Below are 56,935 nucleotides of genomic sequence, written 5' to 3' on the forward strand. Positions count from 1 at the left end.
CCGGCGAGTTCTGGGCGGATATCACATTGGCGATGATCGAGAACGTGCGCCGCCGCCTGCGCGGACTCATCCGGTTCATCGAGAAAAAAGCCTTCAAGCCGGTGTATTCCGCGCTCGATGACGAAATCGGGGAAGGCGTCGATGTCAGCCTCGACGAATTCCAGACCGGCATCAATCTGGCGCAGTACCGCAAGAAGGTCGAAGCCTTCATCCGCGCGAACGAAGACCACGTCGCCATCGCCAAGCTCAAGCGCAACCGGCCGCTGACCGCCAGCGATCTGGCCGAGTTGGAGCAATTCGTGTTCGGCGCCGACGCCGTCGAAAGCCGCGAACGTTTCACCGGCGCGTTCGGCGAAGACCCGCCGCTCACAGTTTTCATCCGCTCGTTGGTCGGCCTGGACCACGCGGCGGCGGAGGCCGCATTCGCCGACTTTATCGGCAGCGGAAAGCTGAACAGCCGCCAGATTCGTTTTATCGACATGCTCATCGAGAACCTGGCCCACAATGGCGTCATTGACCCGGAGCGGCTATACGAGCCGCCATTCACCGGTGTGCATTACGAGGGTCTGGACGGCGTATTTGGTTCCGAGCGCGCGGAACGCGTGGTCTCGATCGTGCGTCACGTCAACGCCAATGCGCGCGGAAGCCGCATAGCGAACCATGCCGGCATTCAATCAGGCAATGGATAAAACAGTGGCCGTTCCCTGCTAGAATCTCCCGCCGTGCCCGGGTGGCGAAATAGGTAGACGCATGGGACTTAAAATCCCTTGGAGCAACGCTCCGTGCCGGTTCGAGTCCGGCCCCGGGCACCATGAAACGGCGATGTTCGGCCAGGCTGTGACGCAAACCACGACGGCGGAGCGTCGGCTGCACGGGTGATATGGTTGTGGGCCGAGTAGCGGGCTTTAGAACGCTTTTTCGAGCCCCGCCTGTTTCAGCACAGCATTCGCGGTATGCCGGGACGGTATAGCGCCGTCGACAACGAAGCGCTTCCCGGTAATTGGGCTTTACCACCATTCATGACCGCCCTTTCCTTGGCGCACGAATGCACAGCCGTTATCCCTGAGAATCCTTTTCAGGTCGGGCGTAAAAGGATTTAGCCATTACGCATCGATAGGCGTGCGCTGGCTGTCTCGTACAAGCAAGTCGTAGGGAACAGAATCGTTCTCGGGCGTAAGGCCATTAAGCTCGATGGCCTCGGGGACCATTACCCGGATTTTCTTTCTAAGTGCTTCGACGGTTTCCGCCGAAGTCGCTATACCTAGGTCATCATTACTGGCGACCCATACGCCGGCTTCGCTATCCCAAAAGGCCGTGATCGTGAAGTGCATCGTCTTGTCCCGCTGCATCAACCGCTAGATCGAGTATGGGGATTCGTTCGGAGCATAGCAATCGCAGGCCAGTGCGCGCCGATACGGGAGTCGACAAATCGGCAGTTTTTGTTTGCGCGCGGCCCGGAGATTAGCGTGTTGGCTGTTTCTTTCCGGGCTGGGTCGCATGTGCTTGTTTTGCATCCGTCCTCGGTCGGAATCGCGATATCGCGACCGCCCGTCCGAATCGAAGCTGAACGGTCGCGGGTTATCCATCATTGTATTGGGCATCCAACGCGTTACACTTCGAGCTTGAATCGTCCAAAGACCGTCCAAAGACGATAACCGATGTCAGGAGAGATCAGGCTCGATTTCGAGCAGCTGCCGGCGCTGGCGCCGTCTTATTTTCGGGCGGTCGCGAATTTCGGTTCCGGTCTGGCGAAGGGCGATACCATTCCCGCTATCGTCGCTCGGCTGAACGACCTGGAGGTCAGGGCGGAGAATCTGGCGCGATACCGCAAGGTCTGCGGTTTCCCCCGCGCCGAGACGTTGCCGCTGACCTATCCGCATGCGCTGGCGTTTCCCATGCATATGGCCGTGCTGACGCACAAGCGCTTTCCGCTGAAGCTGCTCGGGCTGATTCATGTCCGCAACCACATAACCCAGCATCGCGCGATTCGTGTCGACGAGCCGCTCGATCTGATCGTGTCCGTCGGCGGGCATCGGGATGTGGCCAAGGGCGTGGAGTTCGATCTGACGACCCAGGTCAAGGACGCTGCCGGCGACACGATCTGGGAAGAGACCGGCGTGATGCTGTCGCGGGGCAAAAGCGGCGGCTCCGGCGGCGCGTCCGGTCAGAGTAAGCAGCCGCCCGAGTTGGGCTTTACGCCGGACGAAGAGGCGACCTGGCAGGTGCCGGCTGATATCGGCCGGCGCTATGCCGCGGCGGCCGGGGACTATAACCCGATTCATCTGAGCCCGTGGAGTGCGCGGCTGTTCGGTTTCCCGAGGGCCATCGCCACCGGCATGTGGGTGAAGGCACGCGCGGCGGCCGCACTCCAGCCGCACGTGGCTCGGGAGGCTTACTCGCTGTCCGTGGCGTTCAAGAAACCGGTGTTTCTGCCGAGCACGGTGTTGTTCAAGGAGGCGGGCGGCGACAACGGCTTGCACTTTGCCCTGACCAGCCGCGCCGGCGATACCCATCACCTGACCGGCGAGGTGCGCTACATCTCAAACGGTGGCAGCGACCGAAGCCGGGCCGTCGATGGCCGGCCGGACGCGGCGACGAATGACTCAGACCAGCTTGGAAAAGGATAGTCATTATGCGAATTCGTAAAGCGGTATTCCCGGTGGCCGGGCTCGGCACACGGTTTTTGCCGGCGACCAAGGCCAGCGCCAAGGAAATGCTACCGGTCGTGGACAAGCCGTTGGTGCAGTACGCGGTCAAGGAAGCGATCGCGGCCGGCGCCGAGGAAATGGTGTTTATCACCAGCCACGCCAAGAATTCGATCATGGACCACTTCGATCGCGACTACGAACTCGAGGCCGCGCTGGAAGCCAAGGGTAAGGAAGAACTGCTGGCCGCGGTACACGATGTGCTGCCGTCCGGGATCAGCTGTGTATACATTCGCCAGCCGGAACAACTGGGCCTCGGAGATGCGATCCGTTGTTCGGTTCCGGCGGTGGGCGACCAGGACTTCGCGGTGATTCTGGCCGACGATCTGATCGCCGGCTCTTTCCAGCCGTGCATGGCGCAGATGCACCGCGTGTACCAGGAGTACGGCACCAGCGTGCTGGCGGTGCAGCGCGTGCCATGGGAAGACACCCATAAGTACGGCATCGTCGAGGCCGAACCGATCGGCCCGGGACTGTCCGAGATCCGCGGTATCGTCGAGAAGCCCAAAACCGAAGAGGCGCCCTCGAACTTGGCGGTGGTCGGTCGGTATATCTTGACGCCGCGCATTTTCCGGCTGATCGACAAGACCAAGCCGGGCGCCGGCGGCGAGATCCAGCTCACCGACGCGATCGAGGCGTTGATGGGCGAGCAGACGGTGCTGGCCTACGAATTCGAAGGCACCCGCTACGACTGTGGCAGCAAGTTCGGCTATTTGAAGGCCAACGTCGAGATGGGGCTGAAACACGACGAGATCGGTGACGAGTTCCGAGAGTATCTCAAGGAGTTGACGGCCGGTTGGGAAGAAGAATCCGACGCCAAACAGGCAAGTTAGGTTCGTTGGGTTCGCTTGGCCCCGGCATGCCGGCCTTCGCGCCGGCCCGGGGCCCGGCAATTTGTTATTATGAGTGCCCGGCGCGGACCGGATGATGGCAATAGAGCGCCGGCAAACGACACGGGGTGTATCCGGTACCCCAAACGGCGACAGACCAGTTCTATGAAAAGCGACTTGAACGACGAGTTCATCAGCACCTCCCCGTTGTTCGGCGGTAACGCCTCCTACGTCGAAGCCTATTACGAGCAGTATCTCCGCGATCCGGAGTCAGTCGAGCCGAGTTGGCGCGAATACTTCAAAAGCCTCAACGGCGACGGCCATGGCAGCGATATCGCCCACGGCCCGATTCGCGATTCGTTCGTGAACATGCAGGCCTCGGCCGGGCAGGGCGCCTCGGCGAAGTCCGGCTTGTCTTCGCGCGCGGCGCAAAAGCAGGCCGGCGTGCTGCAGCTGATCAATCACTATCGCAGCCGCGGGCACCGGGTCGCCAATCTCGATCCGCTGGGTCTTTACCAGCCGCCGGCACTGTCCGATCTCGATCCGGCCTATCACGGCCTCGGCGAAGCGGATATGGACAAGGTGTTCAACACCGGTTCGCTCTACGCCCACGACGACGAAATGAAGCTGCGGGACATCATCGATGTCTGCAAGCACGTGTACACGGGCACGATCGGCACCGAGTACATGTATATTACCGAGACCGAGCAAAAGCGCTGGATTCAGCGCCGTTTGGAGGCCGGTGTCGAGCATCCCGGCTTAAAGGACGACGAGAAACTCGAGATCCTGCGTCAGCTCACCGCGGCCGAGGGCATCGAGCGTTACCTGCATACCAAATACGTCGGCCAGAAGCGTTTCTCGCTGGAAGGCGCGGACAGCGTGATTCCGGCGCTAGACGAACTGGTGCGCTCCGCCGTGCGGCACCATGTCGACGAGATCGTGCTCGGCATGGCCCACCGCGGCCGTCTGAACGTCTTGGTGAACATCCTGGGCAAGGCGCCGAGCGAACTGTTCGCCGAGTTCGAGGGCAAGTACGACGTCGACGAACTGGACATGTCCGGCGACGTGAAATATCACCTCGGCTTTTCCACCGACATCGAGATCGAGGATGAGCGCGTGCATTTGGTGCTCGCCTTCAATCCGTCGCATCTCGAGGCCGTGAATCCGGTGGTCCAGGGGTCGGTCAAGGCGCGTCAGATCCGCCGCCACGATACGGCGGGCGAAACCGTGCTGCCGGTGCTGATTCACGGCGACGCCTCGTTCGCCGGGCAGGGTATCGTCATGGAGACGCTGCAGCTGTCGCAGGCCAAAGGCTACGCCACCGGCGGCACCGTGCATCTGATCGTGAACAACCAGCTCGGTTTCACGATGCAGGATCCGATCACCGGCAAGCAAGGCGAGATGTCGCGCACCTCGCAGTACTGCACCGATATCGCCAAGATGCTCGAAGCGCCGGTATTCCACGTCAACGGCGACGATCCCGAGGCCGTGGTGTTCGTCATGCGCATGGCCATGGATTACCGCGAGACGTTCGGCCGGGACGTCATCGTCGACATGATCTGTTATCGCCGGCAGGGCCATAACGAAGCCGACGAGCCGGCCGTGACGCAGCCGTTGATGTACCAGAAGGTCAAGAGCATGCAGACCACGCGCGCGCTGTATGCCAAACATCTTCAGGACATCGGCCTGATCGACGGCGAGCATGCCCAGGAACTGTTCGACAGCTATCGCGACGGGCTCGACGCGGGCAAGAACATCAGCCGTACCACACTCGGCATGGTCGGCAACGAACACACCGTCGACTGGGACAGGTTCCGGCTCGACAAGTGGTCGCACATCGTCGATACCTCGGTGCCGATCGAAACCTTGCAACGGCTTTCTTCGTCGCTTTACGACCATCTTCCGGACGGCTTCGATCTGCACAAGCGCGTCCAGCGGATCGTCGGCGATCGCCAGAAGATGGCCGCGGGCGCGTCGCGTATCGATTGGGGCTTTGCCGAGCATATGGCTTATGCCAGCCTGCTGGATGACGGCTTCAACGTGCGGCTGACCGGCCAGGATTCCGGCCGCGGCACGTTCTTTCATCGCCACGCCAAGCTCTACAATCAAAAAGACGGCGATGTCTTCGTGCCGCTGAACGAATGCTCGCGCGACGGCACCTTCTTCGAGGTCAACGACACCCTGCTTTCCGAAGCCGGCGTACTCGGTTTCGAGTACGGCTACGCGTCGGCCGACCCGCAGACGCTGACCATCTGGGAAGCCCAGTTCGGCGATTTCGTCAACGGCGCCCAGGTGATCATCGATCAGTTCATCGCCAGCGGCCATGCCAAGTGGGGCCGGATGTGCGGCCTGACCCTATTCCTGCCGCACGGCTATGAAGGCCAGGGCCCGGAGCATTCCTCGGCGCGGCTCGAACGTTTCCTGCAGCTGTGCGCGGAACGCCATATGCTGGTTTGCGTGCCGTCCACGCCGGCGCAGTGGTTCCATCTACTGCGCCAACAGATGGTCCGCAATCTGCGCATGCCGCTGGTGGTGCTGACGCCGAAAAGCCTGTTGCGTCACCGTCTGTCGACCTCGACGCTCGAGGATCTGTCGGACGGCCATTTCCATTTCGTGATCGACGACCCGGCCGATCTGGACGCGGACCAAGTCAAGCGGGTGGTCTTCTGTAGCGGCAAGGTTTATTACGACCTGGTTCAGGAACGCAATGAGCGTGAACTGGACGATATCGCGCTGGTGCGCATCGAGCAGTTGTATCCGTTCCCGGCCCAAGACTACGCCGCCGCGCTGGCGCGATATCCGAACGCCGATCAGATCGTCTGGTGTCAGGAAGAGCCCGAGAACCAGGGCGCCTGGTATCAGATCAAGCATCGCCTGCAAGTACCGCTGGAAAACCACCACGAGCTTCTGTACGCGACCCGCCCGGGCGCGGCCACCACCGCTGTCGGTTATCACAAGCTGCACGTGCAACAGCAGGAAGCGGTGGTCGACGCGGCCTTGGCCGGCGGCGAACCGCTGATCGAGAAAGGCACGGTCAGGGCCGATCCGCGCGGCAAGAAATCCGGTGTCCGCAACAAGAAATAATGCGGATCTATACTCATAGACAGACGACGAATCAGGAAAAGTAATGGCGACAGAAGTCAAAGTGCCGGAGCTGCCGGAATCGGTCAGTGAAGCCACGGTTGGCGAATGGCAGAAAAAGCAGGGCGACGCGGTCGAGCGTGACGAGAACCTGCTGGATCTCGAGACCGACAAGGTGGTTCTCGAAGTGCCAGCCGTGGCCGCCGGCAGACTTGCCGAAATCAAGGTCGAAGCCGGCGATACGGTTCAGGCCGGCGACGTGCTGGCGGTCATCGAAGAAGGCGAAGCCGGCGATTCCGGGAGCGACGACGACTCCGACGATGAAGAGCCTGCGGGCAAGAGCGAATCCGCCGCCGGCGATACCCCATCGGACGACGACTCGGACAACGACGAATCGGACGACGATGGCGGGGAATCCGGCGGCGACGATACCGTGGCCAGCCCGGCCGCCGGCAAGCTCATGGACGAGCACGACATCGCCGCGCGCGATGTGCAGGGTACCGGCAAGGACGGCCGTATCACCAAGGCCGACGTGCAGCAGGCCATCGACCGAAAGAGTAGCGATAATAAATCCTCGGGCCGCGGCCAAACCCAGGCAAGCAGCAGCCGCGATACCGCCGCCGCCGAGGCGCCGGCCACCGAGCAGGCCGACCGCCAGGCGCTGGGCGAAGTATCGCCGGAGCGCGTCGAGCAGCGCGTGCCGATGACCCGGATCCGGCAGCGGATCGCCGAGCGCCTGCTCGACGCCTCGCAGAACACCGCCATGCTGACCACCTTCAACGAGGTGGACATGAAGGCGGTGATGGACCTGCGCGCCCAGTACAAAGAGAAGTTCGAGAAGGACCACGATGTCCGTCTCGGCTTTATGTCGTTCTTCGTCAAGGCGGCGGTCGAAGCGCTCAAGCGCTACCCGATCGTCAACGCCTCGATCGACCAGGGCGACATCGTCTACCACGGCTTTTACGACATCGGCGTGGCCGTCTCCTCGCCGCGCGGCCTGCTGGTGCCGGTGCTGCGCGATGCCGATCAGCAGTCGTATGCTCAGGTCGAGTCCAAGATCCGCGACTTCGGCAAGCGCGCGCAGGAAGGCAAGGTCACGATGGACGAGATGACCGGCGGCACGTTCACGATCACCAACGGCGGCGTGTTCGGTTCGCTGCTGTCGACGCCGATCATCAACCCGCCGCAGGCGGCGATCCTGGGCATGCACGCCACCAACGACAAGCCGGTGGTGCGGGACGGCGAAATCGTGATCCGGCCCATGATGATGCTGGCCGTATCCTATGACCATCGCCTGATCGACGGCCGCGATGCGGTGCTGTTCCTGCGCACGATCAAGGAACTGCTCGAGGACCCGGCCCGGCTGTTGCTCCAGGTCTGACGCGATCGCGCCTCTTTCAAGAAATCAATCAAGGACAAGCATGAGCAAGCAATACGATGTCGTGGTGATCGGCGCGGGGCCGGCCGGTTACGTGGCCGCGATCCGTGCCGCGCAGCTCGGCATGAAGGTTGTCTGCATCGACCAGTGGCTCAACCTCGACGACAAGCCGTCACTTGGCGGCACCTGTCTCAATGCCGGTTGCATCCCGTCCAAGGCGCTGCTGGAATCCAGCGAGCTCTACCACCGCGCGCAGCACGAATTCGCCGCCCACGGTCTCAAGCTCGGCGATGTCGAGATGGATATCGCGCAGATGCAAAAGCGCAAGGCCGGCGTGGTCAACGAACTCACCGGCGGCATCGCCGGTCTGTTCAAGGCCAACGGCGTGGAATCCATGGCCGGCAACGGCCAGGTGGTGGATTCCGGCGAAGTGAAATACACCAGCCACGAGGGCGACGAGCAGACCGTCACCGCCGAGCATATCGTCATCGCGTCGGGTTCGGTTCCGGTCGAGCTCGACATCGCGCCGTTCGACGGCGAACGGATCGTCGACTCCTGGGGCGCGCTGGAATTCGACGAGGTGCCGAACAAGATCGGTGTAATCGGCGCCGGTTATATCGGCGTGGAGCTCGGTAGCGTGTGGTCGCGTCTTGGCGCGGAGGTTACGTTGCTGGAAGCGGTCGAGGAATTCATGCCGATCGCTGATCGCGACGTCGCCAAGGAAGCGCTCAAGACATTCAAAAAGCAGGGGCTGGATATTCAGCTCGGCGCCCGTGTCACATCGGCCAAGAGCAACAAGAAATCGGTGCGGGTGGAATACACGCAGGGCGACGAGTCCAAGAGCGAGACCTACGATCGCCTGATCGTCGCGGTCGGTCGGCGTCCGAATACGGCCAACCTGTGCGCCAAGGGCGCCCGCGTCGAACTCGACGACAAGGGTTTCGTCGATACCGACGACTCGTTCCGTACCAGCTTGCCGGGTGTGTACGCGGTCGGCGATGTGGTCGGCAATCCCTTGCTGGCGCACAAGGGCATGGAAGAGGGTGCCGCCGTCGCCGAGATTCTCGCCGGCCAAAAACCGCACGTGAACTACGATGTGATTCCGTCGGTGGTCTATACCCAGCCGGAGCTGGCCTGGGTCGGCAAGAGCGAGGCTCAGGTGAAATCCGCCGGCATCGACTACCGCGTGGGCCAGATCCCGTTCGCCGCCAACGGTCGTGCCAAGGCGCTGGCGCAGCAGGGCGGCTTCATAAAGATGATCGCCGATGCCAAAACCGACGAAATTCTCGGCGTGCACATGATCGGGCCGTATGTTTCCGAACTGGTGCAGGAGATGGTCGTGGCGATGGAGTACAAAGCTTCCAGCGAGGATATCGCGCGCATCATCCACGGCCACCCGACGCTCGGCGAAACGGTGCACGAAGCCGCGCTCGCGGTGGACGGCCGGCCCATTCATTTCCCGCCGCCGCGCAAGAAAAAAAAGTAGTGGATCAAGCGAGCCGACCGCCCAAGTGTCCGGGCGGCCGGGCTCGGCATCCAAATCGGATTGCAGATGTGCGATCGAGGGCGCTGCGCTCGCGCTCTGCCTGTTAAAATGCTCGCCGAGCGTATTCAGACGAGGCGTTTATGGCAGGGCACAGCAAATGGGCGAACATCCAGCATCGAAAAAAGGCCCAGGACAAGAAGCGCGCCAAGATATTCACGCGGCTGATTCGGGAAATCACCGTGGCGGCTCGTATGGGCGGGTCCGACCCCAACGACAACCCGCGGCTGCGGCTGGTCTGGGACAAGGCGCTGGCCGCCAACATGCCCAAGGACAATATCGAGCGTGCGGCCAAGCGCGGCGCCGGTGAATCCGGCAGCGACAACTACGAAGAAGTACGCTACGAAGGTTACGGTCCGCAAGGCGCGGCGATCATGGTCGATTGCCTGACCGACAACCGCAATCGCACCGTTTCCGAAATCCGTTACGCCTTTAGCCGTAACGGCGGCAACATGGGCGCCGACGGCTCGGTCGCCTATTTGTTCGATCGTAAGGGGGTGCTGACATTCTCGCCCGATATCAGCGACGAGGACGTGCTGGGCCCGGCGCTGGAAGCCGGCGCCGAGGATCTCGTGGAATACGAGGACGGCGCGTTCGAAGTGCTGACCGCCCCGGACGACTACACTCAGGTGCGCAAGGCGGTCGAAGCCGCCGGTATCGTGCCGGCGGAGGCCGATGTCACCATGCGCCCGTCGACCACGGTCGAGCTGACCGGTGAAGCGGCCCAGACCTGCCTGAAACTGATCGATGCGCTGGAAGACATCGACGACGTTCAGAATGTCTACACCAACGTCGAATTCGACGTGGCTTCGCTGTCGGACGCGGTGGCGTAGCGCATGGCCGCTGCCCCGCCCGCCGCGACGCCGAGAATCATCGGCATCGACCCCGGATCGACGATCACCGGTTATGCGGTGATCGACGGCGGGGCCTCGCCACGCGCCCGCATGATCGACTGCATCCGTCTACCGCGGACGGACTTTCCGACCCGGCTCGGTTTGATCTTCGACCGGCTGTCCGAAGTGATTCGCGAATACGGCCCGGATCAAATGGCGATCGAGAACGTATTCGTTGCCCGCAACGGCGCCAGCGCGCTCAAGCTCGGCCAGGCGCGCGGCGCGGCGATTTGTGCCGGTGCATCGGCCGGCCTACCGGTGGCCGAATACACGCCGACCCAGATCAAGCAGGCTATCGTTGGACGCGGGCATGCGGACAAAAAACAGATTCAGCACATGATCGCGATGCTGCTCGGCGCGACCGGTCCGCTACAGGCCGACGCCGCCGACGCGGCGGCCGTGGCGCTGTGTCACGCACACCACGCGCATACCGGCAGCCGCATGCGGGCGGCAAGAGCGGGCAGCGCATGATCGGGCGTCTGCGCGGGCGAATCGTCGAGAAGCAGCCGCCTCGGCTCGTAATCGATGTCGGCGGCGTCGGCTATGAAGTCGATGCGCCGATGTCGACGTTTTTCGCCTTGTCGCAACAGGCCGGCGAAGTCACGCTGCTGACCCAGATGGTGGTGCGTGAAGACGCGATTCTGCTCTACGGTTTCGCCGAAGACGCCGAGCGCAGGTTGTTCCGCGAGTTGATCAAAGTATCGGGCGTCGGCGCCAAGCTCGCTCTGACCGTGCTGTCCGGCATGAGCGTGGCCGACTTCGTGGCCACGATCGAGGCCGACGATGCCGCGCGGCTGACCGGCCTGCCCGGGGTCGGCAAGAAGACGGCGGCCCGCCTGCTGGTCGAAATGCGCGACAAGCTGTCCGGCACTGATATCGCCCCGGGCCTGAATGGCGCGCCGGCGCAGGCCGGCCTTGAACCGGACGGCAGCGGAGCGCGCGCCGATGCGCGGCACGCGCTGATCGCGCTCGGCTATAAGCCGGCCGAAGCCGATCGGCTGCTGCGCGGGATCGATACCGAATCGCTGGATAGCGAAGCGCTGATCCGCGAAGCGCTCAAGCGGGCGGTGCGCTGACATGCAGCCCGAGTTCGACGATAACGAACAGCGGCTGATCGGCTCCGCCGAGCGCCCGGAAGACAGCCGCTTCGATCGCGCCCTGCGGCCGACCGGACTGGCCGAATACATCGGCCAGCCTGAGGTCAGTGAACAGCTGGACATCTTCGTCTCGGCGGCCAGAGCGCGCGCCGAGGCGCTGGATCACGTGCTGATCTTCGGCCCGCCGGGGCTTGGTAAAACCACGCTCGCCCACGTCATCGCCAACGAAATGGGTGTCGGCTTTCGCCAGACTTCGGGGCCGGTGCTGGAGCGCCCGGGCGATCTGGCCGCGCTTCTCACCAATCTCGAACGCAACGACGTGCTGTTTATCGACGAGATTCACCGCCTGTCGCCGGTGGTCGAGGAAGTGCTCTATCCGGCGCTCGAGGACTACCAGATCGATATCGTGATCGGCGAAGGGCCGGCGGCCCGCTCGATCAAACTCGATCTGTCGCCGTTCACACTGGTTGGCGCGACCACCCGCGCCGGCGCGTTGACATCGCCGCTGCGCGACCGCTTCGGCATCGTGCAGCGTCTGGAATTCTATTCGCAGGCCGATCTCGCCTTTATCGTGACCCGCTCGGCCGGCATTTTGGACATCGCGATCGAGCCCGCCGGGGCCAACGAGATCGCGCGGCGCGCGCGTGGCACACCGCGGGTGGCCAACCGGTTGCTGCGCCGCGTGCGCGACTATGCCGAGGTGCGCGGCAACGGCCGGATCGATGGGCCGGCCGCCGCCGATGCCATGAACCTGCTGCGCGTGGACGACAACGGTTTCGATGTCATGGACCGCAAGCTGTTGAGCGCGCTGATCGAGAAGTTCGAGGGTGGCCCGGTCGGCGTGGAAAGTCTGGCCGCCGCGATCGGCGAGGCCCGCGAGACCATCGAAGACGTGATCGAGCCCTATCTCATCCAGCAGGGTTTCATGATGCGCACGCCGCGCGGCCGGCTGGCCACCGCGGCGACCTATCGTCACTATGGGCTGCCGGTACCCGAAACCGGCTCTCAGGCCGGGCAGGACCTGTTCGACTTCGATGGCTGAGGCCGCCGCGTTCGCCATCGATATCCGCGTCTACTACGAGGACACGGATGCCACGGGCGTGGTCTATCATGCCAACTATCTCCGTTATTTCGAGCGCGCCCGGACCGAGTGGCTCGACTCGCGGGGACTGGGGCATCGTGAAATGGCCGAGCGTCACGGCGTGGCGTTCACGCTGGCCGACTTGTCGATTCATTTTCGTCGTCCGGCGCGTCTGGACGACCGGCTGGCGGTCACCGCCGCCATCGCGGAACGCACGCCGGTACGCGTTGTCTTCGAACAGGAGATCACGCGTGACGGCAGATCCTTAATTCAGGGGCAATTCACGGTGGCGTGTGTAAAAGTCGCCGACTTCCGGCCGTGCCGGTTGCCCGAAGCGCTTTCGAAGGAGTTCAGATGAACGTCGCGACCGACATGAGCCTTGTCAGTCTCATCATGCAGGCGAGCGCGCTGGTGAAAGCCGTGCTGGTGATTCTGCTGCTCGCTTCCATCGCTTCTTGGGTCGTCATTTTCGCCAAGCGGCGGCTGATGAAGAGCACGGTCGCCGAGATGGAGTGGTTCGAGGACCGTTTCTGGTCGGGTGGTAACGTCAAGGACATCTACGAAGAAGTCCATCGTCACGACGATCACCCCGAGGGCATGCCGGCGCTGTTCAAGGCCGGCTACGAGGAATTGAAGCGCCAGCGCAATCAGGGCGATGCGATCAGCGCCGAGATCGTGCCTTCGGTACAGCGGGCGATGCGGGTCGCGCTGTCACGCGAAATGGAGCGCCTGGAGTCCGGGCTCGCGTTTTTGGCCACGGTCGGCTCGATCAGCCCCTATGTCGGCCTGTTCGGCACGGTCTGGGGCATCATGAGCGCATTCATCGGGCTGGGCAATGTGCAACAGGCCAGCTTGGCGATGGTCGCGCCGGGTATCGCCGAGGCGCTGGTCGCGACGGCCATGGGCCTGTTCGCCGCCATTCCGGCCGTGGTGGCCTATAACTTCTTCAGCAATCGGCTCGAGTTCATCGAGAACCGCTTCGACACGTTCATGGAAGAAATGGCGGGTATCGTGGAGCGCGGGGTAAACGCCGCCAACCCGATCGCGCGCGAGCGCGCCGCGAAGAAGCCGGAAAAAACCGAGCCGGTGCGCACCGCGCCCGAACTATAACGCCCGGGCATAGCCGAGGTTTCATCGATCATGAGATCGCGTAAAAAACGCCGTCTGACCGCCGAGATCAACGTCGTTCCGTATATCGACGTGATGCTGGTACTGTTGATCATCTTCATGATAACCGCGCCGTTGCTGACCTCCGGGGTCGAGGTCAACCTGCCCCAGGCGCCGGCCAAGGTGCTGGACATGAAGGACGATCACCCGATCGTGCTCACCGTGACCGCCAATGGCGATATGTCGCTCAATGTTGGCCCGTCGCCGGACCAGCCGATGTCGCCGGATCAGATCGAACAGACGGTTTCCAAAGTGCTCAACGAGCGCCCGGATGCACCGGTGGCCGTGCGCGGCGACGGCGCCAGCGCGTATGGCAATGTCGTGCGCGGCATGGTGCTGTTGCAGCAGGCCGGCGCCGAACATGTCGGACTGATCACGGATAACGTCGATAAATCCCAATCCAAATCCGATGGCGGCGGCGGTTAGGTGTTCGATCTGCTTGGCAAGATAGGGGAACACTGGCGCGCGGTGCTTTTTGCCGTCGTGTTGCATGCGCTGCTAGCTGCATTCCTGATATTCGGTATCCAGTTCGTCCATAGCTCGGCCTCGAAAGGCGACCGGGGCCTTTCGATCGTCGAGGCCTCCGTGGTGAACACCGCCGATCAGCCGGAGCGGTCGAATCCGCCGGCCGATCAGCAGGAGGCGCCGCAACCCAAGCCGAAGCCGGAACAAAAACCGGACCGGCAGGCTGAGAAGAAGGCCGAACAAAAAGCGCAGGCCGAAAAGGCCGCAGCGGCTGCCGCAGCCCGAAAGAAAGCTAAGCAAAAGGCGGAGAAGAAGGCCGCACAGGAACAGGCTGCGAAGCAGGCTGCGAAGCAGGCGGCGCAGAAGAAAGCGGCGCAAGAGAAGGCGCGGAAGGAAGCCGAGCAAAAGGCCGCGCGAGAGAAGGCGCAAAAGGAAGCCGAACAGAAAGCGGCTCGGGAGAAGGCACAGAAAGAGGCCGCGGCCAAGAAGGCCGCCGAGGAGAAGGCGAAGCGGGAAGCGGCGGAGAAGGCAAGACAGAAAGCCGCCGAGGAGAAAGCCAGACAAGAAGCCGAGGCCAAAAAGAAGGCCGCGGAGCAAAAGGCGCGCGCCGAGGCCGAGGCGAAAAGGAAGGCCGAAGCCAAGAGAAAAGCAGCCGAAGAAGCGGCGAAGAAGGCGGCCGCGGCGAAGAAAGCACGAGAAGCAGCAGCGAAGTCCGCTCTAAACAAGATGCTGGCCAAGGAAGCCGCCGGTCGTCAGAATGCGGTCAATCAACAGGCGTTGGCGCGCTATGTTCAGGCTATCAAGGATAAGGTCGAGGGTAACTGGATTCGCCCACCCGGCGTCGCTAATATTTCCTGTAAGGTCAAAGTCACGCAGTTGCCCGGCGGCCAGATCACCAACGTGCAGTTGCTTGGGTCCTGCGGTAGCCCGGCGGTCGACCGCTCGGTCGTACAGGCGATTCGCAAATCCGATCCGCTGCCTACGCCGCCGTCGGACAATCTGTTTCAATCGGAAATTGAATTCATCTTCAAGCCGGACCAATGATGTACAACAATCTTCGCTCGTTCGCCGTCGGCTTCGCGGCCCTATGCCTGATGACCCTCGCGGTATCGCCGGCTCAGGCCGCCTTGCAGGTGAACATCACCCAGAGCTCGAACAGCGCGATTCCGATCGCGATCTCCCCGTTCGGCTCCAGCCAAGGGCAGTTGCCGGTCGACGTAGCCCAAATCGCCAGCCGGGATTTGGCGTCCACCGGTCTGTTCGAGGTCTTTCCGCGCAGCAATATGCTGGCCCGGCCGAGCTCGCCCGAGCGGGTCAACTACAACAACTGGCGGACCCAGAATGTAAGCAATCTGGTCGTTGGCTCGGCCACGCCCAATGGCCAGGGCGGCTACAAGATTACGTTCAATCTGCTCGACGTGGCCCAAGGCCGGCCGGTGGCGAGCTATCAACTCAACGCGGGCCCAAATCAGCTACGCCAAGCCGGCCATATGGTCGCCAACCTGATCTATCAGCGTTTCATCGGCAAGAAAGGCTATTTCCTGTCTCGTATCGCATACGTGACGGTCACCGGTAATTCGCTGGAGAACCGGAAATTCCGGCTCGTGGTGTCCGAGTACGACGGCAGCCACCCGGCAACGGTCTATTCCTCGCAGGACCCGATCATGTCGCCGTCCTGGTCGCCCGACGGCAGCAAGCTCGCGTATGTCGCCTTCAACGTCTACAAGGGCATCAGCAGTATCCGGGTGCAGGATCTGGCCACGGGCAACGTGCGCACAATCGTCTCGGGCCCGGGCGTCAACGGCGCGCCGGCTTTTTCGCCCGACGGTAACCGGATCGCGCTAACCAAATCCACCAATGGCGACAGCAACATCTTCGTCTACAACCTGGCGAGCGGACAAATGCGGCAGCTCACCCACAGCGGCTCGATCGACACCGCGGCCGCGTGGTCGCCCGACGGCAGCCATATCGCCTTCACTTCGGATCGCGGCGGTCAGCCTCAGATTTACGAAATGAGCAGTCAGGGTGGCCAAGTCCAGCGTCTGACTTACGACGGCCAGAGCAATCGACGGGCTGACTTTTCGCCGGATGGCGAGTCGCTGGCGATGGTGCAGAAGAGTGCCAACGGCTTCCGCATTGCGATCATGGACCTGTCGAACAATAATGTCCGTATCGTGAGCGACGGCCCGATGGACGACAGTCCGGCCTTTGCACCGAACGGGCAGGTCATCCTCTACGCCAAGCAGGGCGGGAGCAATTCATTGGCAACCGTGTCGATCGACGGTGAAGCCAAATCCACCCTTTCTCAGGCCGGCGAAGTCCGGGAACCCGCCTGGGGGCCGCTGGGCTACTGATCCACGAGTCAATACGCCGGGCGCACAGAAAGAGGCCGGCGGTTGGTAAACAGAAAAAACAAGGAGCGTTCGAGTAATGCGTCACACCGATTTTCAATTCGCGCGCCGGCTGATGCTGGTCATGGTTCTGCTGGCCACGGCGATTGCGGTCACCGCGTGCGGTGGCAACAAGAACATCCGCGGCAACGGCAGCATGCCGCAAGCGGGCATGCAGGGCGGCAATGGCCAAGCCGCGGGCATGGGCTCCCGCCGTAATATCGATGTGCGCGGTTTGGAAGGCGTCCCAGCCGGCGATCGTCACATGTTCACCGACCCGAGCAACCCGCTGTCGACCCGTACCATCTATTTCCCGCTCGACAGCAGTTCGATTCCGTCGCGGTACTCCCAAGCCATTCAGGCGCATGCGCAGTATCTAGCCAATCATCGGGGCGTGCATCTGCGTTTGGAAGGCAACACCGACGAACGCGGCACGCGTGAATACAACGTCGCACTGGGCGAGCGGCGTGCCGATTCGGTCAAGCAGGCGCTTGTGCTCTCGGGCGCGAACGCCGGCCAGATCACCACGATCTCCTACGGCGAAGAACGCCCGGCCGAGCTCGGTCACACCGAGGCGGCTTATGCCAAGAATCGTCGCGTGGATTTCATCTACACAAACCACTAATCGCTAGAGGCGGATCATGCAGAACGCGTTGATCACCACCACGCTGGCAGCCACGGTCGCGCTCGGCGCGACCGGGCTTGCGGTCAAGCCGGCGATGGCCGGCACCGGCGACGGTCCGCCATTGCGGTTGGCCCAGAACAACGGCCCGAATCTGTTCATGCTATATCAGCAGATTCAGCGGCTTCAGCAGCAGGTGCGCGAGCTCAACGGTCAGGTCGATACGCTGCAGTACAAGCTCAGGCAGAACGAGCAAGGCCAACGCGATCTGTACCAAAACCTCGACAAGCGACTGAGTAGGCTCGAGAACGGCGGCGGTGCCAATGGCGCCGCCACCAGCCCCAATCAGGCGGGGGGCTACGGCGGCGCCATTGGTCCCGATTCCGCCGCGCAGTCCGCTTACATGAACGGTTTCAACAAGCTCAAGAACGGCCAGTACGACGCCGCGATCGGCGCGTTCAAACAATTTGTTGCCCGGTATCCGGACACGAGCCTCACCGACAATGCGTGGTACTGGCTCGGTGAGGCTTATTATGTCCAGCAACAGGCGAACGACGCCGAAGAGGCGTTCGATGCCGTTGTCAACAAGTTCAAGAACTCGCCCAAGGTGCCGGCCTCGCTGTACAAGATCGGCTTGATTCAGGCGACGCGGGGCCAGATCGACAACGCTAAATCGACGCTGCAGCGCGTGGTCGATCAGTATCCGAACAGCGATTCCGCCGGCCTGGCGAGGCAAAAATTACAGTCGCTGGGTAGCGGCTGACGTCGGCTCCGCCCGTGTCGGATCTGCTCGATGTCAAGGCCGACGGTTTGCGCCACGACGGCGTACGTAAAAGCCGCTGGGCCCAACGCGAAGACGCGCTGCGCGTTACCGAGATATTCTGCTCGTTGCAGGGCGAGGCCAAGGCGGCGGGACGGGTCTGCACCTTCGTGCGCCTGACCGGCTGCCCACTGCGCTGTCATTACTGCGACACGGCCTATGCGTTCCACGGCGGTGAATGGACCCGGCTCGACGCCATCCTCGCACGCGTCGAAGCGTTCGCGGCGCGCGATGTCTGCGTGACCGGCGGCGAGCCCCTGGCTCAGCCCAATGTCGCGCCGCTCGTGTGTCGGCTCTGTGACGCCGGCTACGAGGTGTCGGTAGAAACCGCGGGCGCGCTGGATATTCGTCCGATCGATGCGCGCGCGTCCCGCGTCGTCGACATCAAGACGCCCGATTCGGGCGAGGCCGCGCGCAACCGCTGGGACAACATCGAAGTGCTGACCGACCACGACCAGCTCAAGTTCGTGATCTGTTCGCGCGAAGACTATGAGTGGTCCAAGCGGCGGCTGGCGGAAATCACGCTGCCGAGCGGCTGTATCGTCTGGTTCTCGCCAAGCCACGGCCAGATCACCGCCCGCGACCTCGCGGACTGGATTGTCGCCGACCGACTGTTGGTACGCTTTCAGCTGCAACTGCACAAGCAACTTTGGGGTGATGCCCCCGGCCATTGATTTTTAGTGCCAAATCAATTCACTAATACCCCGCGGCTTGCCGCGGGCACCTTGGCGATGGGGTTTCCAAAGGGGAGAGGCGTTAGCTCTCCCATTTGGTCGACCGCGCGGTTTCATACCGCGCGGTCGAAAGATATTTGATAATAGCCTGGAAATAATCGATGTCTGCTTCCGCCAAGCCTTCGGCCGTCGTATTGCTGTCCGGCGGTCTCGACTCCACGACCTGTCTGGCGGAAGCGGCCGCGGCCGGCTACCGCTGCTACGCGCTCAGCTTCGATTACGGCCAGCGCCACACCGCGGAACTGAGCGCCGCCCAGCGTATCGCCACCTCGGCGGGCGTGGCCGAGCACAAGATCGTGCGCATCGATTTCGACGGCATGGGCGGTTCCGCGCTCACCGATGACCGCATCGACGTCCCTGAGACTCCGACCGAAGGTATCCCCGCGACCTACGTGCCGGCACGCAATACGCTCTTCCTCTCGGTCGCGCTCGGTTGGGCCGAAGTGCTCGGCGCCGAAGCGATTTATATCGGCGTCAACGCCGTCGACTATTCCGGTTATCCGGACTGCCGGCCGGAATTCATCGAAGCTTTCGAGCGGATGGCGGCGCTGGCGACCAAGGTTGGTATCGAAGGGCATCCGATCGTCATCCGCACGCCGTTGATGCACCAGACTAAAGCCGAAATTATTCAACGCGGGACCGCGCTCGACGTCGACTACGGTCGGACCGTCACCTGCTACCAAGCCGACGACGACGCCCGTGCCTGTGGCGTCTGCGATGCCTGCCGTTTGCGCCGGGCCGGCTTCGAAGCCGCCGGCGTGCCGGACCCGACGCGCTACCAGCCGAACATGCCGTAGGCCGGTTCCCTGGGGTGGCAATCCCGGCGTTTTCCGGTATCATGCGCGCTCTGTAAAGGGCCGTTAGCTCAGTTGGTAGAGCAGTAGACTTTTAATCTATTGGTCGCTGGTTCGAGACCAGCACGGCCCACCAAATAAGCCTTTTATTCAGAGGCACTTAAAGCCGCACCGCCGGAAGGCGCTGCGGTTTTTTTATTGTCGGGGCTACGCTGGTGCTAGCCGATCTTCAGGAACTTCAGCGGGTAGCGTTTGGTGCAGCGCCAGACGGCGAGAGTATCGTCATCGTCTGACTCGCCTTCGCCCGGATATCGGGGTACGTGGATCGCTCGGAAGCATGCCTTGTATGAAACGGCAACAGCTTTTAGGAGGACCTGGCGCGTAAGTGGCGTTGGGCCCGGCGCGCGTCGCCACGTCCGGTCGCCGCGATGATGATGACCATTAGCATGACGGCGACGGCCGATGCCGTGAGTGTGCTGAAATGCAGCCCGCCGGAGGCCGTCGGTTTGGTGAGGAAATCGCCGAACGTGGCGCCGAACGGCCGCGTGAAGACGAAGGCCACCCAGAATAGGGCGACGCCGTTGATACGGGTGGTGTAATGCAACGCGACCACGACGCCGATGATGGCGGCGGTGAGCGCGGCGCCACTGATATACCCGAGGCCGAGGCTGTCGCTCAGAAAATCGCCGAATGCCGTGCCGAGGCTGTTCGAGAATAGAATGGCGGTCCAGTAGAACAGTTCGCGTCGCCGGGCGACGATCGGGGAGACCCGCAGTTCGCCCTCGACCAGCCGCCAGATGCCGAGCGTGCTAAGCAAGCACGTCGCCAGTATGGCCGCGCCCAGCAGATAACCGAGGTGCAGCGTGCGGTCCATCAGGTCGGATACCTCGGTGCCGGCCGTGGTCGTGCCGACGATCGCGGCCCAGTACAGGGCCGGGCGGAATCGGCTCGATGCGAGCTGCGCTGCGAGCAGCACGGCCAGTACACTGGATGCGATGGCCAGGCCTGCGATATAGCCGAGATTGAGCGTGATCGCCAACAGGTCGCCCGAGGTCTCCCCCAGCGTTGTCGCCAGAATCTTGAGCACCCAGAACCATAGGGTGATCGTGGCGACCTTGTTGAAAGCCGTCTTCATGACATCCGGCGTGGCGGGTTCGAAAAAAGAGTTGCCGATCAGCCGAGGCCGACAATGATCAGCGCGATGATCCCGGCCACGGGCCATACGAGTTCGTGGTTCGCGCGTACACAAGCCCAAGAGAAGCGCTGGGTGTCGCCGCTGCGCCAGGGTGTCAGGCGTGGAAAAAAATCCGGTACATGCGCGGCGTGTTCGGCCACCGATGGCCCGAACAACTTGCGCAGCTTGCCGTACTCGCGACGGTACTTGCGGGGCATGTAGTATTTGAAAAAGACATACAGGCCTGCGATTCCCGTCATCCAGATCGCGAGTCCGCGATTGTTGTAAGGGTTGCCGGCGGCGATGAACAAACCGGTCATGACCAGAGCTGAACCCACATAGGCGGGATTGCGCGTATGCGCATAGGGTCCGGTCGTGATCACGTTCTGATTCTTGCGCAGGTGGCCGAAGGTCCAGATGCGCAGGACCAGGCCGAGACCGACCACAACGCTGCCCAGCGCGTACGTGGGCGCCCAGGGCGCGGCAAACAGGAGTACACCGGCCGCGGCGGCATAAGCCAACAGCAGGCGCGGCGTGATCCGGCGAGCGCGCAGCCGTGTCATCACATCGGCGTTCTGAATCGAGTGCTCATCCGGATAGATCCGGTGTTTGTCGGCGCCCGCCTCGTTGGAGGATAATGGGCTCGACGTCTCGCGGTTCGCGTTGATCATGGCGGTGCTCCCGATCGTGCCTGGGAGGCGCCATATTGAGCATTGCCGTGTGCCGCGGACGTTTTGTGATCGTTGTATTTCTGTAAGTCGCCCGAGCGCGGGCCATGCGGGTTCAACTGGTGGGGCGCGCTTCGTATCGGCCGGTCTCGGGAACGCCGACATAGAACAGCGCCAGGGCGATCATGGCGACCGCGGCCAGAAAGAAAAATCCACCGGCATAGCTGGTGGCGTCGACCACCCAGCCGGCGACGAAGTTGCTCAGCGCGGCGCCGGCGCCGATCGCGGTGGCGATCACGCCCTGGGTGACGTTGTAGCGGCCCGAGCCCCGGGTCAGATCCGCGATGATCAGGATGTTGAGCACGCCGAAGATACCGTTCGCAATGCCGTCCAGGATCTGCACCGACACGAGAAAGTACGGATCCGATCCCACCGCAAACAGCACGCCGCGAACCGGCAGGCAGACCAGCGCGATGAGAAAGATCGGCCGGCGGCCCCAGCTCTGGGCGAATCGGCCGGACCAGGCCGCCATGGGGATCATCACGAGCTGGGCGACAATGATGCAGGCCGACATGTAGAGCGACGCGCCGTGCCCCGCGCCGGCCGCCAGATGCTGGCCAATCAACGGCAGCATCGCCGCGTTGGCGAAATGAAACAGCACCACGGCGCCCGCATAGACCAATAGGCGACGATCGCGCATCAGCGCCCGCAGCGACGTATCGACCCCGGCGCCCGAATCGGCCTGAAAACCGCGCGCCCGGCGGTGGTCGATATCCCGTTCGCGGATGCCGTAGATGGCGCAAATACAAACCAGCGCGGTCGCGGCCGCCATATAGAAAATGCCGATGCGCGCGATGTAATAGGCGACCAGCCCGGCGGAAACGGCGGCGAACAGGTTGCCGATGTGGTTGAATACCTGATTGCGCCCCTGGCGCGCCGACAGCCCGGCGTAGCCGACGATGCCGAGCGTAAGGGCGGCGATCATCGGCGTGAGAAAAGCGCCGGCGGCGCCGATGACGATTTGGGCGGCGATGATCGGTGCGGCGCCCGGAAAAGCCGCCGTGACCAGGCTGGCGCCGGCGATGCACAGCATGGCGAGCGCCATGAGATGCCGTTTCCAGGTGACACGGTCGATCAACGCGCCCGCCGGCGTCTGCACGAGCAGGGTGGCGGCGCCGGCGACGGAGACCGCCAGCCCGATCATGCCCGGCTGCCAGTTCAGCGAGCTCAGCAGGTAGATCGATAGAAACGGGGCAATTCCGCCCTGGACGTCGGCCAGCAGAAAATTGGTCCAGTCGAGCGCTATCAAGCTGCGCGCGGCCGGACGCCCGTCAGGCGTCATGCAGTGCTCCGCAAAGCCGATCTCGATTCGGCGACCGAACCGACAATCGACCCCGCAGATTATAGCGCCCGCGGCGCTTGCTATTAACCCGGCACCAAAACAGCTGAAATATCAGCTGTTTTCAACGCACCCGAAAATCAAGGCCGGCGCATGTCCGTCCTTGATTTTCAAGTGCTTCGCGGCCGATGGCCGCGGCGAGCACGCGTTTGCGTACTCGCGCTATTAACCCGGCATGAAAGTATTTTCATGCCGGGTTAATAAATGCGCTTTCAGATCAGCTGCGTCAACCAGCCGTGCTTATCCTCGGCGCGGCCGTACTGAATATCGAGCAAAGCTTTGCGTAGCTGTTGCGCGATTTGGCCGTTGCCGGCTTGTGGATCGCCGACGGTGTCGTTTTCGGTGACCAGCGCGCCGACCGTGGTGATCACCGCCGCGGTGCCGCAGGCGAAGATTTCGGTGATCTCGCCGCTGTTGACGCCGTCGCGCCACTCGTCGATGCTCACCGCGCGCTGTTCGGGCGCGAGACCCATGTCCTTGGCGAGCGTGAGCACGGAATCGCGCGTCACGCCCTCCAAAATGCTGCCGGACAGCGCGGGTGTGACCAGGCGCCCGTCGCGGTAGACGAAGAACAGGTTCATGCCGCCCAGTTCCTCGACCCACCTGTTCTCCGCAGCGTCCAGGAAGGCAACCTGTTCGCAGCCGTTGTCGATGGCTTCCTGTTGCGCCACCAGCGAGGCGGCATAATTGCCGCCGCACTTGGCCGCGCCGGTGCCGCCGGGCGCGGCGCGGTTGTAGTGGGCGGACAGCCAGATCGAAACCGGCTTGCCCGCGCCCTTGAAATAAGACGCCGCCGGCGAGGCGATCACATAGTAATCCACCTCGGCGGCCGGCTTCACGCCGAGAAAGCGGCCGTTGGCGATCATGAACGGCCGGATGTACAGGCTGCATTCCTCGCGCTCGTCGCGCGGCGTCGGCACCCAGGCGCTATCTTGCTCAACCAGCGCTCGGATCGAGCCGACGAAGGTCGGATCGTCGAGTTCGGGCAGCGCCAAACGGCGCGCCGACTGGCGAAAACGCGCGGCGTTGCGCGTCGGGCGAAAGCCCCACACCGAACCGTCGGCATGTCGATACGCTTTCAAGCCTTCGAAGATCTCCTGCGCGTAGTGCAGCACCGGCGAGGCCGGGTCCATCGTGAGCGGGCCGTATGGCCGCACCTCGGCCGAATGCCAGCCCTCGGCTCGGGTCCAGCGCACGTGCGCCATGTGGTCGGTGAAATACTGGCCGAATCCCGGGTCGGCCAGAATCTCGTCGCGCAGATGCGGGGCGACCGGCGTCGTCGTCGGGCGGATGGAAAATTCGGGCATGGACACAGCGTTCGTCTCCGTGGGCAGAAACCGGCGGGCACGGGGCCAACCGCATATGCTAAACCATAAATTGAGCGACAGTCTGCCGCGCATGACCCGCACCGACCACGGCCGTATCGGCCGCGCAGCGGCGCGCCCGGCTCACTTCGGCTTGGAAACGATTTGCAGCGTCACCGGCACGACGCCGTCGTGGCGCATATCGAGCTTCTTTGCTGCCGCTTTGGAAAGATCGATCACGCGGCCGTCCACGAACGGGCCGCGATCGTTGATTCGCACAGTTACGTGCTTGTCGTTCTCCAGATTGACCACGCGCACGCGGCTGCCGAGCGGCAGGGTGCGATGGGCGGCGGTCAGCGCGTGCGGGTCGTAGGGCTCGCCGCTGGCCGTGGTCTGGCCGTTGAAACTTGCGGCGTAATAGCTGGCATTGCCGCGTTCGTAGATCGATGGATGACTTTCCGCGGTCGTATCCTCGCTCCCGTCCTCGTTCTCGTTTTCGTCCGGTGAAGATACCGGTGCCGGAATATGCGTTCGGGTGACATGCGGCTCGCGCTGGGTTGCGCAGCCGGAGAGGACGGCGGCCACGAGCATGGCAGCGAAAACAAGCGCATGACGTGACCCCGCCGTATACAGGGCGGTCGGGTTGGGTTGTGGGTGGTTTGTCATCAACGGCCGGCCTCGAGCAAGCGGTGCCGGGTGTGCGCCCCGGTGCGTTCCCGGATCATAGCCGTTTCGACTGAATCGAGTCGGAACCGCGAACGACCGTGGCATGGCCAGGATATGGCGAGAGCGGCTATGTGAAGTCACGTATTGAGGCCCGACGGCCGGATTTCTAATCTCGGCCATGATCACAACACGGCGCGATCGGCACGAGAAGGACGCGCTGTATCCGGCGGCTCGAAGCCGCTGGCCGCGAAACGATTGCGCATATTTTCATGGGCCGCACGGGCAGCAAAAGCGCCCGCAACGATGAGTGCGGCCGGACGGAGCCGGGCACGCGCCATCTTCCATCGAACGTCGACAGCGTGCCGTATTGAGCACGCCGCACCGCAAACCATCGAAGGACCATCATGCGAAACGACGATTACATCACCCGCACCGATCAACCCGAGGCGCGCCATCGACGCCACGACCCGGTCGTGCACGCCGGGCCGGCGATGCGTTGGAACGGGCCGCTCGACGAAGTGGCGCTGTCGGCGTTCGAGCGCGACGGTTTTCTTTGGTTCGAAGGATTTTTTTCCCAGGATCGGATGGCGCCGTTTCTCGACGAACTCACCGAAATGAGCCGGGACGAGGCGCTACTCGAGTCCGACGGCGTGATTCGCGATCCGAAATCGGGAGCGATGCGCTCGGTATTCGACATGCACCATATCTCGTCGCGTTTCGACGAACTGACGCGCGACGCGCGCATTCTGGGCATGGTTCAGCAATTGCTCGGTAGCGACGTTTACATCCATCAATCGCGTATCAACGACAAGTACGGTTTCCAGGGCGCCGGCTTCGATTGGCATTCGGATTTCGAGACCTGGCACGCCGAGGACGGCATGCCGAGAATGCGGGCGATCAGCGCCTCGATCATGCTCACCGACAACAACGAGTTCAACGGGCCGTTGATGCTTATTCCGGGCTCGCATCACGAGTTCGTGCCGTGTCAGGGCGCCACGCCGGACGATAACTGGAAGAGTTCGCTCAAGGCGCAGAATGCCGGCGTGCCGAGTCAGTACAACTTGCAGGAATTGGTGAGCCGCGGCGGCATCACCGCACCCAAGGGGCGCACGGGCTCATTGCTGCTGTTCGAGTGCAACACGCTGCATGCGTCGAACTCGAATATGTCGCCGTGGCCGCGTTCGAATCTGTTCTTCGTCTACAACAGCGTGCACAACGCGCTCGAAGAGCCGTTCGCGGCCGCGCGGCCCCGGCCGTCTTTCCTGGCCAACCGGGGGACGCCGCAAGCGCTGGATCTGCATGATCCGTACGCGGACATGCGCTGAACCCGGGCATGAAATCGCAACGCTTTGCGTATTTCGTCGCCGAATTATACCGGTTGGTATTAATAGCAACGCCGCGCATCACGCCGGCGGGGCCGCGGCGAAAGCCAGGGCAGGGACCGTGTCGGGCAACCGTCGCGTGCGGCCGATATCCAGCCAGAACTGTTCCGGCGCATGGAAGTCCGAGCCGATCGAGCCGGCGAGGCCGTGCCGGCGCGCATCGCGGGCCGACTGGCTTTCTTGCGTCACGGTGCTGACGCCGGTACAGATTTCCAGCCCGTCGCCGCCGGCCGCCGCGAACGCCGCGACCGCGCGCTGACGCCAGGCGCCGGAAAAGCCGTAACCGAACGGGTGGGCGAGAACCGCCCGGCCGCCCGCAGCATGAATCCAGCCGATGACGTCCTCAAGCCCGGCCCAGACGGTGCGGCGGTAGCCGGGACGGCCCGGTCGAAGATAACGTTTGAACGCATCCTGACGATTGCGCGCCAGGCCGTCGTCGACCAGGAGCCCGGCGAAATGGGCGCGGCCGATTTCGCCTTCGCCGGCCGCTTCGCGGGCACGCGTCAGGCCGTCACGCAGCCCGATGCGCGCCAGCCTGTTCGCGATTTCCCGGGCCCGCGTCGCGCGTTCTTGCTGTTGGCGCCTTAATCCGTCGGCCAAACGCTGGCATTCGATATCCAGCCCGAGGCCGACCACGTGCAACGTACGCCGCTCCCAGGTCGCCGAAATCTCCGACCCCGCGACCAGATCGAGGCCGCAGGCCGCCGCCGCGCCGCGGGCTTCCTCGACGCCGGCGACGGTGTCGTGATCGGTCAGCGCCAGGCGGACCACGCCGCGAGCGGCGGCGCGTTCAACCAACGCCGTGGGCGAAAGCCGGCCGTCGGAAGCGGTGGAATGTGTGTGCAGGTCGATCATGCATCACGCGGCCAACGCCTCGCCAGGAGCCGTCGGCATCAGCATAGAAATCGAAGCAGCTTACCGCACGCGCGCTTTTGAACCCACGCGCATTAATAAAAAGGGCAGTCGATTCCGACGGCCCTTTTTTTCCTATGCGAAGTGAAGCCGGGCTCAACCTTCGGCGTGGTTCGCGTGCAGCACTTGATCGGCCGGGCCGAGCCGGTCGCTGGCGGTTTTGCGTTGATGCCAGTATGGATACAGCAGCACCGGGCGGCTGATTTTCTCGATCGCGGCGATCTCGTGGTCGCTCAGTTCGAGCTTGGCGGCGGCCAGATTGTCGTCGAGTTGATGTTCTTTGCGGGCGCCGATCACCGCGGTGGTCACGCCCGGCCGGGTCAGAATCCAGGCCAGGGCGACCTGGGCGGCGGACACGCCGTGCGCGTCGCCGACCTCCACCAGCGTCTCGATGATGTCGAACAGACGCGACTCATCCGCGATCGGCGGTTCTTCCCAGCCCTCGGAAAAACGCGTGCCCTCGGGCTGGTCGGCGTCGCGGCGATACTTGCCGGACAACAAGCCGCCGGCCAGCGGGCTCCAGATCATGGTGCCGAGGCCGGAATCCACCGCGGCCGGCATCAACTCGTACTCGGCCTCGCGCGCCTGCGCGGTGTAGTGAATCTGCTGGCTGATCGGCTTGATGAAGCCCTCGCGCTCGCAGATCGCGCGTACCTTCATCGCGTGCCAGGCCGAGAAGTTGGAGATGCCGTAGTAGCGGATCTTGCCGTGGCGCACGAGCGTGTCGAAGGTTTCCAGCGTCTCTTCCAACGGCGTGACGCCGTCCCATTGGTGCATCTGATAGAGATCGATATGCTCGGTGCCGAGCCGTTTCAGGCTTGCCTCGAGTTGCTGGCGGATATGCGCGCGCGACAGGCCGCGATCGTTGACGCCTTCGCCCATCGGAAAACGGACCTTGGTGGCGATCAGCACGTCGTTGCGCTTGTCGCCCAGCGCCTGGCCGAGAATCTCTTCCGAGATACCGCCGGAATACATGTTGGCGGTATCGAAGATATTGATGCCGGCATCCAGCGCCTTGTCGATCATCGTACGGGCGCCGGAAACATCGGTGTTGCCGATCTTGGCCATATGGCCCTCGCCGCCGAACGTCATCGTGCCCAGTGTCAGCGTGGACACCTTAAGACCGGAATCGCCGAGCTGACGATATTGCATGGGTTGCTCCGTTGTGATTGCAGGCCCAAAGGATGAACATACCTGGCAAAGAAGTTCAACATGCACATGGGTGATCCGGTCACGGCGTACTCTTGGCTATCATGGGTGATCTGAATTTCCGCCATGGGAGCCACGTGATGTTTGCCTGCTCGTCATCGCGTGTCGAGGCCGCGCGGCGTCGATTCCGGGCCGCGCCGCGATGAAGCACGATCTGGCGCGACGGTTGCTCGGTCGTCGGCCGCGGCATATGCCGGGCGCGGCGGAATACGAAATCATTCATCGTCGCGCCGGGGTGTCCGTTCGTTATTATGCGCCCGCCGGCGCGCCGGAAAACGGCGCCGCACCGCGTACGCCGCTGGTGCTGGTGCCGCCGCTGGCCGCCGATATCCGTATCTACGACCAGCGCACCCGGCACAGTTTGGTCGCCTATCTGTCGGCGCGTGGTTTCGATCTTTATCTCGTGGACTGGGGGTGGCCGACACGGGCCGAGGACCGGCGCAACCTGACCGATTACTTCGCCGCGCTGTTGCCCGAGATGCTCAATCGCGTGCGCTTTCACAGCGGGCGCCACCGTCTGTGCCTGCACGGCTGGCGTCTGGGTGGGCTGTTGGCGTTGTGCTACGCCGCGATCAGCCCGGCCGGGGATCTGGCCGGGCTGGTCCTGCTGGATACCTGCATCGACTATGCGGCCGAGCCGGTCGGGGCGGCCGTGGCCGGCGGATTGCGTCGGCGCGCGAGGCGCTGGCGCCGATTGGCCGGGCTACGCGCCGGTCATCTGCCGGTGTCGGCGCTGCACCTGCCGAGTTGGCTGCAGGCAACCGCGCGCCAGGCCGTGCTCGGCCCCGCGCAACCGCCGGACGACGACGCGTTGCGGGCGCGCGCTTATCCGGGCGGGGTAGTGGCGGATGTCATCGATCATCTATGGACCGACAACCTGCTGGCCGCCGGCCGGCTGCCGATGGCGCACGCGAGCGCCGGTCTCGCCGCGGTGCGTGCCCCGATTCTGTTTATCGCCGATGCCGATCATCCGGTGTGCTCGCCCGGTTGCGGAGCGCGCCTGGCCGCGGTCGTGAGCAGTCGCGATATCGAATGCGAATGGACACACGGCGATCCCCTGCATCCGGCCTGCGGCGCCCTGATGGCCCGGCGCAGTTGGTCGCGCGTCGCCGACTGGTTGATCGCGCGCGACACGAGGCCGTGACGTCGCGCGCCGACAGCACTATGTTCGAAACTCGAAGCCGCATCGACGCGCGCGGCGCTCATATTGAAGACCGGCCCACCGGAGAACGCGATGGCTGAGCATACCGACGCCTTGGTAATCGGCGCGGGCCTGGCCGGGCTTGTCGCCGCGGTCGAGCTGGCCGATGCCGGCCGCTCGGTTCGACTTCTCGAGCAGGAGGGCGAGAACTCGCTCGGCGGCCAGGCGCATTGGTCGCTCGGTGGTCTATTTCTTGTGGATACGCCCGAGCAACGGCGCATGGGGATTGCGGATTCGGCCGAGCTCGCCTGGCAGGACTGGCTGGGCTCGGCCGGCTTCGACCGGTCCGAGGATCACTGGCCGCGGCGCACTGCCGAAGCGTTCGTCGAGTTCGCCGCCGGCGGCATGCGCGAATGGCTGCGCGGCCTGGGCATGCGTTGGTTCCCGGTCGTGGGCTGGGCCGAGCGCGGCAGCGGCGCGGCGGACGGCCACGGCAATTCGGTGCCGCGTTTTCATATCACCTGGGGCACGGGGCCGGGCATCGTGGCGCCGTTTGAGCGACGGCTGCGCGCGCATATCGCCGCGGCTCGGGTGCATCTGCAGTGTCGTCATCGGGTCGACGCGCTGTGTACCACCGGCGGCCATGTCCGCGGCGCAAGCGGGGCGATTTTGGCCGCGAGCCCGGCCGAACGCGGGCAGCGCTCGTCGCGCGAGGTCGTTGACACTTTCGAATACACGGCGGATGCGATCGTGATCGCCAGCGGCGGCATCGGCGGCGATCACGCCAAGGTGCGCGCCAACTGGCCGATAGCGCGGCTCGGCCCGCCGCCGAAGCATATGCTCTCCGGCGTGCCCCACCATGTGGACGGGCGCATGATCGACATCGCGGCAGGCGATGCGCGGGCCGCGGTCATCAACGCCGATCGCATGTGGCACTACACCGAAGGGGTGGCCAACTGGCGGCCGATCTGGCCCGGACACGGCATTCGCATCATCCCCGGGCCGTCGTCGCTATGGCTGGACGCGGCCGGTCGGCGCCTGGCGGCGCCTTGTGTGCCCGGTTTCGATACGCTGGCGACGCTGCGCGCGATTCTGGCCACCGGCTACGACTATTCTTGGTTCGTGCTCGATCAGTCGATCATCGAAAAAGAATTCGCGCTCTCGGGCTCGGAGCAAAATCCGGACATGACCTCGCAGTCGTGGCGCCGCGTGCTGCGTGCGCGGCTGGCGCGGGGCGCGCCGGCGCCGGTGGAGGCGTTCAAGACCCGGGGGGCCGATTTCGTCGTCGCCGGCAACGTCGCGGAACTCGCCGCCGGCATGAATCGCCTGACCGGCGAAACGCTGATCGATGCCGAGACGCTCGAAGCCACGATCGTGGCGCGCGATCGCCAGATGGCCAACCGCTTTTCCAAGGACGCGCAGATCACGGCGATTGCCGGCGCGCGCGCGTACCGCGGCGATCGATTGTTCCGTGTCGCCCGGCCGCACCGGTTGCTGGACCCGGCCCACGGCCCGTTGATCGCCGTGCGTCTGCATATTCTGACCCGCAAGACCCTGGGCGGCTTGCATACCGACCTGCAGGCCCGGGTACTGGACGCCGCCGGCGAGCCGATCCCGGGCCTCTACGCCGCGGGCGAGGCGGCCGGCTTCGGCGGCGGCGGTTATCACGGTTACAACGCGCTCGAGGGCACGTTCCTCGGCGGCTGTCTTTTTTCGGGGCGCTGCGCGGGGCGACATGCCGCCGGCTCTGCGTCTTAATGACCGGCCGGTGTTTCCGGTTCGTATTCACGACCTGTTGGCCCATGCCTCGACAATACGGCGGCGTATTGCGATAGGCTGTAGCGGCATTTCAACCGGGTCGCTCTATGACCGACCATTCCCACCGCACGCCTTTATCCGCGTTACTCGGTCAGTTCCAACCCGAGGGCACGGCGCACGAGATCGAAATACCCGAAGATTGGCTGCAAGGCCGGGCGATCTACGGCGGCTTGTCGGCGGCGATTTGCTTGGCCGCGATCAAGGCCGCGCACGGCGATCTGGCGCCGCTGCGCTCGGCTCAGATCGCATTCGTCGGGCCGGCCGGTCCGCGGCTGGGCGTTCGATCGCAGCTGTTGCGCCGGGGCAAGTCGACCGCCTTCGTCGCCGCGGACATCGCCAGCGGCGAAGCTGCGGCGGTGCGCGCCACTTTCGCGTTCGGCCGGGCGCGCTCGTCGACGCTCGCGTATCAGGATCTCGCGGCGCCCCCGGTTGCCGATGCCGCGGCGGGCGGGCTGTTTTTCGAAGACGAACAGGGCCGCAATCTCGGGCCGAACTTCGCCCGACACTTCGACACCGCGCGCGTGGCTGGCGCGGCGCCGATGAGCGCAGCCGAAGAGCCGGAATTCTGTGTCTGGATACGGCATCGCGATGAAGCGGTGCGCGATTCGACGGTCGGGCTGGTGGCCCTGGCCGACGCGTTGCCCCCGGCCGCCATGGCCTGTATGCAGCAGCCGGCTCCGGTGAGCAGCGTCACCTGGCAGTTCGAACTGTTGGGCGAACGGCCGGCGACCGTGGACGGCTGGTGGCTGTGTCGTTCGCGCGCCGAACGGATCGGCGACGGCTATTCCAGCCAGCACATGACGATCTGGAACAGCCGGCACGAACCCGTGCTGGTCGGCCGGCAGGCGGTCGCCGTTTTTGCTTAGCCTTCGCTGCGCATGATCTGAGCCTTGCGCCGCTGCCAGTCCTGGTTCTTTTTCGCCTCGCGCTTGTCGTGCTTGGCCTTGCCCTTGGCCAGCGCGATTTCGAGCTTCGCCTTGCCGCGGCTCCAGTACATGGTCAGCGGCACGATCGTGAAACCTTTCTGCTCGGTGGCGCCGATCAACGTGGCCAGTTCGCGTTCGTGCAGTAGCAGCTTGCGCGTTCGCGTGGCGTCGGCGACGACGTGCGTGGAGGCTGACTCCAGTGGCTGGATATGGCCGCCCAGCAAGAAGGCCTCGCCGTGCCTGATCAGAACATACGCCTCAGCGATCCGGCCCTTGCCGGCGCGCAATGACTTGACTTCCCAACCTTCGAGAACCAATCCGGCCTCCAGGCGCTCCTCGATGAAATAATCGTGGCGCGCGCGCCGGTTGAGCGCGATCGTGCTCGACGGCTGCTTTTTGTCCTTGCGTTTGCTCATGGACTTATTATAGCCGGCGAGGCAAGCTCTGCGGGCCATGGCGCGTTTCTATCGTCCTTCACCGCAGAACTGGTCGTCTTCCGCGCGATTCGTGATCGTCTGTAGTGCGGCGATTGTGAGTCTCGGCGATTTCTGGCGCCTTCCTTATTTGTTATCGACCTACGGCGGCTCCGCTTTTCTGCTGGTTTATTTGCTGGCGCTGATATTCATGGGCATGCCCGTATTCAGCGCCCAGGTGCTCATGGCGCGCGGCAGCCATATGGACGTCCCCGGCGTAATCGCGCGGTGGACGCGCGAAAAGCCGCATTCGCGCTTGTGGACGTTGGGCGCCTACGCGACGCTGGTCGGCGCGCTCCTGCTGCTGGCCGCCTATGCCGTAGTCGGGAGCTGGTCGCTCGCGTACAGCATGCACGCGGTATCCGGTGCGCTCGGCGGGGTTTCGGCGGAGCAGTCGGCGGCCCGGTTCGTCGCGTTCGCGCGCGACGGCGAACGCGGGCTTGGCTGGCTCTTGTTGTTCGTGTTGCTGCTCGTCGCCACCGCCGCGCGTGGCTTGCAGCGGGGCACCGAGCCGGTCATGCGCACGCTCGCCGCCTGCATGCTCGGGCTGCTCACCCTGCTGTTGATCGTGGCCGTCTGGCGTTGGCCGGCCGCCGGCGCATCGGCACGGTTGTTGCGGTTCGACCCGGGCGCTCTGGGTGCGCGCGGCGTATTGGAAGCGTTGTATCAGGCATTCTTTTCGCTCAGCCTCGGCACCGGGGTCATTGTCGCGCTGGCTTCGCGTCTGCCGTCGCGCGCGCGCGCCGTGCGTTTATCCGCGATGGTGATCGTGGCCAGCCAGATCGTCGCCTTCGCCTTCGCGGTCGTGCTCGCCAGCCTGGTTCCCGGCATCGGGGGCGATTTGTCGGCCGGCGCGCAGCGTATCTTCGAGGTCCTGCCGGTCAGCGTGCGCCCGGTTTGGACGATGGCGCTGTTGTTCGTTTTGCTGGCCATGGTCAGCATGACGACCGGGATCGGTCTGTTCGAGCCGCTGGTGCAGGCGGTGTCGCAGCGGGCCCGGCTGCCGCGTCTTCAGGCTTCGGTCTATACCGGCGTGGCGGTCGCCGTTCTCGGCCTGGCCGCGCAGAATTCGTTCGGCGCCCTGGCCGGCTGGCGGCTGTTCAATTGGAACATCTTCGACTGGTTCAGCCTGATCAGCGCCCGCTGGCTGATCCCGGTAACCGGCCTGATGCTGTGCGTGCTCGTCGGGCGCGTGCTGGCCCGGCGTCGCCTGATCGAAGCGTGGAGCCCCCGCCGGGACACGTCGGGAACGACGACTTTCGCCGTCTGGCACGTGTTGCTGCGTTATCCGGCCCGTATCGCGCTAATCGCGGTAGTGGCTTATGCGTTCGGGGTGCTGGATCTGATTCAGGCGATATGGAAACCTTCTTGATGAGCGATTGGCCGAGCAAACAGGTGGAAGTCGTGTTTGCGCTACCGGGGCGGTGTTGGCGCGAGACGGTGGTTGTGGCCGCCGATGCGACGGCCGAAACGGTGGCGCGCGCCTCGGGCCTGGAACAGCTGTGCCGCGAGCAGTGCGGCGGCGCGCCCGCGGCCTATGGCGTGTTCGGGCGCAAGATCGATGCGCGCGAGATCGTCGGCGACGGTCAGCGGCTCGAGTTGTACCGCCCATTGACGGCCGATCCGCGCGAGCGCCGCCGGCGCCGCGCGAAATACAAGAACTGAAGGCTCCTCTTAGAGCCTAATCCGGCTGGCCGGGGAGCGGCGGACCTTTGTGCGGCAGCGGGTCCTCGATGGTCGGCCGGGTCTCGGTGGTTACGGTCCGGTTCGAGCCGGGCAGGTTCTCGTCGTTCGCACTCGTGTTGTTCTCGGCGGCGTTGCCCAGCGCCTGATCTGCACTCGACGAGTTCATCGTGCCGAGCGGCGCGCCGATCGCGCTCGTCCCGCCCGGGAGTGGCGCTGTATCGCCGGGGCCGGGCTGGTTACCGGCCTTGAACGCCTGGGCCATGTATTCCTCGTCGCCTTCGATATCGGTAAGTTTGCCGTCGGTGAAATACAGATTCAGTTGGGACTCACGAACATGCGCATACGGGTTCCGGTAGTAGAACACGTAGTCCCAGCGGTCCGTTTCGAACGGCGACTTGATCAGGGGCGTGCCGAGCACGTAGGCCACCTGTTTCTTGGTCATGCCTTTTTTAAGTTTGGCGACCTGATCGGTGGTCACGATGTTCCCCTGAACGATCGGAACGCGAAAGAACACCGGAAGACTGCAGGCCGAAAGCGCCAACAGCAGCATGAGCGCAGCGAGTGGTTTCATAGATCGAAAGCCCCTATTGATCGGGCGCATCATACGGCAGCCTATTTTCAGCTGCCAAACGGCGCGGCTTGCGCAAGCTGGCAAGCGATCAGCCGGCCGCGCGTGAAATCATGTCCGCGGCGTGCGCGCGGGTCTGCTCGGTCAACTCGACGCCGCCCAGCATGCGCGCGAGTTCCTCTATGCGGTCGTCCCGATCGAGTGTGTCGATACGGGTCGTCGTGCGGCCGTTCTTTACCTGCTTGGCCACATGCAGATGATGCTGCGCCTGGGCGGCGACCTGGGGTAGATGCGTCACGCACAGCGATTGCCCACTCGCCCCGAGCGCGCGCAGCTGACGGCCGACGATCTCGGCCACGCCGCCACCGATGCCCGTGTCCACTTCGTCGAAAACGAGCGTCGGCACGCGGGTTCGAGCCGTCGCGATCACTTCGATCGCCAGACTGATGCGCGAGAGTTCGCCGCCGGAGGCCACGCGATCGAGCGGCCGCGCGCTTTGCCCCGGGTTAGCCGCGATCAGGAGTTCGATATGGTCGGTCCCGGTGGCCGAAATACGTTCTGTCGCCTCGGGGCGTACCCGAACGCTGAACTCGCCCTCGGGCATGCCCAGCGAGCGAATGACCCGGGTGATCGCGTCGCCCAGCGGTATGGCGGCCGTTCGACGCGCTTCGCTGAGCGCTCGCGCCGCATCGAGATACGCCGCCCGTTGTGCGCGCTCGTCGGCGTGCAGTTGCGCAAGTTTTTCGTCGGCGCCTTCCAGTTCGGCGAGCTCGGCGGCAAGCCGCTCGGCCAATTCGCTAAGTTCCTCCGGCGCGACATGATGCTTGCGCGCCACGTCGCGAATGCTGCCGAGTCGATTCTCGACTTCGGTGAATCGCTCCGGATCGATGTCCAGGGCGTCGACGTGGCGCCGCAGCGTATCGGCCGCTTCCTGGGCCTGGATCAGCGCATGACCGACCAGCTCGGCAATCGGTTCGAAGCCGGCGTCGATGGTTGCGAGTTCGGTGATCAAGCGCTCGACCGCGCCCAGCCGATCGGTCGCGGCGCCTTCCTCGGCCTCGTACAGTAGGCCGAGAGCGCGCTGGCCGTCGCCGATCAGGCGTTCCGCGCTCGCCAGTCTTTTATGTTCGGCTTCAAGTGCTTCGATTTCGCCCGTTTGCAGGCCCAGCGCTTCGAGTTCATCGACTTGATAGCGCAGCAGATCGAGCCGCGATTCGCCGCGGCTGTCGCGCTGTTCGATGCGCTCGATGGCGCGGCGCGTGGCGCGCAGGCGGGTGGCGGCGTCCGCGACCGCGGCCAGCGCGGTTTCGTGTTCGCCGTACTGGTCGAGCAGGGCGCGCTGGGTGTCGCGCTTTAGCAGCGACTGATGGGCATGCTGGCCGTGGATATCGACCAGACATTCGCCCAGCGAGCGCAACTCGCGAACCGGCATCGGCGTGCCGTTAATCCAGCCGCGGCTGCGTCCTTCCCGTGCCACGACGCGGCGAATCACACATTCCTCGTCGGCGTCCAGTTCGTGATCGGCCAGCCAAGCGGTGGCGGCCGGCGCGTCAGCCAGCGTAAAACGCGCGGTGATGTCGGTGCGATCGGCGCCCTCACGCACGGCGGCGCCGTCGGCCCGGTCGCCCAGGATCAGGCTCAACGCATCCACGAGGATCGATTTACCGGCTCCGGTCTCGCCGGACAGTACGGTCATGCCGGCGCCGAACTCGACCGCCAGGCGGTCGATGATGGCGAAGTTGCGGATCGTAATTTCTGCCAGCATCGTATATTCCGATTCGGCGTCGTCATCGACGCCATATACTGTATTTAAATACAGTATCAGACTCGAGGTACCTGCTGACCCCGTCCCCAGTGCAGCTTGTTGCGCAGAATATTGAAGTAGTCGTAGCCCGGCGGGTGGATCAGGTGCAAGTCGTGCGGCGCCCGGGCCACGATCAGGCTGTCGCCGGCGCCCAGGCCCTGGCTGACCTGGCCGTCGCTGGTGAACAGCGCGCCGTCTTCCAGGCTACGGGCGATACGAATCTCGATCTCGTGATCCGCGTCGACGATCAGCGGCCGGTCGGAGAGCGTATGCGGGCAAATCGGCACCAGCGCGAGCGCGTTCAGGCCGGGATGCAGCACCGGCCCGCCGCCGGACAGCGCATACGCGGTCGAGCCGGTCGGCGTCGCGATCACCATGCCGTCGGCGCGATGATGGCTGATGAAGTCGCCGTTCATGTAGGTGTCGAAGTCGAGTACGCGCGCGAAAGCCTGATTGCGTACCACACATTCGTTGATCGCCAGGACCCCGTCCTCGGCCACCTCGGCGCCGACCGGCTTGAGCCGCGCGGTGATCATGAGCCGGGCTTCGGCGATGTAATGGCCGGCGAACACCTCGTCGAGCGTGGTTTTCATGTCGTCCGGCAGTACGTCGACCATGAAGCCCAGCCGGCCGAGATTGATGCCGAGTAGCGGCACGCCGTGCGCGGCGACCGCGCGCCCGGCGTCGAGCAGGGTGCCGTCGCCGCCGACGACCACGACCAGATCGCTGGCCGCGCCGAGTTCATCGCGCGGGCAGGAGATCACGCCGTACTCGCCGGCGTGGTGCGAGTCGTCGATTAATACGCGCTTGCCGCGGTCCAGCAGATCGGCGGTCAGCGCGTATAGCGTGCGCATGACGCCTGTGTCGTCGCGTTTGGCGAAGATGCCGATGGTGGAGAAGGCGGTGCCCATCGAGGCCGTTTCCGTGGCCGGGTGATGAACCTAAGCATTCACAGGTTGGATGACAATTTCAACGCGTTGGCGCGCCGGTCGTGCAGGGAAGCCGCGTCGCGCCGAAAGATACGGCGGCGTCTTGAAATACCGGCGTCCAACCCAATTCTCGGGCTCAGTTGGCGCCGCGACCGATTTACCGGGCGGCGCTCGGTCAATCGATTACCTGCAATTTGGAAGTGGGGATTTGCAATGAGTCAGCACGACGAACGCCAGACGCCGCACGGCGAGCAGGATTCTGCCGCCGCGAACACGCCACAGCCGGATATCGAGAGCGTCCAGAACCGCAGCGATGACGACGTCGATGCGGGCGAGGCGAGCGTCGACAGCGTGGCGAGCACGGATGAATTGCTCGCCGAACTCGAACAGGCCCGGGGAGAAGTCGAGCAGTATCGCGATCAGGCGATCCGGGCCCGGGCCGAAATGGAAAACGTGCGTAAGCGCGCCCAGCGCGACGTCGAGTCGGCCCGCAAGTTCGCGATCGAGAAATTCGCCACCGAACTGCTCGGCGTGCGCGACAGCCTCGAGCTGGGCCTGCAGGCGGCCGCGGACAATCACGGCGATTTCGACAAGCTCAAGGAAGGCATGGAGATGACGCATCGCATGCTGGCCTCTGGCATGGAGAAAGTCGGCATCGAGGCGATCAATCCCGAGGGCGAGACCTTCAACCCGGATTATCACGAAGCCGTATCGACGCAGCCGACGGACGAGCTGGCCCCGAACACGGTGGCGTCGGTGATGCAGAAGGGCTACACACTCAACGGCCGCGTGCTGCGGGCCGCCATGGTGGTCGTCGCCAAACCGGCCGGAGACGGCTGAAAAGCGGCGCGTCCTGCTTGAAAAGGCAGAGAGATCGCCCCAAATCGATTGTCATGTAACGTTTCGAGCCGCTGCCGACGCAGCGTAGATTGAAGAATCAAGAGGGATTAAGACATGGGCAAGATCATCGGTATCGACCTTGGCACCACCAACTCTTGCGTTGCGGTGCTGGAAGGCGACAGCCCGAAAGTCATCGAAAACGCCGAAGGCGAACGCACGACCCCGAGTGTCGTCGCTTTCACCGACGACAATGAAACGTTGGTCGGCCGCCCGGCCAAGCGTCAGGCGGTGACCAATCCGACCAACACGCTGTATGCGATCAAGCGCCTGATCGGCCGTACCTTCGAGGACCCGACCACGCAGAAGGACATCGAGTCCGTGCCGTACCAGATCGTCAAGGCCGATAACGGCGACGCCTGGGTGCAGGTGGCCGACCAGAAGATGGCGCCGCCGGAAATCTCGGCCAAGGTGCTGCAGAAGATGAAGGCCACGGCGGAGGATTATCTCGGCGAGTCGGTCACCGAAGCGGTGATCACCGTGCCGGCCTATTTCAACGACAGCCAGCGTCAGGCGACCAAGGACGCCGGCCGCATCGCCGGTTTGGATGTCAAGCGCATCATCAACGAGCCGACCGCGGCAGCGCTGGCCTATGGCATGGACAAAAAGGGCGGCGACAAGAAGATCGCGGTCTACGATTTGGGCGGCGGCACGTTCGATATCTCGATTATCGAAGTAGCGGTGGTCGATGGCGAGCACCAGTTCGAGGTGCACGCCACCAACGGCGACACCTTCCTCGGCGGCGAGGATTTCGACAACAAGATCATCGATTACATCGCTGATGAGTTCGAAAAGGAGCAAGGCGTTGACTTGCGCCGCGACAAGCTGGCCCTGCAGCGCCTGAAGGAAGCGGCCGAGAAAGCCAAGATCGAACTGTCCTCGACCCAGCAGACCGAGGTCAACCTGCCGTATGTCACGGCCGATCAGTCCGGCCCCAAGCATCTCAACATGAAGATCACCCGGGCCAAGCTGGAATCGTTGGTCGAGGATCTGGTCGCCCGCACGATCGATCCGTGCCGCACCGCGCTCAAGGACGCGGGCATGAAGGCCTCGGATATCGACGACGTGATCCTGGTCGGCGGCCAGACCCGCATGCCGGCCGTGCAGGAAGCGGTGAAAAGCTTCTTCGGCAAGGACGCGCGTAAGGACGTCAATCCGGATGAGGCCGTGGCCGTCGGTGCCGCCATCCAGGGTTCGGTTCTGTCGGGCGACACCAAGGACGTGCTGCTGTTGGACGTCACGCCATTGAGCCTCGGTATCGAGACGCTCGGCGGCAAGATGACCAAGCTGATCGAGAAGAACACCACGATTCCGACCCGCAAGTCGGAAACCTTTTCGACCGCCGAGGACAACCAGCCGGCCGTGACCGTGCATGTGCTCCAGGGCGAGCGCGAGCAGTCGAGCGCCAACAAGTCGCTGGGCCGTTTCGATTTGTCGGATATCCCGCCGGCGCCGCGCGGCACGCCACAGATCGAGGTCACCTTCGACATCGACGCCAACGGCATCCTGAACGTCTCGGCCAAGGACAAGGCCACCGGCAAGGAGCAGTCGATCCAAATTCGCGCCTCTTCCGGTCTGTCCGACGACGAGATCGAGAAGATGGTCAAGGACGCCGAGGCGCACGCCGAGGAAGACGCCAAGTTCAACGAGCTGATCTCGGCGCGTAATCAGGCCGATGGCCTGATCCACGGCATCGAGAAGGCCATGCGCGATCTCGGCGATAAAGTCTCGGACGATGAAAAGAAGCCGGTCGACGACGCCATCGCCGAATTGCGCACCGCGCTTGAAGGCGACGACAAGGACGATATCGAGGCCAAAACGCAGAAGCTGTCGGAGGCCTCGGCGCCGATCATGGAAAAAGCCTACAGCCAGGGCGACGAGCAGGCTCAAGGTGGCACCCAGAGCCAACAGAGCAGCTCGGCCAACTCCGACGACGATGTGGTCGATGCCGACTTCGAGGAAGTCAACGACGACGACAAGAAGTCCGGCACCAACTCGTAACGCCCGGCGGGTATAGCCACTCGCCGGCCACGCGCCGGGGTAGCGTCGCTCGCTGCCCCGGCATTTTTTGATTCAACGCAGGTAAAGATGGCTGATTATTAACCCTGCACCAAACAGCTGAAACGTTAGCTGTTTTCAACGCGGCCGATGGCCGCGGCGAGGTCGCGGACGTCGGCGGCCGCGCGCATGAAATCGCGCTGCTTCGCGTATTTCGTCACTAAATTAATAATCAGGGATCTTGGACAACGACCATGGCAAAACGCGACTACTACGAGGTTTTGGGTGTTTCGAAAAGCGCCTCGAAGGACGAGATCAAGAAGGCCTACCGCCGCCTGGCCATGAAGAACCACCCCGACCGCAACCCGGGGGACGAAGCGGCCGAGGCGCGTTTCAAGGAGGCTTCGGAAGCCTACGAGGTGTTGTCCGACGATCAGAAGAAGGCCGCCTACGACCAGTTCGGTCATGCCGGGCTCGGCGGCGCGGCCGGCGGCGGATTCGGCGGCGCGGGCGCCGGCGGGTTCGGCGATATCTTCGGCGATATCTTCTCCGACATCTTCGGTGGCGGCATGGGCGGGTCCCGCCAGCGCGCGGCCCGCGGCGCCGATCTGCGCTACGACCTGGACCTGGACCTGGAAACCGCGATCGACGGCGACACGGTGGAGGTCCGTATTCCCACGCTGGAGCAGTGCGAGGCCTGCGGCGGCGACGGCGCGGAAGCCGGCTCGCCGGTGGATACCTGCGACACCTGCAAGGGCAACGGCCAAGTGCGTATCCAGCAGGGCTTTCTGTCGATCCAGCAGACTTGCCCGGACTGTCAGGGGTCGGGCAAGAAGGTTCGTAATCCTTGCAAGAAATGCCACGGCGACGGCCGCGTGCAGTCGTCCAAGACGCTGTCGGTGAAAGTCCCGCCGGGCGTGGACAACGGCGATCGCATTCGTTTGTCCGGCGAGGGCGAAGCCGGCGAGATGGGCGGCCCGGCCGGCGATCTGTATGTTCAGATCAACGTCAAACCGCACGAGTTCTTCGTGCGCGACGGCAACAATCTGCGCGCGAACATTCCGGTCGACATGATCACGGCGGCGCTCGGCGGCGAGATCGACGTGCCGACGCTCAAGGGCAAGGTCAATCTGCGGATTCCGGCCGAGACCCAGTCCGGCAAGACCTTTCGGCTGCGCGGCCAGGGCGTGCAATCGGTGCGGACCTCCGCGCCGGGCGATCTGCTGGTCAAGGTCAGCGTCGAGACCCCGGTCAACCTCAACGCCAGGCAAAAGAAGCTGCTGGAGGAATTCCGTGCGTCGATGGAAGAAAGCGGGCGCAGTCACAGCCCAGCCACCAGCAGTTGGCTGGACAAGGCCAAACGCTTTTTCGGCGAACACCTGAGCTGATTGCAATGACGACGCGGGTGGCCATCAACGGCGCGGCGGGCCGCATGGGGCGCGAACTGATCGCCGCCTGCGGCAAACGCGACGATCTCGAACTGGTCGCGGCGTTCGGCTCGCCGCATAGCGAAGCGCTCGGCGCCGACACCGGCCGCATGGCGGGTATCGCCGAGACCGGCGTCGCGCTCGCCGATTCGGCGGGGATGAGCGAGCACGACTTCGATGTGCTGGTCGATTTCTCGCTGCCCGATCCGTCAATCGCCGCGCTGGGCGTCTGTCGCGACAAGGGCGCGGCCATGGTTATCGGCACCACGGGCTATTCGCGTGAACAGCAGGGCGAAATCGATACGGCGGCCGGCGAGATCGCCGTCGTGCAGGCGCCGAACTACAGCGCCGGCGTGAATTTATCGCTCGACCTGGTGCGCCGCGCCGCGGCCGCCCTGGGCGATGATTTCGATATCGAAATCATCGAGGCGCATCACCGACACAAGGTGGATGCGCCATCGGGCACCGCGCTCAAGCTCGGCGAGGTGGCGGCCGGGGCAACCGGCCGGAATCTGGACGACTGCGCGGTCTACGCACGCGAAGGCCATACCGGCGCGCGCCAGCGTAAAACCATCGGTTTTTCCACTATTCGCGGCGGCGATATCGTCGGCGAGCATACCGTGCTGTTCGCGGGCGAGGGCGAGCGCATCGAAATTACGCACAAAGCCAGCTCGCGGCAGACGTTCGCCGGCGGAGCGATGCGCGCGGCGGTCTGGGCGGCCGAACAAGACCCCGGCCGCTACGACATGAACGACGTGCTGGGCTTGAGCTAGCGCAACAGCCCCTTGCGCGTCGCGCCGGCTGGCGGTCGGCGCGGCGAATCGATATACTCTCGCCGCCTTGCGGCCTGTGTCATTCCAGCCCTGGAGCCCTCATTGCGCCCGAAAGCCGTACTTGCGCTCGAAGACGGAAGTATTTTTCGCGGCCGCGCCATCGGTGCGCGCGGTCTGACAGTCGGTGAAGTGGTGTTCAACACCGCCATGACGGGGTATCAGGAAATCCTGACCGATCCCTCCTACCGGCAACAAATGGTCACCCTGACCTACCCGCATATCGGCAATACCGGCACCAACAGCGAAGACGTCGAATCGGCGGGCGTTCAAGCCGCCGGACTGATTATCCGCGAAGTGCCGCGCGCGCCCAGCAACTGGCGCAACGACGACAGCCTGATCGGCTATCTCGAAGCCAACGGCATCGTCGGCATCGGCGATATCGACACACGTCGTCTGACGCGGCTGCTGCGAAAAAACGGCGCCCAGAACGGGGCGATCGTCGCCGGCGACGATATCGACGAAGAACAAGCAGTGATCGCCGCACGCGAATTTCCGGGTCTCAAGGGCGCCGATCTCGCGGCCGACGCCGGCACGCGCGAGTCTTATCATTGGACCGAAGGCACATGGATTGGCCCGAACGATGCCCACGCGCCGGCCGAGCCGCGTTTCTCGGTCGCGGTCTACGATTACGGGGTCAAGTTCAATATCCTGCGTCGGCTGGTCGATTGTGGCGCGAAGGTGACGGTCGTGCCGCCGAAAGCGCCGCTCGACGACGTGCTCGGCATGGGCGTGGACGGCGTACTGCTGTCCAACGGACCGGGCGATCCCGAGCCCTGCGATTATGCGATCGCAACCTGCCGGGAGTTGATCGAGCGCCGGTTTCCGACTTTCGGCATCTGCCTCGGCCACCAGCTCCTCGGCCTTGCCGTGGGTGGCAAGGGCCTGAAGATGAAGCTCGGCCATCACGGTGCGAACCATCCGGTGCTCGACGTGGCGACCGGCGAAGTGATGATCACCAGTCAGAATCACGGTTTTGCGATCGACGAGGCCAGTCTGCCGGACAACGTGCGGGTCACCCACCGCTCGCTTTTCGACGGCACCCTGCAGGGAATCGAGATGGTCGATGCCCCGATTTTTTCCTTTCAGGGGCACCCGGAAGCCAGCCCCGGCCCGCACGACGTCGGGCCGTTGTTCGAGCGCTTCATCAACGCCATGACTAAAAACAATTCGGTCCGCGAATGAGGCCCGTGTCTCGGAGCGCGTCATTGGTTGCGCGTTCGAGGTCAGCAACCGGCTAGGTGCCGGTTTTTTTGAAAATGTTTATGAAAACGCACTGGCTGTGGAGTTCGGCTGCCAGCATATTCGCTACGAAAAGCAGAAACATCTGGCCGTTATGTATCGTGGCCATACAGTAGGTGAATACTTTGCTGATTTGGTGGTGGAAGATCGCTTGATCGTTGAAATAAAAGCATTAGCGTATTTAACGAGCGTTCATGAGGCTCAGCTCATGAATTATCTGCGTGCGACAGGGCTGCAGGCTGGCCTGCTACTTAATTTCGGCAAGCCTCGCGTCGAAGTGAAGCGCTTAGTTAACGCACATGATGACCGCTGCCCTGTATAGAACATTGTCTTATTCGCGTTTATTTGCGTTCATTTGCGGACAGATTTTTAGCCATGCCTAAGCGCACAGATCTAAAAAGCATTTTGGTCATCGGCGCCGGCCCGATCGTGATCGGCCAGGCCTGCGAGTTCGACTACTCCGGCATGCAGGCCTGTAAGGCGCTCGCCGACGAAGGTTTTCGCGTCATTCTGGTGAATTCCAATCCGGCCACGATCATGACCGATCCGGAAACAGCGGATGCGGTCTACGTGGAGCCGATTACCTGGCAAACTGTCGCCCGGATCATCGCCAAGGAAAAGCCGGACGCGCTGCTGCCCACGATGGGCGGGCAAACCGCGCTGAACTGCGCGCTGGATCTGTTTCACGAAGGCGTGCTGGCCGAGCACGGGGTGGAGATGATCGGCGCGTCCCGCGACGCCATCGACATGGCCGAGGATAGAAACGCATTTCGCGAGGCGATGACCGAGATCGGGCTGAAAACGCCGGAATCCAAGGCCGTGCATACGATCGCCGAGGCCGAGGAGGTGCAGGCCCGGATCGGTTTTCCGATCATCCTGCGGCCGTCGTTCACCCTCGGCGGTACCGGTGGCGGCATCGCTTACAACCGCGAGGAATTCGAGGATCTGCTCGCGCGGGGTCTCGAACTTTCCCCGACCACCGAAGTGCTGCTCGAGCAGTCGGTACTCGGCTGGAAGGAATACGAGATGGAAGTGGTCCGCGACCATGCGGACAACTGCATCATCGTCTGTGCGATCGAAAACGTCGACGCGATGGGCGTGCACACCGGCGATTCGATCACGGTCGCGCCGGCCCAGACGCTGACCGATCGCGAGTACCAGGTCATGCGCGACGCCTCGTTGGCCTGTCTGCGCAAGATCGGCGTGGACACCGGCGGCTCGAACGTGCAGTTCGCGATCGATCCCGCCACCGGCGACATGATCATTATCGAGATGAACCCGCGCGTGTCGCGTTCGTCGGCGCTGGCTTCCAAGGCCACGGGCTTTCCGATCGCCAAGATCGCGGCCAAGCTCGCCGTCGGCTATACGCTGGACGAACTGGACAACGAAATCACGGGCGGCGCCACGCCGGCTTCGTTCGAGCCGTCGATCGATTACGTCGTCACCAAGATGCCGCGCTTCACCTTCGAGAAGTTCCCGGCCGCGGACGATCGCCTGACCACGCAGATGAAGTCGGTCGGCGAGGCCATGGCGATTGGGCGCAACTTCCAGGAGTCGCTGCACAAGGCCATGCGCAGTCTGGAAATCGGCTCGGACGGTTTCGAGCCAAACTGGCGGACGTGAGCTCCGAAGCCGCCCGGGATACGTTGCGCAGCGAGCTGTCGACGCCCAGGGCCGATCGGCTCTGGTATGTCGGCGATGCGTTTCGAGCCGGTTTTTCGGTCGACGACGTGCATCGGCTTACCCATATCGATGTGTGGTTTTTGGATCAGATCGCCGAACTGATCGAGATGGAAGGCGAACTCGCCCAGTTGACGATCGGCGATCTGGATGCCGATATGCTGCGCGCGTACAAGCGCCGCGGCTTTTCCGATCTGCGCCTGGCCACGCTTTTAGGCTGCGACGAGTTCGCCGTGCGCCGCGCGCGACTCGCCCATGCCGTTGTACCGGTCTATAAGCGTGTCGATTCCTGTGCCGCCGAATTCCCGACCGCGACCGCCTATCAGTATTCCTCTTACGACGAAGAATGCGAGGCCGACCCGTCCGATCGCGACAAGATCATGGTGCTCGGCGGTGGGCCGAACCGGATCGGGCAGGGCATCGAGTTCGACTACTGCTGCGTGCATGCCGCGCTCGCCATGCGCGAGGACGGCTACGAGACCATCATGGTCAACTGCAACCCGGAAACGGTTTCGACCGACTACGACACCTCGGACCGGCTGTACTTCGAACCCCTGACCTTCGAAGACGTGATGTCGATCATCGATGTCGAAAAGCCCAAGGGCGTGATCGTGCAGTACGGCGGCCAGACGCCGCTCAAGCTCGCCCGGCGTCTGGAAGCCGCGGGCGCGCCGATCATCGGCACCACCCCGGATTCGATCGACCTGGCCGAGGATCGCGATCGTTTTTTAAACCTGGTCAACAAGCTGGGGCTCAAGCAGCCGGCCAACCGCAGCGCGCGCTCCGAAGCCGAGGCCATGCGCCTGGCCGAGGAAGTGGGCTTTCCGATGGTCGTGCGCCCGTCGTACGTGCTCGGCGGCCGCGCGATGGAGATCGTCTACGAGCCGGAGGATCTGCAGCAGTACATGTCGGCGGCGGTAAAGGTTTCGCCGGATTCGCCGGTGCTACTCGACCGCTTCCTCGAGGACGCGATCGAACTGGATGTAGACGCGGTCTGCGACGGGGCCGACGTGTTCATCGGCGGCATCATGGAGCATATCGAGCAGGCCGGCGTGCATTCCGGCGATTCGGCTTGCAGTCTGCCGCCTTATAGTCTTGGCGCCGATGTGCTCGACGAAGTACGCCGTCAGACCGCCGCGCTCGCCCGCGGCCTGTCGGTGGTCGGCCTGATGAATGTCCAGTTCGCCATCCGGGCCGGCGAGGTGTATCTGCTTGAGGTCAACCCGAGAGCTTCGCGCACGGTGCCGTTCGTTTCCAAGGCGACCGGCATGGTCTTGGCCAAGATTGCCGCGCGCTGCATGGCCGGCCAGACGCTGGCCGCGCAGAATGTCGGTATCGAGCGCAAGATGCCGCATTTCGCGGTCAAGGAAGCGGTGTTCCCATTCTCCAAGTTCCCGACCGTTGACCCGCTGCTCGGCCCGGAGATGAAATCGACCGGCGAAGTTATGGGGATCGGCAAGACGTTTGGCGAAGCGTTCGCGAAATCGCAGTTGGCCAGCGGCGTCGGGCTGCCGGAGGCTCCGGGTGTGGCGCTGATCACCGTGCGCGACGCGGACAAACCGCTGGCGGTCGAAATGGCGCGCGAACTGGTGGCTTGGGGGTTCACCCTGGCCGCCACGTGCGGCACCGCCAGCGCGTTGACCGAAGCCGGGATCGAGTGCACGCCGGTGAATAAGGTCAAGGAAGGCCGGCCGCATATCGTCGATATGATCAAGAACGGCGAAATCCAGCTCGTGGTCAATACCACCGAGGGCAAGCGGGCGATCGAGGAATCCCGCTCGATTCGCATGACCGCGCTGCGCTATAAAGTGTCGTACTTCACCACAATCGCCGGCGGCCAGGCTTGCGCCACCGCGCTGGCCGACGAGCGCGCGCTGGATGTCTATACGCTGCAGGAGATCCAGGCCGGGGTCGCTGCGTAAGCCGGCCGCGGGAGGCCAGCAAAAAATCGAACGGGTGGTATAATCCGGTCCAAATTCGAACCGATAAGCTTGAGCCATTTCACAGACTGACTCTGAGACTTCCAAGGAAGTTCATTTTCGGCCGCCGAGCAAACAGGACGGCGCCGGCATTCTGAAATTGGTGCACGATCTGGGCGTGCTCGATTCGAACTCGGCCTATGCCTATATGCTGATCGGCGAGCATCACGCCGATAGCAGCGTCGTGGCCGAGATCGACGGCCGGCTGGTCGGATTCATCACCGCTTATATCCTGCCGCGCCATCCGGACATCGTGTTTGTCTGGCAGGTGGGCGTTTCCAAGGACGGGCGCGGCTACGGGCTGGCCACGCGCATGCTGTTCGAAATACTCAAACGCCCGGCGTGTTTCGACGTCCATTATCTGGATACCACGATCGGGCCGAGCAACGAGCCCTCGCAGGCGCTGTTTCGCGGGCTGGCCCGGCGCCTGGATACCTACGTCGAAGAACGCGAGCTGTTCGGTAGCGACTTGTTCGGCGACTTCGACGACGAAGAACACGAGTCCGAGATTCTGTTCCGCATCGGCCCGTTCGACGCCAAGACCGTGCGCGGCGCATTGCCCGAATAACGCACGTCGTCTATCGCATTCCTATCCGACCCAACCCGAGCCTGCGCTCAGGAGTTCCTATGGAAATCATCAACCGTCTCGAATCGGAAGTGCGGGGTTACGTCCGCTCGTTCCCCAAGATGTTCACGCACGCCAAGGCCAATAAAATGACGACGGAGGACGGCGCCGAGTACCTCGACTTCTTCTCTGGCGCCGGCGCGCTCAACTATGGCCATAACGACGAGGTCATGAAGAAGGCGCTGCTCGCATATATCGAATCCGACGGCGTCACCCACGGTCTCGACATGGCGACCGACGCCAAGCAAACGTTCCTCGCCACCTTCGAGGACGTGATCATGAAACCCAGGGGCATGGAGTACAAGATTCAGTTCCCCGGGCCGACCGGCACCAACGCGGTGGAAGCCGCGCTCAAGATCGCGCGCAAGGTCAAGCAGCGTGATCGCGTACTGTTTTTCACCAATGCGTACCACGGCATGACGCTGGGCGCGCTGGCCGTGACCGGCAACGCCGCCAAGCGCGGCGGCGCCGGCGTGAACATGCCGGGCGCGACGCCGCTGCCGTATTCCGGCTATTTCGGCGCCGGGCGTGATACGGCCGACGATCTCGACATGCTGTTGTCCAACAGTTCGTCGGGTCTGGAAAAGCCGGCGGCCGTCATTCTCGAGACCGTCCAGGGCGAGGGGGGCATCAATGTCGCCGACTTCGAGTGGCTGAAGAAAATCGAGGCGCTCTGCCGCAAGCACGACATGCTGCTGATCGTCGACGATATCCAGGCGGGCATCGGCCGTACCGGCCCGTTCTTCTCGTTCGAACCGGCCGGCATCAGCCCGGACATCATTACCGTGTCCAAGTCGCTGTCCGGCTACGGCCTGCCGCTCGCGATCACCATGATCAAGCCGGAATACGACATCTGGTCGCCCGGCGAGCACAACGGCACCTTCCGCGGCAACAACCATGCCTTCGTGACCGCCGTGGCCGCGCTCAACGAATATTGGCGCGATGATACGCTCGAGAAATCGGTGCTGCGCATGGGCGACCGGATCCAGGAACGCCTGAACGGCATCCTGAGCGCCAACCCGGCCTTCAAGGCCGAGGTCCGCGGCCGTGGTTTCTTCATCGGCATCGACTGCGAACAAGCCGAACTGGCCGACGAGGTTGCGGCCGAATGTTTCAAGAACCACTTGATCTGCGAAACCGCCGGGGCCGACGATAACGTGATTAAGGTGATGCCGCCGCTGATCACGCCGGACACGGATATCGAGGCTGGTCTGGATATTCTGGAAACGGCGATCAATACAGTGCTGGACAAGCACGGGCTGCTCAACAACGCAGCTTGAACGGCGGTGAGAAACCAGTCGCCGGCGTTTGCTGTAATATGAAACTGGCGGTTATAAATCAAATGTATTTCGCCCTCGCGGTATGAACCGCGAGGGCGGCCAAAGGCGAGACCGCCGCTCCTTTGGAAACCCGTTGCCAACGTATCCGCGGCAAGCCGCGGGACACTTTAGAATCAATCAAGGAGTCGATATGAAGATCATCCGCACCGAGGATCTGCGCGGCACCGATCGTGAAGTGGTCAGCCCCGGCGGCTGGACCAGCGTGCGCTGGCTTCTGGCCAAGGACGGCATGGGCTTTTCGTTTCACGAGACCACGTTCCCGCCGGGCCTCGAGTTCGACATGTGGTACAAGTACCACTTCGAAGCGGTATTCTGCTATCAGGGCGAAGGCACGATCGTGAACCGCGACACGAACGAGGAATTCGAGATCAGGCCCGGCACCGTGTATGCCCTCGACAATCACGATCGGCATACTCTGAAGGCCAAGACCGAGATGAAACTCGTTTGTGCCTTCAACCCGCCGGTAACCGGTCGTGAGATTCACGACGAAGACGGCGCCTACGTCCCGCCGAACGATTGATCCGAAACGAGCCGCGCCTCGCGCGCAGGTTGGACGAGAAAACCCCGGCTGCTCCGCCGGGGTTTTTCTTTATGGGCGCTTGGCTCGTCGCGGGCAGCGGCGCGCATTTTCAGACGATCAGGTTCAGACGGTCAGGCCGCCGATCACCGCGCCGATCAGGAGTGGAAAGCCCTGGATCACGATCACCAGGAACAGGCTGATCGAGGCGATGGCGCCGATCACCGGCAGGCCGGTCAGCGAAGCGCCGGCCGCCGCCAAAATCAGGCAGAGCACGAGCGCCGGCAGGATTGCGGCCAGCAGCCCCCGGCCGGCGCCGCCTGCCGTGCGTCCGCCGACGAAACCGGCGAGCAGCGGGCCGACGAGCGGCAGCCAGAACAGCACCAGCGAGATGACGGCCATCCAAATGATGGCCATGACCAGGCTGCCTTTGTGCATGGATTCTCCCTCGTGGACGCGACGCATCGGAATACGGACAATGGGCGTGATTATCGCATGCGCAAAACAGGTCGCGACATGAACAACTACAGTCTCGACAACTATGAACGCCCGGTACTGATTCCGCCGGCGCCGGGTACCAAGCTGCTCATGCACTCGTGCTGTGCGCCCTGTGCGGGCGAGGTGCTGGCCGCGGTAAAGGCTTCGGGAATCGATGTGACGGTGTATTTCTACAATCCGAACATCCATCCCGAGGCCGAGTACGAAATGCGCAAGGCCGAGGACGCGCGTTACTGCGAGACGCTCGGCATCGATCACATCGACGGCGATTACGATACCGACAACTGGTTCGATCGCATTCGCGGTCTGGAAGACGAACCGGAGCGCGGGCGCCGCTGCACGGTCTGCTTCGACATGCGCTTTGAGCGCACGGCGCTGTACGCGGCCGAGCACGGCTATCACATGATTTCTTCCACGCTCGGCATCTCGCGCTGGAAGAACATGGCGCAGATCAACGAGGCCGGTGTGCGCGCGACCGCGCGCTATCCCGAAGTCACGTACTGGACGCTCAACTGGCGCAAGAAGGGCGGTGCGGCGCGCATGATCGAGATCGCCAAACGGGAATCGTTCTATCAGCAGGAATACTGCGGCTGCGTGTACAGCCTGCGCGACACGAATCGCCGACGCCAAGCCAATGGCCGCGAACGCATCCAGAAAGGCGTGAAGTTCTATGGGCGCGAAGCGGTCAAGAGCCCGCTGCCGGGCGACGGACGGGGCGAATACCCGTGGCTGAAGCAGAAGTCCGCCTCGAAACAGTAGAGTTTGTTACGATTTTATGCGGGGCGAAGGGAAGGTCCAGCGTAGAATAGCTTAGTGTCGCGAATTTATCCGGCTTGAGGTTTCGCGCTGATGCGCGAGTTACTTATCTTGCTTGCCCAAGATAAGTAACCAACAGAAAGGCACCCGAACACGGCGCCGGCTACGCCGGTGCACTGCGATGCTCGCGGCGACGGGATGCGGCGCCAAAATAATTTTAGGCTCGGACCGCTTTGGCGGCCCTCAGACAGCTCACCGCACCGGCGCAGTGCGCCGGACACCCGCCGCCACTGTGCGTCTCCGTCGCCGCGTAACGGGGCTGAATACAGACACGATCTGCCGAACTGATGTCTGTATTGGGCCCCTTGGGCGCAGCGCCGAGCAGTGGAGGCCGAAAGAGAAAAAGACAGGCGGATGTCTGAGTCACGCAACGCGCGGCGAGTTTCCGTCTGTCCTCTTTCGGCCGGAGCTGCGCAGGGCATCGATGCGAAGCATCGACGCAAGACAGGGTGTCTTTTTCTTTGCTTCCTTTCGTTTGGACAAGCAAACGAAAGGGAGTCGCGCAGCAGCGCGAAATTCCAGCGTAATCTCATCAATAAATCCGTTTTTCCCTCTTGTATCTGTGCTTGTTCGCGTTGATTGGCGGGCTGAATTCCGCAGGTCGATCAGTAAGCGAATTCCTCGAACACCGGATCGACCGAGCCGTTCCAGCGGCCGTGATAGAGCGACAGCAACGTCTCGGCCGGGGTGACGCCGGTTTCGGCGATTTCCGCCAGTTGGTCCAAAAACATCGATTCGTCGCGATCCATGCCGTCGAGCCGCGCGCGCCGGCGCAGTCCGCCCTGGGCGATCCGGATCGTCTCGCGCGCGATGTCGCCGAGCGTGCCGCCACGGAACGGGGTCTTGAGTCCATGCACCGGGGCCTGATCGCGTAGCCGGTTACGCTCCTCGCGGGTGAAGTCCGATACCAGGCTCCAGGCCTCGTCCAGCGCCACGCTGTCGTAGCACAGGCCGGCCCAAAACGCGGGCAGGGCGCACAGCCGCCGCCAGGGGCCGCCGTCGGCGCCGCGCATCTCCATGAAGCGCTTGAGGCGCACTTCGGGAAAGATAGTGGTCAGATGATCGTCCCAGTCGCCCATGGTCGGTCGCTCGCCCGGCAGCGCGGGCAGTCTGCCGGCCAGAAAGTCGCGGAACGACTGGCCGGACGCATCCAGATAGCGCCCGTTGCGGTAGACGAAATACATCGGCACGTCGAGCGCGAATTCCTTGTAGCGCTCGAAGCCCATGTCGTGGTCGAAAACCCAGTCGAGCATGCCGCAGCGATCGGGATCGGTATCGGTCCAGATATGGCTGCGGTAGGAGACGAACCCGTTGGGCTCGCCTTCCTTGAAGGGCGAGTTGGCGAACAGCGCCGTGGCGACCGGCTGTAGCGCCAAGCCGACACGGAACTTCTTGACCATGTCCGCTTCCGAGCCGTAATCCAGATTCACCTGGACGGTCGAGGTGCGCAGCATCATGTCGATCCCGAGGCTGCCGACCTTCGGCATATAGGCTTTCATGATGTCGTAGCGTGCCTTGGGCATCCACGGGCAATCCTCGCGCGGCCATTTCGGCTGGAAGCCCAGGCCGATCAGGCCGACGTTCATCTCGGCGGCCACTTCCTTGACCTGGCGCAGATGGATATGAATCTCGTCGCAGGTCTCGTGGATCGTATCGAGCGGGGCGCCGGCAAGTTCTAACTGGCCGCCCGGCTCGAGGGTGACGTGGCACCGGTCCAGCTCCAGCGCCACCACGCGTCCGTCCTCAGCCATCGGCTGCCAGCCGAAGCGCCGAAGCTTGTCCAGGAAGGTCGAGATACTCTGCTCGCCATCGAAGGGCAGCGGCCGCAGTGTGTCGCGATCGAACACGAACTTCTCGTGTTCGGTGCCGAGCCGCCAGCGGCTCGGCGGTTTGCAGGCGTCTTCGAAATAAGCGACTAACTGACGCTCATCGGTGATCGGCGCACCGCCGGATTGTGAAGGAGCGGACATGTTTTCTCCCGAGGGCAGACGGCGCCGATTCACAGGCGCGGCCGCCGGAATTTTGCGTCATGGTACCGTTTCGGGGTTATGCGAGGGTAGTTGCGCGATGCATCGACGTGACCGCTCGTTTTCATTGACCGGCCACGGCGGCCGCAAAGGATCCAAGCCATGATTTCGACGACGCAGCCTGCAACCAAGCTCGACTGCTATCTTCGATTGACGCGCCTGAACAAACCGATCGGTATCTTTCTTGTCGTCTGGCCGATGCTGTGGGCGCTATGGCTGGCCGCGCGCGGGCTGCCGAATCTCTGGGTGTTGTTCGTGTTCGTGGTCGGCGCCGTGCTCATGCGCTCGGCCGGTTGTGTCATGAACGACTACGCCGACCGCCATATCGACGGTCACGTCAAGCGCACCAAAGCGCGGCCGTTGGCGACCGGCGAGGTGAGCGAGAAGGAGGCGCTGACGCTGTTCGCCGTGCTCTGTCTGCTCGCCTTCGTGCTCGTGCTCACGCTCAACGGGCTGACTATCGCCATGGCGTTCGTCGGCGTGGCTCTGGCCGCGCTATATCCGTTTACCAAGCGCGTTACGCACTGGCCGCAGATGTTTCTCGGCGCCGCGTTCGGATGGGCCGTGCCGATGGCGTTTGCGGGCCAGAGCGGGCACGTGCCGGCGGGCGGCTGGATTTTGTTCGTCGCGACCCTGATTTGGGCGCTGATCTACGACACCTTTTATGCCATGGTGGATCGCGACGACGACCTCAGGATCGGCGTGAAATCGACCGCTGTGCTCTGGGGCGAGCGCGATCGCGTTATCATCGGCGCGTTTCAGTGCCTGTTCTATGCGCTGTTGATTATTGTCGGCATCATGTTCGGGCTTGGCTTTTTCTATTATCTCGGCTTGGCCGCCGCGATCGGCATGTCGATCTATCACCAGTGGATCACCCGCAAACGCGACCGCGAATCCTGCTTCAGGGTCTTCATGCAGCACAATATTCTCGGCGGGATCGTGTTCGCCGGACTGGTGCTGGATCTGGCGTTACGCTAGGCCCAAACCCACACGAGACGAATCAACATGATGCAAGCACGTATTGTCGCCAAGGGGCTGTTCGCCTGTTTCGACTCCGGCCTGACCGATGCCGATGGCGCTCCGGTCAACGTCGAGATCTCCGCCGTGGCCTGGAACGGCGAGCGCCTGGTTTTCGGCAGCGACAAGAACATCCCGGGCGCCCACCGCTCGCCGGTGTTCTCGCTGGCCATCGAGGACGGCCGCCCGGTCGAAGACTCGCTGTCCTACTACAGCGCCGATCTGATCAAGAGCGCGGAGAAATACGAGGATTTCGCGCTGACCGAGGACGGCGCGCATATGGTCGCGACGACCGGCTTTGACCGCGTCGCCGAGGACGGCGCGCATCAAGATGTATACAACCGGCTGCTGGTCTGGCCCTGCGGTTCGCCGGACGCCCCGCAACTCGTGGCCGAACGCGATGATACTGCCGGTGTGCGCAGTTCGGTGGCGCTGCGCGCGGATCTGGCCGCGGTTCTCGGCGCCCCGTATTCCAAGATCGAGGGCTTGGCGAGCGTGCCCGGCGAGCAGGGTGGCGATCCGCTGCTGCTGTTCGGCATTCGCGAAATCGGCAGCGATCATGAAAACTTCGATTATGTCGCCAAGGTGGTCGGCGTGCCGTACCGGATGTCGGGCGATGCGCTGACCCTGACCGGCGATTTCGAGCTTGCGTACGAATTCGACCCGTCAAGCCGGGAGGGCGTCCGGTTCGAGGTGGGCCTGTCGAGTCTGGAGTACGATCCGGCACGTCGGCGGCTTTATTTCCTCACCAGTTTCGAGGTCGACGACGGCGCGGGCGGCGATCATGTCGGCGCGTATCTGTGGTCGGCCCCGCTGGCGGATTTTCGTGCGGGCGTCGAGCCCGCGCTGGTGTCGGACGAAAACGGCGAGGTGCTGGAGTTCCGTAACAAGGCCGAAGGCGTGGCCGTGCTGCCGGACGGCCGGCTGTTTGTCGTTTACGATCCGGATCGCGCTCTCGAACTCGAGGACGACCATCCGCAGGCGGTGCGCGGCGCCCACGAAGCGCCCTATACCCTGCTCGAGCTGGTAACGGACTGAAGCGCGGTCGCGAGCCGGTTAGAATGCCGGACCGCCGTTTCCGGCAAAGCCCGACAACCAAGTATTGCTCATGACCAATCAGGACCTCGTCGCCCGCGATCTGAACGTGCTCTGGCACCCGTGCACGCAGATGAAGGATACGCGGCAACTGCCACCGATTCCCATGCGTCGCGGCGAGGGCGTCTGGCTCGAGGATTTCGACGGCAATCGGTATATCGACGCCGTGAGTTCCTGGTGGGTCAATATCTTTGGCCACGCCAACCCGACCATCAACGCGCGCATCAAGCGCCAGCTCGATACCATCGAGCACGTCATGCTGGCGGGTTTCACCCACGAACCGGCGGTGGAATTGGCCGAGCGCCTGGTCGAGATCACGCCCGCCGGTCTGGACAAAGTCTTTTACGCCGACAACGGCTCGGCCGCGGTCGAAGTCGCGCTCAAAATGAGCTTCCACTATTGGCGCAATACCGGTCACGGCGAGAAGACGCGCTTCATCAACCTCGGCAACAGCTATCACGGCGAAACGCTCGGCGCGCTCGCGGTCGGCGATGTCGCGCTTTACAAGAAGACCTACGAGCCGTTGCTGCTCAAACCGCTGACCGCGCGCTCGCCGGACTGTTTCTACCGCGAGCCGGGCGTGTCCTGGGAGGAGCACAGCCGCGCCGTGTTCGCCGAGATGGAGGCGCTGCTGGCCGAACACGGGCACGAGACCTGCGCGGTGATCGTCGAGCCGCTGCTGCAGTGCGCCGGCCATATGCGCATGTATCACCCGGTATATCTCGAGCTGCTGCGCGAGGCCTGTGATCGTTACAACGTACATCTGATCGCCGACGAGATCGCCACCGGTTTCGGCCGCACCGGCACGCTGTTCGCCTGCGAGCAGGCGGGCGATGGTGCCGGTATCACGCCGGACTTCATGTGCCTGTCCAAGGGCATCACCGCCGGCTATCTTCCGATGTCGGTGGCGCTCACGACGAACGATATCTACGACGCTTTCTACGACGAATACGAAAACCTCACCGCCTTTCTGCACTCGCACTCGTACACCGGCAATCCGCTGGCCTGCGCGGCGGCGCTGGCCACGCTCGACGAATTCGCCGCTCGCGACCAGATCAACGCCAATCGCGTGCTTGCCGAGCGCATGGCCCGCGCCACCGCCGGCCTGGCCGATCATCCGCACGTCGCCGAGGTGCGCCAGACCGGCATGGTGCTCGCCATCGAGATGGTCAAGGACAAGGCCAGCCGTACGCCGTTCGATTGGCGCGAGCGGCGCGGGCTGTCGGTGTATCGGCACGGGCTGACGCGTCAGGCGCTGCTGCGCCCGCTCGGCGACACGATCTATTTC

52 protein-coding genes, 2 tRNA genes and 2 pseudogenes (1 of these 56 cut by a window edge) are annotated in these 56,935 nt (G+C 63.5%); 41 read left to right on the plus strand and 15 right to left on the minus strand.

Going from position 1 to position 56,935, the window contains the following annotated elements:
* Together VFJ08_RS08190 and VFJ08_RS08195 are read left to right on the plus strand one after the other, a co-directional pair.
* The coding region (locus VFJ08_RS08190) for a type I restriction-modification enzyme R subunit C-terminal domain-containing protein (protein ID WP_324996706.1) at positions 1–689 on the plus strand (689 nt) is incomplete at its 5' end.
* A 35-nt stretch (positions 690–724) separates the two neighbouring features.
* Positions 725–812: transfer RNA gene (locus VFJ08_RS08195), tRNA-Leu, on the plus strand.
* Between the two features lie 93 nt (positions 813–905).
* Here VFJ08_RS08195 and VFJ08_RS15755 read toward each other — a convergent pair.
* A pseudogene (locus VFJ08_RS15755) lies at positions 906–1,079 on the minus strand (type II toxin-antitoxin system HicA family toxin).
* 24 nt (positions 1,080–1,103) lie between these two features.
* Positions 1,104–1,331 (minus strand): DUF1902 domain-containing protein, encoded by a 228-nt coding sequence (locus VFJ08_RS08200; protein ID WP_324996707.1) that lies wholly within the window; start codon positions 1,329–1,331, stop codon positions 1,104–1,106.
* A 327-nt stretch (positions 1,332–1,658) separates the two neighbouring features.
* Between VFJ08_RS08200 and VFJ08_RS08205 the strand changes: the two genes are divergently transcribed.
* The 19 genes from VFJ08_RS08205 (at position 1,659) to VFJ08_RS08295 (ending at position 19,736) form a co-directional block, all read left to right on the plus strand.
* Positions 1,659–2,627: a MaoC family dehydratase gene (locus VFJ08_RS08205; protein WP_324996708.1), complete on the plus strand. Its 969-nt coding sequence runs from the start codon at positions 1,659–1,661 to the stop codon at positions 2,625–2,627.
* A 5-nt stretch (positions 2,628–2,632) separates the two neighbouring features.
* Entirely contained in the window at positions 2,633–3,538 is a 906-nt protein-coding gene (gene galU / locus VFJ08_RS08210; protein ID WP_324996709.1) for a UTP--glucose-1-phosphate uridylyltransferase GalU, read from the plus strand.
* A gap of 162 nt (positions 3,539–3,700) precedes the next feature.
* Complete coding sequence (locus VFJ08_RS08215) at positions 3,701–6,619, plus strand: 2-oxoglutarate dehydrogenase E1 component (RefSeq protein WP_324996710.1); 2,919 nt, start codon at positions 3,701–3,703, stop codon at positions 6,617–6,619.
* Between the two features lie 43 nt (positions 6,620–6,662).
* Positions 6,663–7,997 (plus strand): 2-oxoglutarate dehydrogenase complex dihydrolipoyllysine-residue succinyltransferase, encoded by a 1,335-nt coding sequence (gene odhB, locus VFJ08_RS08220; RefSeq protein WP_324996711.1) that lies wholly within the window; start codon positions 6,663–6,665, stop codon positions 7,995–7,997.
* Positions 7,998–8,037: 40 nt separating this feature from the next.
* Positions 8,038–9,480 (plus strand): dihydrolipoyl dehydrogenase, encoded by a 1,443-nt coding sequence (lpdA, locus tag VFJ08_RS08225; protein ID WP_324996712.1) that lies wholly within the window; start codon positions 8,038–8,040, stop codon positions 9,478–9,480.
* Positions 9,481–9,620: 140 nt separating this feature from the next.
* Positions 9,621–10,370, plus strand: a complete 750-nt coding sequence (locus VFJ08_RS08230) for a YebC/PmpR family DNA-binding transcriptional regulator (protein WP_324996713.1) — start codon at positions 9,621–9,623, stop codon at positions 10,368–10,370.
* A 3-nt stretch (positions 10,371–10,373) separates the two neighbouring features.
* Positions 10,374–10,901 carry a crossover junction endodeoxyribonuclease RuvC gene (gene ruvC, locus VFJ08_RS08235; RefSeq protein WP_324996714.1) on the plus strand — a complete coding sequence of 176 codons (528 nt, stop codon included), beginning with the start codon at positions 10,374–10,376 and terminating at the stop codon, positions 10,899–10,901.
* Positions 10,898–11,506 carry a Holliday junction branch migration protein RuvA gene (gene ruvA / locus VFJ08_RS08240; protein ID WP_324996715.1) on the plus strand — a complete coding sequence of 203 codons (609 nt, stop codon included), beginning with the start codon at positions 10,898–10,900 and terminating at the stop codon, positions 11,504–11,506. Before ruvC ends, ruvA begins: the two co-directional genes overlap by 4 nt.
* A 1-nt stretch (position 11,507) precedes the next feature.
* On the plus strand, positions 11,508–12,569 hold the full coding sequence (gene ruvB, locus VFJ08_RS08245) for a Holliday junction branch migration DNA helicase RuvB (RefSeq protein WP_324996716.1): 1,062 nt from the start codon (positions 11,508–11,510) through the stop codon (positions 12,567–12,569).
* Positions 12,562–12,966 (plus strand): tol-pal system-associated acyl-CoA thioesterase, encoded by a 405-nt coding sequence (ybgC, locus tag VFJ08_RS08250; RefSeq protein WP_324996717.1) that lies wholly within the window; start codon positions 12,562–12,564, stop codon positions 12,964–12,966. Before ruvB ends, ybgC begins: the two co-directional genes overlap by 8 nt.
* Positions 12,963–13,718, plus strand: a complete 756-nt coding sequence (gene tolQ / locus VFJ08_RS08255) for a protein TolQ (RefSeq protein ID WP_324996718.1) — start codon at positions 12,963–12,965, stop codon at positions 13,716–13,718. The genes ybgC and tolQ overlap by 4 nt, the downstream gene beginning before the upstream one ends.
* A 30-nt stretch (positions 13,719–13,748) precedes the next feature.
* Positions 13,749–14,201, plus strand: coding sequence for a protein TolR (gene tolR, locus VFJ08_RS08260; protein ID WP_324996719.1), 453 nt, complete (start codon positions 13,749–13,751; stop codon positions 14,199–14,201).
* Entirely contained in the window at positions 14,202–15,284 is a 1,083-nt protein-coding gene (gene tolA, locus VFJ08_RS08265; RefSeq protein WP_324996720.1) for a cell envelope integrity protein TolA, read from the plus strand.
* Entirely contained in the window at positions 15,284–16,594 is a 1,311-nt protein-coding gene (tolB, locus tag VFJ08_RS08270) for a Tol-Pal system beta propeller repeat protein TolB (RefSeq protein WP_324996721.1), read from the plus strand. The genes tolA and tolB overlap by 1 nt, the downstream gene beginning before the upstream one ends.
* Before the next feature lie 76 nt (positions 16,595–16,670).
* A complete protein-coding gene (pal, locus tag VFJ08_RS08275) occupies positions 16,671–17,255 on the plus strand; it encodes a peptidoglycan-associated lipoprotein Pal (protein WP_324996722.1) in 585 nt (194 codons plus the stop codon).
* Positions 17,256–17,271: 16 nt separating this feature from the next.
* On the plus strand, positions 17,272–18,015 hold the full coding sequence (ybgF, locus tag VFJ08_RS08280) for a tol-pal system protein YbgF (protein WP_324996723.1): 744 nt from the start codon (positions 17,272–17,274) through the stop codon (positions 18,013–18,015).
* 98 nt (positions 18,016–18,113) lie between these two features.
* Positions 18,114–18,746: a 7-carboxy-7-deazaguanine synthase QueE gene (gene queE / locus VFJ08_RS08285; RefSeq protein WP_349256974.1), complete on the plus strand. Its 633-nt coding sequence runs from the start codon at positions 18,114–18,116 to the stop codon at positions 18,744–18,746.
* 161 nt (positions 18,747–18,907) lie between these two features.
* The gene (queC, locus tag VFJ08_RS08290) at positions 18,908–19,603 is read left to right on the plus strand and encodes a 7-cyano-7-deazaguanine synthase QueC (RefSeq protein ID WP_324996724.1); all 696 of its coding nucleotides are present in this window, start codon (positions 18,908–18,910) and stop codon (positions 19,601–19,603) included.
* 57 nt (positions 19,604–19,660) lie between these two features.
* A tRNA-Lys gene (locus VFJ08_RS08295) sits at positions 19,661–19,736 on the plus strand.
* Between the two features lie 228 nt (positions 19,737–19,964).
* Here VFJ08_RS08295 and VFJ08_RS08300 read toward each other — a convergent pair.
* From VFJ08_RS08300 to VFJ08_RS08320, 5 genes are all read right to left on the minus strand, one after another.
* A complete protein-coding gene (locus tag VFJ08_RS08300) occupies positions 19,965–20,735 on the minus strand; it encodes a hypothetical protein (protein ID WP_324996725.1) in 771 nt (256 codons plus the stop codon).
* A 38-nt stretch (positions 20,736–20,773) separates the two neighbouring features.
* Complete coding sequence (locus VFJ08_RS08305; protein ID WP_324996726.1) at positions 20,774–21,445, minus strand: isoprenylcysteine carboxylmethyltransferase family protein; 672 nt, start codon at positions 21,443–21,445, stop codon at positions 20,774–20,776.
* Between the two features lie 112 nt (positions 21,446–21,557).
* The gene (locus tag VFJ08_RS08310; RefSeq protein ID WP_324996727.1) at positions 21,558–22,784 is read right to left on the minus strand and encodes an MFS transporter; all 1,227 of its coding nucleotides are present in this window, start codon (positions 22,782–22,784) and stop codon (positions 21,558–21,560) included.
* 269 nt (positions 22,785–23,053) lie between these two features.
* Entirely contained in the window at positions 23,054–24,148 is a 1,095-nt protein-coding gene (locus VFJ08_RS08315) for a branched-chain amino acid aminotransferase (RefSeq protein ID WP_324996760.1), read from the minus strand.
* A gap of 141 nt (positions 24,149–24,289) precedes the next feature.
* A complete protein-coding gene (locus VFJ08_RS08320; RefSeq protein WP_324996728.1) occupies positions 24,290–24,811 on the minus strand; it encodes a septal ring lytic transglycosylase RlpA family protein in 522 nt (173 codons plus the stop codon).
* A 404-nt stretch (positions 24,812–25,215) separates the two neighbouring features.
* On the opposite strand from VFJ08_RS08320, the gene thpD reads away from it, so the two are divergent.
* The gene (gene thpD, locus VFJ08_RS08325; RefSeq protein WP_324996729.1) at positions 25,216–26,136 is read left to right on the plus strand and encodes an ectoine hydroxylase; all 921 of its coding nucleotides are present in this window, start codon (positions 25,216–25,218) and stop codon (positions 26,134–26,136) included.
* Positions 26,137–26,214: 78 nt separating this feature from the next.
* Here thpD and VFJ08_RS08330 read toward each other — a convergent pair whose 3' ends face one another.
* Together VFJ08_RS08330 and VFJ08_RS08335 are read right to left on the minus strand one after the other, a co-directional pair.
* Positions 26,215–27,048, minus strand: a complete 834-nt coding sequence (locus VFJ08_RS08330) for a PHP domain-containing protein (RefSeq protein ID WP_324996730.1) — start codon at positions 27,046–27,048, stop codon at positions 26,215–26,217.
* Positions 27,049–27,201: 153 nt separating this feature from the next.
* Positions 27,202–28,257 (minus strand): aldo/keto reductase, encoded by a 1,056-nt coding sequence (locus VFJ08_RS08335; protein ID WP_324996731.1) that lies wholly within the window; start codon positions 28,255–28,257, stop codon positions 27,202–27,204.
* A gap of 199 nt (positions 28,258–28,456) precedes the next feature.
* On the opposite strand from VFJ08_RS08335, the gene VFJ08_RS08340 reads away from it, so the two are divergent.
* From VFJ08_RS08340 to VFJ08_RS08350, 3 genes are all read left to right on the plus strand, one after another.
* Positions 28,457–29,458: an alpha/beta fold hydrolase gene (locus VFJ08_RS08340; RefSeq protein ID WP_324996732.1), complete on the plus strand. Its 1,002-nt coding sequence runs from the start codon at positions 28,457–28,459 to the stop codon at positions 29,456–29,458.
* Between the two features lie 90 nt (positions 29,459–29,548).
* Positions 29,549–31,213 carry an FAD-binding dehydrogenase gene (locus VFJ08_RS08345; RefSeq protein ID WP_324996733.1) on the plus strand — a complete coding sequence of 555 codons (1,665 nt, stop codon included), beginning with the start codon at positions 29,549–29,551 and terminating at the stop codon, positions 31,211–31,213.
* 107 nt (positions 31,214–31,320) lie between these two features.
* Complete coding sequence (locus VFJ08_RS08350; protein WP_324996734.1) at positions 31,321–32,139, plus strand: thioesterase family protein; 819 nt, start codon at positions 31,321–31,323, stop codon at positions 32,137–32,139.
* Here the strand turns inward: VFJ08_RS08350 and smpB are convergent.
* Positions 32,136–32,615 carry an SsrA-binding protein SmpB gene (smpB, locus tag VFJ08_RS08355; RefSeq protein WP_324996735.1) on the minus strand — a complete coding sequence of 160 codons (480 nt, stop codon included), beginning with the start codon at positions 32,613–32,615 and terminating at the stop codon, positions 32,136–32,138. The two genes, VFJ08_RS08350 and smpB, sit on opposite strands and share 4 nt — an antisense overlap.
* A gap of 37 nt (positions 32,616–32,652) precedes the next feature.
* Between smpB and VFJ08_RS08360 the strand changes: the two genes are divergently transcribed.
* Positions 32,653–34,044, plus strand: a complete 1,392-nt coding sequence (locus VFJ08_RS08360; protein WP_324996736.1) for a sodium-dependent transporter — start codon at positions 32,653–32,655, stop codon at positions 34,042–34,044.
* On the plus strand, positions 34,044–34,337 hold the full coding sequence (locus VFJ08_RS08365; RefSeq protein ID WP_324996737.1) for an RnfH family protein: 294 nt from the start codon (positions 34,044–34,046) through the stop codon (positions 34,335–34,337). The genes VFJ08_RS08360 and VFJ08_RS08365 overlap by 1 nt, the downstream gene beginning before the upstream one ends.
* 16 nt (positions 34,338–34,353) lie before the next feature.
* On the opposite strand, the gene VFJ08_RS08370 is transcribed toward VFJ08_RS08365, so the two are convergent.
* From VFJ08_RS08370 to VFJ08_RS08380, 3 genes are all read right to left on the minus strand, one after another.
* Entirely contained in the window at positions 34,354–34,929 is a 576-nt protein-coding gene (locus VFJ08_RS08370) for an outer membrane protein assembly factor BamE (protein WP_324996738.1), read from the minus strand.
* 88 nt (positions 34,930–35,017) lie between these two features.
* Positions 35,018–36,691: a DNA repair protein RecN gene (gene recN, locus VFJ08_RS08375; protein ID WP_324996739.1), complete on the minus strand. Its 1,674-nt coding sequence runs from the start codon at positions 36,689–36,691 to the stop codon at positions 35,018–35,020.
* A gap of 56 nt (positions 36,692–36,747) precedes the next feature.
* Positions 36,748–37,641 (minus strand): NAD(+) kinase, encoded by an 894-nt coding sequence (locus VFJ08_RS08380; protein ID WP_324996740.1) that lies wholly within the window; start codon positions 37,639–37,641, stop codon positions 36,748–36,750.
* Between the two features lie 231 nt (positions 37,642–37,872).
* Here VFJ08_RS08380 and grpE point away from each other — a divergent pair, with 231 nt between their 5' ends.
* From grpE to VFJ08_RS08435, 10 genes and pseudogenes are all read left to right on the plus strand, one after another.
* On the plus strand, positions 37,873–38,499 hold the full coding sequence (gene grpE, locus VFJ08_RS08385; RefSeq protein WP_324996741.1) for a nucleotide exchange factor GrpE: 627 nt from the start codon (positions 37,873–37,875) through the stop codon (positions 38,497–38,499).
* A 114-nt stretch (positions 38,500–38,613) separates the two neighbouring features.
* Positions 38,614–40,557 carry a molecular chaperone DnaK gene (gene dnaK / locus VFJ08_RS08390; protein ID WP_324996742.1) on the plus strand — a complete coding sequence of 648 codons (1,944 nt, stop codon included), beginning with the start codon at positions 38,614–38,616 and terminating at the stop codon, positions 40,555–40,557.
* A gap of 251 nt (positions 40,558–40,808) precedes the next feature.
* Positions 40,809–41,942 (plus strand): molecular chaperone DnaJ, encoded by a 1,134-nt coding sequence (dnaJ, locus tag VFJ08_RS08395; protein WP_324996743.1) that lies wholly within the window; start codon positions 40,809–40,811, stop codon positions 41,940–41,942.
* Between the two features lie 5 nt (positions 41,943–41,947).
* Positions 41,948–42,754, plus strand: coding sequence for a 4-hydroxy-tetrahydrodipicolinate reductase (dapB, locus tag VFJ08_RS08400; RefSeq protein WP_349256972.1), 807 nt, complete (start codon positions 41,948–41,950; stop codon positions 42,752–42,754).
* A 102-nt stretch (positions 42,755–42,856) separates the two neighbouring features.
* Positions 42,857–43,996 (plus strand): glutamine-hydrolyzing carbamoyl-phosphate synthase small subunit, encoded by a 1,140-nt coding sequence (gene carA / locus VFJ08_RS08405; RefSeq protein ID WP_324996744.1) that lies wholly within the window; start codon positions 42,857–42,859, stop codon positions 43,994–43,996.
* Positions 43,980–44,375, plus strand: a complete 396-nt coding sequence (locus tag VFJ08_RS08410) for a GxxExxY protein (RefSeq protein ID WP_324996762.1) — start codon at positions 43,980–43,982, stop codon at positions 44,373–44,375. Before carA ends, VFJ08_RS08410 begins: the two co-directional genes overlap by 17 nt.
* Positions 44,376–44,428: 53 nt before the next feature.
* Positions 44,429–47,655: pseudogene (gene carB, locus VFJ08_RS15760) on the plus strand (carbamoyl-phosphate synthase large subunit).
* Between the two features lie 76 nt (positions 47,656–47,731).
* Positions 47,732–48,280, plus strand: coding sequence for a diaminobutyrate acetyltransferase (gene ectA, locus VFJ08_RS08425; protein ID WP_324996763.1), 549 nt, complete (start codon positions 47,732–47,734; stop codon positions 48,278–48,280).
* 59 nt (positions 48,281–48,339) lie between these two features.
* Positions 48,340–49,617, plus strand: coding sequence for a diaminobutyrate--2-oxoglutarate transaminase (gene ectB / locus VFJ08_RS08430; protein WP_324996747.1), 1,278 nt, complete (start codon positions 48,340–48,342; stop codon positions 49,615–49,617).
* 190 nt (positions 49,618–49,807) lie between these two features.
* Positions 49,808–50,197, plus strand: coding sequence for an ectoine synthase (locus tag VFJ08_RS08435; protein ID WP_324996748.1), 390 nt, complete (start codon positions 49,808–49,810; stop codon positions 50,195–50,197).
* Positions 50,198–50,320: 123 nt separating this feature from the next.
* On the opposite strand, the gene VFJ08_RS08440 is transcribed toward VFJ08_RS08435, so the two are convergent.
* Positions 50,321–50,632: a hypothetical protein gene (locus tag VFJ08_RS08440; RefSeq protein ID WP_324996749.1), complete on the minus strand. Its 312-nt coding sequence runs from the start codon at positions 50,630–50,632 to the stop codon at positions 50,321–50,323.
* 78 nt (positions 50,633–50,710) lie between these two features.
* Between VFJ08_RS08440 and VFJ08_RS08445 the strand changes: the two genes are divergently transcribed.
* Positions 50,711–51,451 (plus strand): epoxyqueuosine reductase QueH, encoded by a 741-nt coding sequence (locus tag VFJ08_RS08445; protein ID WP_349256973.1) that lies wholly within the window; start codon positions 50,711–50,713, stop codon positions 51,449–51,451.
* A gap of 662 nt (positions 51,452–52,113) precedes the next feature.
* Here VFJ08_RS08445 and VFJ08_RS08450 read toward each other — a convergent pair.
* The gene (locus VFJ08_RS08450) at positions 52,114–53,478 is read right to left on the minus strand and encodes a glutamate--cysteine ligase (protein WP_324996750.1); all 1,365 of its coding nucleotides are present in this window, start codon (positions 53,476–53,478) and stop codon (positions 52,114–52,116) included.
* Positions 53,479–53,637: 159 nt separating this feature from the next.
* Between VFJ08_RS08450 and ubiA the strand changes: the two genes are divergently transcribed.
* The 3 genes from ubiA to VFJ08_RS08465 form a co-directional block, all read left to right on the plus strand.
* Positions 53,638–54,513: a 4-hydroxybenzoate octaprenyltransferase gene (gene ubiA, locus VFJ08_RS08455; protein ID WP_324996751.1), complete on the plus strand. Its 876-nt coding sequence runs from the start codon at positions 53,638–53,640 to the stop codon at positions 54,511–54,513.
* 30 nt (positions 54,514–54,543) lie between these two features.
* Positions 54,544–55,590 (plus strand): hypothetical protein, encoded by a 1,047-nt coding sequence (locus VFJ08_RS08460; RefSeq protein ID WP_324996752.1) that lies wholly within the window; start codon positions 54,544–54,546, stop codon positions 55,588–55,590.
* 70 nt (positions 55,591–55,660) lie between these two features.
* Positions 55,661–56,935: the 5' portion of an adenosylmethionine--8-amino-7-oxononanoate transaminase gene (locus tag VFJ08_RS08465; RefSeq protein WP_324996753.1), read on the plus strand. 87 nt of this gene lie beyond the right edge of the window; 1,275 of the gene's 1,362 nt are visible here — the first part of the coding sequence; it begins with the start codon at positions 55,661–55,663; its stop codon lies beyond the right edge, outside the window.

Source organism: Salinisphaera sp., from assembly GCF_035690525.1.
In the GTDB taxonomy this organism is placed as follows: domain Bacteria; phylum Pseudomonadota; class Gammaproteobacteria; order Nevskiales; family Salinisphaeraceae; genus Salinisphaera.

Excerpts from the sequence above, each read along its gene's own strand:
- VFJ08_RS08200 (WP_324996707.1), bottom strand. The coding sequence starts at position 1,331 with ATGCACTTCACGATCACGGCCTTTTGGGATAGCGAAGCCGGCGTATGG.
- VFJ08_RS08205 (WP_324996708.1), top strand. The coding sequence starts at position 1,659 with ATGTCAGGAGAGATCAGGCTCGATTTCGAGCAGCTGCCGGCGCTGGCG.
- galU (WP_324996709.1), top strand. The coding sequence starts at position 2,633 with ATGCGAATTCGTAAAGCGGTATTCCCGGTGGCCGGGCTCGGCACACGG.
- VFJ08_RS08215 (WP_324996710.1), top strand. The coding sequence starts at position 3,701 with ATGAAAAGCGACTTGAACGACGAGTTCATCAGCACCTCCCCGTTGTTC.
- odhB (WP_324996711.1), top strand. The coding sequence starts at position 6,663 with ATGGCGACAGAAGTCAAAGTGCCGGAGCTGCCGGAATCGGTCAGTGAA.
- lpdA (WP_324996712.1), top strand. The coding sequence starts at position 8,038 with ATGAGCAAGCAATACGATGTCGTGGTGATCGGCGCGGGGCCGGCCGGT.
- VFJ08_RS08230 (WP_324996713.1), top strand. The coding sequence starts at position 9,621 with ATGGCAGGGCACAGCAAATGGGCGAACATCCAGCATCGAAAAAAGGCC.
- ruvC (WP_324996714.1), top strand. The coding sequence starts at position 10,374 with ATGGCCGCTGCCCCGCCCGCCGCGACGCCGAGAATCATCGGCATCGAC.
- ruvA (WP_324996715.1), top strand. The coding sequence starts at position 10,898 with ATGATCGGGCGTCTGCGCGGGCGAATCGTCGAGAAGCAGCCGCCTCGG.
- ruvB (WP_324996716.1), top strand. The coding sequence starts at position 11,508 with ATGCAGCCCGAGTTCGACGATAACGAACAGCGGCTGATCGGCTCCGCC.
- ybgC (WP_324996717.1), top strand. The coding sequence starts at position 12,562 with ATGGCTGAGGCCGCCGCGTTCGCCATCGATATCCGCGTCTACTACGAG.
- tolQ (WP_324996718.1), top strand. The coding sequence starts at position 12,963 with ATGAACGTCGCGACCGACATGAGCCTTGTCAGTCTCATCATGCAGGCG.
- tolR (WP_324996719.1), top strand. The coding sequence starts at position 13,749 with ATGAGATCGCGTAAAAAACGCCGTCTGACCGCCGAGATCAACGTCGTT.
- tolB (WP_324996721.1), top strand. The coding sequence starts at position 15,284 with ATGTACAACAATCTTCGCTCGTTCGCCGTCGGCTTCGCGGCCCTATGC.
- pal (WP_324996722.1), top strand. The coding sequence starts at position 16,671 with ATGCGTCACACCGATTTTCAATTCGCGCGCCGGCTGATGCTGGTCATG.
- ybgF (WP_324996723.1), top strand. The coding sequence starts at position 17,272 with ATGCAGAACGCGTTGATCACCACCACGCTGGCAGCCACGGTCGCGCTC.
- queC (WP_324996724.1), top strand. The coding sequence starts at position 18,908 with ATGTCTGCTTCCGCCAAGCCTTCGGCCGTCGTATTGCTGTCCGGCGGT.
- VFJ08_RS08300 (WP_324996725.1), bottom strand. The coding sequence starts at position 20,735 with ATGAAGACGGCTTTCAACAAGGTCGCCACGATCACCCTATGGTTCTGG.
- VFJ08_RS08305 (WP_324996726.1), bottom strand. The coding sequence starts at position 21,445 with ATGATCAACGCGAACCGCGAGACGTCGAGCCCATTATCCTCCAACGAG.
- VFJ08_RS08310 (WP_324996727.1), bottom strand. The coding sequence starts at position 22,784 with ATGACGCCTGACGGGCGTCCGGCCGCGCGCAGCTTGATAGCGCTCGAC.
- VFJ08_RS08315 (WP_324996760.1), bottom strand. The coding sequence starts at position 24,148 with ATGCCCGAATTTTCCATCCGCCCGACGACGACGCCGGTCGCCCCGCAT.
- VFJ08_RS08320 (WP_324996728.1), bottom strand. The coding sequence starts at position 24,811 with ATGACAAACCACCCACAACCCAACCCGACCGCCCTGTATACGGCGGGG.
- thpD (WP_324996729.1), top strand. The coding sequence starts at position 25,216 with ATGCGAAACGACGATTACATCACCCGCACCGATCAACCCGAGGCGCGC.
- VFJ08_RS08330 (WP_324996730.1), bottom strand. The coding sequence starts at position 27,048 with ATGATCGACCTGCACACACATTCCACCGCTTCCGACGGCCGGCTTTCG.
- VFJ08_RS08335 (WP_324996731.1), bottom strand. The coding sequence starts at position 28,257 with ATGCAATATCGTCAGCTCGGCGATTCCGGTCTTAAGGTGTCCACGCTG.
- VFJ08_RS08340 (WP_324996732.1), top strand. The coding sequence starts at position 28,457 with ATGAAGCACGATCTGGCGCGACGGTTGCTCGGTCGTCGGCCGCGGCAT.
- VFJ08_RS08345 (WP_324996733.1), top strand. The coding sequence starts at position 29,549 with ATGGCTGAGCATACCGACGCCTTGGTAATCGGCGCGGGCCTGGCCGGG.
- VFJ08_RS08350 (WP_324996734.1), top strand. The coding sequence starts at position 31,321 with ATGACCGACCATTCCCACCGCACGCCTTTATCCGCGTTACTCGGTCAG.
- smpB (WP_324996735.1), bottom strand. The coding sequence starts at position 32,615 with ATGAGCAAACGCAAGGACAAAAAGCAGCCGTCGAGCACGATCGCGCTC.
- VFJ08_RS08360 (WP_324996736.1), top strand. The coding sequence starts at position 32,653 with ATGGCGCGTTTCTATCGTCCTTCACCGCAGAACTGGTCGTCTTCCGCG.
- VFJ08_RS08365 (WP_324996737.1), top strand. The coding sequence starts at position 34,044 with ATGAGCGATTGGCCGAGCAAACAGGTGGAAGTCGTGTTTGCGCTACCG.
- VFJ08_RS08370 (WP_324996738.1), bottom strand. The coding sequence starts at position 34,929 with ATGAAACCACTCGCTGCGCTCATGCTGCTGTTGGCGCTTTCGGCCTGC.
- recN (WP_324996739.1), bottom strand. The coding sequence starts at position 36,691 with ATGCTGGCAGAAATTACGATCCGCAACTTCGCCATCATCGACCGCCTG.
- VFJ08_RS08380 (WP_324996740.1), bottom strand. The coding sequence starts at position 37,641 with ATGGGCACCGCCTTCTCCACCATCGGCATCTTCGCCAAACGCGACGAC.
- grpE (WP_324996741.1), top strand. The coding sequence starts at position 37,873 with ATGAGTCAGCACGACGAACGCCAGACGCCGCACGGCGAGCAGGATTCT.
- dnaK (WP_324996742.1), top strand. The coding sequence starts at position 38,614 with ATGGGCAAGATCATCGGTATCGACCTTGGCACCACCAACTCTTGCGTT.
- dnaJ (WP_324996743.1), top strand. The coding sequence starts at position 40,809 with ATGGCAAAACGCGACTACTACGAGGTTTTGGGTGTTTCGAAAAGCGCC.
- dapB (WP_349256972.1), top strand. The coding sequence starts at position 41,948 with ATGACGACGCGGGTGGCCATCAACGGCGCGGCGGGCCGCATGGGGCGC.
- ectB (WP_324996747.1), top strand. The coding sequence starts at position 48,340 with ATGGAAATCATCAACCGTCTCGAATCGGAAGTGCGGGGTTACGTCCGC.
- VFJ08_RS08435 (WP_324996748.1), top strand. The coding sequence starts at position 49,808 with ATGAAGATCATCCGCACCGAGGATCTGCGCGGCACCGATCGTGAAGTG.
- VFJ08_RS08440 (WP_324996749.1), bottom strand. The coding sequence starts at position 50,632 with ATGCACAAAGGCAGCCTGGTCATGGCCATCATTTGGATGGCCGTCATC.
- VFJ08_RS08445 (WP_349256973.1), top strand. The coding sequence starts at position 50,711 with ATGAACAACTACAGTCTCGACAACTATGAACGCCCGGTACTGATTCCG.
- VFJ08_RS08450 (WP_324996750.1), bottom strand. The coding sequence starts at position 53,478 with ATGTCCGCTCCTTCACAATCCGGCGGTGCGCCGATCACCGATGAGCGT.
- ubiA (WP_324996751.1), top strand. The coding sequence starts at position 53,638 with ATGATTTCGACGACGCAGCCTGCAACCAAGCTCGACTGCTATCTTCGA.
- VFJ08_RS08460 (WP_324996752.1), top strand. The coding sequence starts at position 54,544 with ATGCAAGCACGTATTGTCGCCAAGGGGCTGTTCGCCTGTTTCGACTCC.